This window comes from Pseudomonas sp. yb_9 (assembly GCF_043103635.1).
GTDB classification, from domain to species: Bacteria; Pseudomonadota; Gammaproteobacteria; order Pseudomonadales; family Pseudomonadaceae; genus Aquipseudomonas; species Aquipseudomonas monteilii.
On record NZ_JBICKA010000051.1, the window covers coordinates 57672 to 115342 of the forward strand.

Below are 57671 nucleotides of genomic sequence, written 5' to 3' on the forward strand. Positions count from 1 at the left end.
GACTTCCCCAAGCCAGGCGTGATCTTCCGCGACATTACCCCGCTGTTCCAGTCGCCGCGCGGGCTGCGCTATGTGGCCGACCAGTTCATCGAGCGCTATGTCGAGGCCGAGTTCAGCCACATTGGTGCCATGGATGCGCGGGGCTTTCTGATTGGTTCGATCATCGCCCACCAGCTGAACAAGCCGCTGATCCTGTTCCGCAAGCAAGGCAAACTGCCGGCTGACGTGCTGAGCGAGGGCTACCAGACTGAGTACGGCGAGGCCTTCCTGGAAGTGCACGCCGACAGCCTGTGCGAAGGTGATTCGGTGTTGATCTTCGATGACCTGATTGCCACGGGCGGAACGCTGCTGGCGGCGGCCAACCTGGTACGTCGTACCGGGGCGCAGGTGTTCGAGGCGGCGGCGATCATTGACTTGCCAGAGCTGGACGGGTCGCGCCGGTTGCAGGCGGCTGGGGTGCCTACCTTCTGCCTGACCGAGTTTTCCCTCAGCGAATACTGAGTTGGCTTCCGGGGCTGCTTTGCAGCCCCGGCAATTTCAAATCAGAGCGAAATCGGCCGCCGCCCCGCAAAGGCATGGGCCAATGTCCCGCCATCCACCATCTCCAGCTCGCCACCCAGCGGCACGCCATGGGCAATCCGCGAAGCCACCAACCCCTTCTCAGCCAGCAACTGCGCAATGTAATGCGCTGTCGCCTCCCCTTCCACCGTCGGGTTGGTCGCCAGGATCACCTCGGTAAAGGTGCCCTGTTCCTCGATACGCGCCATCAGTTGCGGAATGCCAATCGCCTCCGGCCCCAGGCCGTCCAGCGGCGACAGGTGGCCCTTGAGCACGAAGTAACGGCCACGGTAGCCGGTCTGCTCCACGGCATACACATCGGTCGGCCCCTCGACCACGCACAGCTGGGTGTCATCACGGCGCGTGTCGGCGCATTGCGGGCACAGCTCCTGCTCGGTCAGGGTACGGCACTGACGGCAATGGCCAACACCTTCCATGGCCTGGGTCAACGCTTGGGCCAGGCGCAGCCCGCCACTGCGGTCGCGCTCGAGCAGTTGCAGGGCCATGCGCTGGGCGGTTTTCTGGCCGACACCGGGCAGAATACGCAGGCCGTCGATCAGTTGGCGGATGAGGGGGCTGAAGCTCATGAGAAAGGCCTGACAATTCAATAAGAGGCGGTTTATACCCAGCGGGGGCAGTGGCGTCAAATCAGTAGACCGCGCCCTGGCTGAAATCTTTGCAAAAAAAAACCGCCGCTGGATTCAGCGGCGGTTTTCGGTATCGCAATGCCCTTAGAACGGCATCTTGAAGCCCGGCGGCAGTTGCATGCCAGCCGTCATGCCGCCCATCTTTTCCTGGCTGCTCTGCTCAACCTTGCGCACCGCGTCGTTCAGCGCGGCGGCGATCAGGTCTTCCAGCACTTCTTTGTCGTCCTCGTCGGTCGACATCAGGCTCTGGTCGATGCTGACACGCTTGACGTCGTGACGACCGGTCATCACCACGCTCACCAGGCCACCACCGGACTGGCCGGTGACTTCAGCGTTGGCCAGCTCTTCCTGCATCTTCTGCATCTTTTCCTGCATCTGCTGGGCCTGCTTCATCAGGCCGGCCATGCCACCTTTCATCATGGGGGTATACCTCGATTGGGTCATGTGATGCGGCCCGGCGCAGGGCCGGCCGCATGGTTATCCGTTACTGGCCCTGATTGGCCAGGGCCTCTACAGGCTCAATAGTATCCTGCCGCACCTTGGCACCGAACAACTTGATCATCTGCTGGATCAACGGATCCTGCTCGATCGAGGTGACCGCGTCCTGCTGGCGTTCGGCGCGCTTGCGCGCGGCGGCCTGGGCCGGAGTCTCCTGCTCGGGCAGGATCAGCTCGATGCGCAGGTTCAGCGTGCGCCCCAGGTGCTGGTTGAGCGCTTCGTTCAGGCGTCGCTGCTGGGTAGTGTTGAACAGCGCGCCTTGACCTGGATCCAGGTGCAGCAGCCAGTCGTCGCCTTCTGCACTGATCAGCGTACAGTTTGCCGCGATGTTGCCTGTCATCCCGGACACAGGCAACTGCGGGAATAATTCGAGCCATTGCAGGGCCAGGCCGGTGGCCGGCTTGGCCGCTGGCAGCGGCTGGGCTACCGGCTTGGGCGCTTCCTCCTGGATGTGCTCGGCCAGTTCGTCCAGGTAACTGAAACCGACCGGGTCACTTTCACCGCCGTAATAGTCTTCGTCCAGGGGAGGCTCATCGTCCCGGTCCATGCCTACGGCGGAGTAGGCGGACGGGTCGAAAGGCGGTTCATCATCATGGGCCGGGGCGGCCTGCTGGATTGGAACTGCGGGCGCAGGTGCGGGCACTGGCTCAGGTTGCGCCACCACCGCTGCCGGCGGTGCTGCGGGCTCTTCCCATGGCAGGTCGATCACCTCTACCGCTGGCTCGGACTCGGGTTCGGGCTCAACCACAGGAACAGGCTCAGGCTCAACGGCCGCAGCAGGTTCGGCCGCAGGCTGAGGCGGCGGCTCGACTGGCGCGGGGGCCTGAACGGGTGGCGCAGCAGGTTCTACCACAACCGTTGGCGGCGCCACGGCAACTACAGGCGCTGCCACTGGTTTTGCAGAATCAGCTGTGGCCTGGCTGATCCCCACTGGCTTTAGCACCGGTTTCGGTGCGTCGTCGGTATCGGCCGGGCGGAACGCCAGCATGCGCAGCAGCACCATTTCGAAGCCGCCACGCGGGTCCGGGGCCAACGGCAGGTCTCGGCGGCCGATCAGGCCCATCTGGTAATAGAACTGCACGTCTTCGGCCGGCAGCGCCTGAGCCAGCGCCAGCACCCGCTCGCGATCGCCCTGGCCGTTGTCCACGGCCTCGGGCAGCGCCTGGGCAATGGCCACGCGGTGCAGCACATTGAGCATTTCAGCCAGCACGCCGGCCCAGTCCGGGCCCTGTTCGGCGAGGTTGCGCACGGCCTCTAGCAAGGCCCGGGCATCACCTTCCAGCAAGGCCTGCAGCACGCCATAGACCTGACCATGATCCAGGCTGCCAAGCATCGCCCGCACATCAGCGGCCAGCACTTTGCCTTCGCCAAAGGCGATGGCCTGGTCGGTCAGGCTCATGGCGTCACGCATCGAACCATCGGCCGCGCGGCCCAGCAGCCACAGGGCATCCGGTTCGAACGGCACGTTTTCGGCAGCCAGTACGTGGCTGAGGTGCTCCACCACACGCTCCGGGCTCATGTTCTTCAGCGAGAACTGCAGGCAGCGCGACAGGATGGTGGCCGGCAGTTTCTGCGGGTCGGTGGTGGCGAGGATGAACTTGACGTAGGGCGGCGGCTCTTCCAGCGTCTTGAGCAAGGCATTGAAGGAGTGCGTCGAGAGCATGTGCACTTCGTCGATCAGGTAGACCTTGAAACGCCCACGGCTCGGGGCGTACTGCACGTTGTCGAGCAGTTCGCGGGTGTCTTCGACCTTGGTACGGCTGGCGGCGTCGATTTCGATCAGGTCGACGAAACGGCCTTCGTCGATCTCCCGGCACACCGAACAGGTGCCGCACGGCGTGGAGGTGATGCCGGTTTCGCAGTTAAGGCACTTGGCGATGATACGGGCGATGGTCGTCTTGCCCACACCGCGGGTACCGGTGAACAGGTAGGCGTGGTGCAGGCGCTGGTTGTCCAAGGCATTGATCAAGGCCTTGAGCACATGGGCCTGGCCGACCATTTCGCGGAACGAGCGCGGACGCCATTTACGTGCAAGAACCTGATAACTCATCGAAAAACCATCGTTGCCTGATAGAGCGGAAGAGCGCTAATGCTAGCGGAGCGGGGGCAAAATTGCACCCTACGCGAATCGTCTAAGCTTTGAGGCAGGTGCGTTGTTCAGGGAGGATACGCCTTTGCGAAGTTTGCTGGCCCTACTGCTGCTCTGGCCCATGCACAGCCTGGCTGAACAGCCCGTGCTGCGCTTCTCCGTTGCAGAGAGCTGGAGCATGCCGCTGGTCCGCATCGAAGGCGACCAGCCGGTGGAAGGCCTGGTGTATGACCTGATACAAGCGCTGGCCAGGGAAGTGGGCGTACGCCCCCAGTATCACGTCATGGCCCGCCTTCGCCTGCAGGAGGCCATGAACAACGGCGATATCGATGTACGCTGCTATGTCAGCACCCAGTGGTTCAATGACCGCCCCGGGGATTTTGTCTGGAGTATCCCGCTGATACACCAGCGTGACGTACTGGTAGGCCGTGTGGGCGACAGCAGCCCCATGCCCCCGGAACAACTGCCGCCCCAAGCTATTGGCACGGTGCTGGGCTACACCTACTCGACCCTGCAACCGCTGCTGGATCAGGGCCAGTTGCGCCGTGAAGACAGCCGCAGCCAATTGCTGGTGCTGCAGAAGTTACAGGCTGGGCGCTATCGGCATGCGGTCAGTAACCAGCTGTCGTTGCAGTGGTTTAACCAAGGGTTGCCGGCTGATCAGCAGTTGCAGGTGCTGGCGGTGCTGGAGGAACAGGATCTGGGGTGCATGGTGCGTAGCGATCCGGGGTTACCGACCCAAGGGCTGCTGCGGGCGCTGGTGAGGATGAAGCAGTCGGGGGAGATCGAGCGGATTGTGCAGCGGTATGGGGGAGCAGGGCTTTCAGGGGATTCAGTGGCTCAACCTTGATCTGGGGAGGGCTGACGGGTGTACGCCGATGGTTTTTTATTGCCTGTGAGACCGAGCGCCGCCCACGCGGCGCATCGCGAGCTCCTACGTTTGTTTCGGGCCAATTTTTCCTATGGGATTTGCGCGCGAACGCCTTGGCGCATGGCGCGATATCATGTCGTACAAACCAGGCGGTCGCGCGCACGTGCCACAGGCGTTACTGGCTGGGAACAAACGTAGGAGCGAGCGCAGCTCGCGATGCGCCGCGCGGGCGGCGCTCGATCTCACAGGCGCCAAACAACCCAAGCCAAACACCCCGCAGCCATCACGCAATCACATGCCAACGCTCAGCACCTATAACCCCACCGCCGCTCAACTGCCAAAGCGACAGCATCCGCCTGCCCCCAGGCAGTAGCTGATTGTGCGCTCACTCTGATCGAGCTCCCTGCCATCACACCAAAGCCAGCAAACCTGCACTCAAGTACAACCCCACGCCAAACACAAAATGCGTAGCCAAGCTCTTCAGGCAGTTACGCGCAGGCTTCGGCGTCCTAGACGCAAAGAACCCCGCGCCCATCGCCGGCTGCATGAAGCACAACGGTGCCACGACCGTACCCACGCCAACAACTGCTGCCGGTAACAAAGTAGGCGACAGCAACCAGCCCTCCCCTACGATCACAACCAGCAGCATTGCGAACAGCACACCGATGGCGTAATGGATCACCCATCCCCACGCCAACTCATTTCGCACGGGTTCGGCTTTGGCAATCGCCTGATGCAGTACACGACCGTTCAGCAAATGCCCCGCCCAACGCCCGACCATGGCGAAATTCAGCGTGGCAACACCCAAGCGCCGCAGCAGTAGCCCCCACAGGTCCATGACCACCGTGGCACCAATGCCAATCGGCAAGGCAGCAGAAAACATCGCAGTAATCGTCATAGAACAAGCCCTCGAAGATTGACGGTCATCACCATGACGCGCAGCATAGAAGTTGAAGTCAACTTCAAGTCAAGGGCCTTCAATGGACATTGCCGACGTCGCCAAACGCACAGGCGTACCCGCCTCGACACTGCGTTACTACGAGAAGAAAGGTTTGCTCAAGTCACTCGCCGGGCGCGGCCAGCGGCGGCAGTTTGCAGCTGATGTGGCGGACAAGCTGGCGCTGATCGCGCTGGGGCAGGCTGCGGGGTTTTCGCTAGATGAAGTGGGCGTGATGCTGGTGGACCTGCAAGTGAACCGGCAGATGCTGATGGCCAAGGCGGACGAGCTGGATGCGCGAATCAAGCGATTACAGGCGATGAGCAAGGGCTTGCGGCACGCAGCACAATGCCCGGAAGAGGATCATTTGGCATGCCCGAAATTCCAAAGGCTGATGAAGCTGTCTGCGGCAGGGGAACTGAGCGATAAGCAGGCAAGTAAGAAGGCGTTCGCCGCAGCTTAAGGCTTTCTGACCCCGAAAATGGAGGCGGCCCCACCAGCCACACCCCGGCACTCGATGTTCCCGCTATGGCTGCTCCCTTCCGGGCCTGACCAGATCGCAAGCAAGCATGCTCGGGAATCAATGCGGGCCTTATGGGGCAAGGGTTTCAGGCTGATGAGGCAACAAGAGTTCTATCGTTACGCACACCCAGCATGGGTGCTCAAATCTTGGGGTGTAGCCAGCACTGTCACACTTTGCTGTAACACTTTGGTGTCACACCCATGGCCTACATCATCAAGCGCGGGGCGCTCTACTACCTCAATCTCAAGCTACCAAAGCACCTCTTTCCGAGGTGTACCACTTTGCGTTTGAGTCTGAACATACGGCATCGCCAGAGCGCATTATTCATTGCCACATCACTGGTGCAGCGGCTGCATCACCACCTTAGCGAGCACCCTCTTACAGACCTTCAGACGCTTCGTGCGTTGTGTTCGCAGTGGCGGGACTCAACACCCACGCCCACTATCCAAACCACTCCACGGACCACTGCGGCGGCTTCAGCGAAACGGAGTAGCGACAGCCCTACCCTCGCCGCACTCTCCAAACTGTATATAGAAGAAGGAAAACGCGGAGGTACATGGCGACAAGTCAGCACCGATGAAGTCGAGCGAGCTTTGGCTGACCTTTTCGAGCTGCTAGGTGATATGCCAGCTGACGCGTTCGACGGGCACCAAGCACGCCTGCTGAAAGAGCGGCTTAGCCTCTGCCCGCAATACTTCAGCTTGCGACCAGAGTTCAAGGGAAAGACACTGAGGCAGGTGGTTGACTCAGGAAGTTCTTACAAGACCATTACCGCTGTCACAGTGAACAATCGGCTACGCAAGCTCACTGCCTTCCTGAACTGGTGCAAAACGAATGGGTACGTCACAGACAACCCACTGACGGGCATGAAAGTGATGACAGGATCAGCGAAGGAAGCCCGGCTATCTTTTGAACGACACGACCTAGATGCCCTGCTGAACCGTGAGTCACTGCGAAAGGAAGCCCGCAAGCACCCTTGGCGTTACTGGCTGCCACTCCTTGGGCGAACCACTGGGGCACGATTGGAAGAACTGTGCCAACTGCGAGTTGATGACTTCATTGAGCAACAGGGCGTCCAGTGCATCCGCATCGATGACAGCCGTGAAGGCCAAAACCTTAAGAATGCCAGCAGCCGCCGAGTACTTCCCCTGCACCCTTCACTGGTTGAGCTGGGATTGTTGCAGTACGCTGAATCGGTGAGGACAGATGGGGCTGATCGCCTGTTCCCCGAACTGGAAGCCGTGCGAGGGAAACTGGGCCATGCCCCATCGAAATGGTTTGGCCGCTATAAGGCGAAACTGGGTATCACAGACCCACGCAAAACCTTCCACAGCTTCCGCCACACCTTCATCGATGACCTGCGTGATGCTGGCGTGCAGGACTCACTGATCAAGCGGATGGTGGGTCATGAAGACAGCTCCGTAACCTTCGGCATCTACGGCAGCAGGACGCCAATCAAGGCCATGGTCGAGGCCATGAAGCACATCAATTAACCTCGAATAACCCACCAAAAACTTCGGCTAAACCCTGCCTTAAGTGCGACGATATCCAGCCGCCTATCACGCCAAACCCAATGTTTACGGGGCGAGGGGATGGTTTGGACTAAGCGAAGCGCGTTCCTCACCAAGAATACCGGTTTTTGGTGAAATATGGCTTGTCAAGCCACACCTTGACCGTTCGTCGCAAGGCGTGTATAATCCGCCACCTACCCAGTAGGTAGACATAAATTTGGAAGCCTCCACGCGACCACCATGAAAACTGGTGCCTTGCAAGGAGGCTTCTTCTTGTCTGCGATTTACCAAACCAAACCGGCACAACCCGAGAGGTACTGCCTATCGCACTGAACTGACACAAGGAGATAAACGATGACCACGCTCGCCCGCAATAAACTATTTCCCGACGCCACACCAGCTATCGACATTCGTCCCGCCCTGACCAACCTCCGCACCACTAACGTTGACAGTTTCGTCGTCGACAAGACCACTGGTGAGGTGTTGGCCAGCTACACCAATCACGACCTCGTCCCGACTCCGTACGATTACGAACAACCTCAGATTGGCAAGACACGAGCGATACAACCGAGCTATGAGCTTGACCCTGCTCCACCTACGATCATTATCGAGGGAGAACCGGAGCGCCTGCCGAATGGCGTTGTCGACCTTGATGCACAACGCAGTAAACGTGGACCTAAGCCCAAAGTAACACCCAATCCATACGCTAGCCATCTCAAGGTGGCCCATGCTGAACGCCATAGCTGGATTGACGATTACGTTCATGGCGCCTGCATGACAGTAGGCAAGGACAGCAATGGGAAAATGAACGTAAGTCCCTCCCATGTACTGCGGGCTTGTATGCTTGATGAGATCAGCACCGAGATCGTAAAGAGCCTGATTCGCCTTGAGGGTTTACGCACGATGAGCGACCAACAAGCACGGAGAGTCTGCCAGTGTGCCCGTTTCGCCATCGACGGGATGGAGTTCTACCTTGAACGAAATCCTATAGTGCATCAGCAACTCCAGTTCGAAGTGGACTTTTCCAAGTCGTATCACCAAGACAACACCGGACTGATGCAAGGACTGGCGTGATTTAATTACGCTCGGATAAGAGAGAGAGAAGCGAATTAACGTCGGAAAATAATCCGTTAGGATCGGATCGTACACACGGTAGGGCTAGGAAGTTGTCAATCAACAACAACTCCAACAAAGTAAGCTAACGCTTACGGTACAGGTTACAGCCCAATTCAGATTTTACTCAAACCTGCCGGTTTACAAGGGGCAACAATTAACAATTGCCCCAAGATTAAAAGCTACGCTTTTTTTCTGGTTGTGCACAGGAACAGCGTAAGCTGTAAAAAGTACGGATTAGTAGGTTTGGGGGGTGTTGGTTGTTTCACTCCCTCTACACCGTTAGGTGTCCACGATCCTGACCTACGGTCTATACAGTGCAATCAGCTGAAAGCTTGCCGCTTTCGGTACAAACGCCCAGCTGATCAATGAATTTGCTTTGACGCTCCGCTGAAGGTGCGCAGCATCTACCGTAGGTAGAAGTATAGGAACACTACCACCAACACAACGAAAATCACCCTTCCTTGAAGCACATCAGCATTCAGCTTGTCTGTCTTGATCTGCTGGTGCGTGGCAGCATCGCTCAAGCCCTCAGACTTGTAGTGCATGATCTGGTCGATTTCCCTATCGATCTTCTTGTTCTGACCCTCGTTGCTTCGCATTGTGATGCCCCACACGATCAACCATAGCCCTCCAGTCAGAACGGTAAGGATCAGGTGCAGGATGTGGTTTGTCTTCTTCTTGCGACTGGTCAATACGAACAGTTTTTCGTTCACGGTCATCTCCATATTCTGATAGCCAAGATCAAGGCCAAGGTGAAATTTATCCCAAATTCAGATATCTGAAAACCGGATATAGGTTGGATGGCTACGCTCACCTAGCTATCGACCATGACCAAAACGATCTATCGACCTGAACACACCGCCCTCTTGAACTTGCTCAGGAAGTACAGAAAAGCAGCTGGCTTAACCCAAGTGGATTGCTCAAAGGCTCTGAATCGCCCTCAGTCCTTTATGAGTGATGTGGAGAACGGGACACGTAGGCTAGACATTGTGCAGCTCCGAGACTTATGTAAGGTGCTGGGAATCAGCCTCCCAGAGCTGGTGCAAGAGCTTGAGAACGCGATCACGACAAGCCAGTAAGCCAAACCAACCTACACAGGACAACTCATCATCGATGACCGCAGTTCAAACACCGCTGATACGCTGGAGCTACTGCACCTCAACCAGACTGCCCTACGTGCTGGCCTTGAGGAGCTGTCTCTCTGGATCAAGCAACGCGGATCAACGAACGTGCACGACAATGTATTGAGCATCATGCACACCCTCGACACCAATGCCGAAGCAATCGCATCAGGGATCGACGCTCTGCGATCTTGAGCCACAGGCATACTTTTAAGGTCCAGCAAGCTGGTAACCTGAACGTCATCAAATCATCCATTTTCACAGGAAGGAGCCGCAATGCGTATGTTCGTATCAGAAGAACGATTACTAATTGCAATACACGAAGGCCGAACAGAAATCACCGGGGAAAAAGCCTCGACGTTTGGAATGCTGCTCGGAAGAGGCTTAGTGTCAGGCAACCGTAACGAAGAAGGCGTAATCGTCGATGCATCACTTACGTCTGCTGGCAAAGAGGTGCTGTGGGAGATTCTTCGCCGAGACTGATTCTGCACCGACTCACCGAGCCGATTTGGGTATAGGTCAGCGAGTACAGGCAAACGGCACCACAAGGGTGTACCGAATAAACCGATAGACAACCCTAACGAGCACAGATAAAATCGGCACAACCAAAACGGTACAAGGCATCAGTCAACATGTTCATCCGTGCATACCTTCGAGCTTCGACCGACACCCAAGACGCCAACCGTGCCAAAGGTGCTCTGGTTCAGTTCGCTGCTGATAACGGTCACAAGATCGCCGCCTTCTATACCGAAAACGAGTCAGGGACCAAGCTCCACCGCCCTGAACTGTTTCGCTTGCTGGATGACAGTCATGACGGAGACGTACTGCTGATCGAACAGGTGGATAGACTTTCTCGCCTTTCTCCTGATGACTGGGCAAGCCTGAAAACCATCATCGCAGCGAAGAAGGTCACCGTTGTATCTCTCGACTTGGCCACCAGCCATGCCGCATTGAAGCCCGCCCAAGGTCAAGACGACTTCACCAAAGGCATGATCAACGCTGTCAACGGGATGCTGCTCGATATGCTCGCTGTGGTTGCACGTAAAGACTATGAAGACCGTCGCCGCCGTCAGGCTGAGGGTATTGAGAACGCCAAGGCCAGAGAGGTTTACAAGGGCCGCAAGACCGATCTAGCCCTTCATAACCGCATCAAAGAATGCCTCGATGCAGGAAAGAGCATCCGCAAGACCGCTGAGATTGTGGGATGTGCAGTATCTACGGTGCAACGAGTGAAGGCAGCGTAACACCTCTGACACCAGCCACGCCCCTGCCACTCAGATCAGGGGCTAACACTTCACCACCCCAACTTATTTTATAATCAAGAACGTTTCCTATTGGCTCACTCGCACTTGGCTTAGCACCTCAGGCAAGACCGCCAGCATTAATTTCCTGATCAAGTAGTCAAGTTAATGTCCAAGTGCTCCAAAAATTTTGGGGCGGGAAATGAATTTGCACCAGAAGTAGCTCTACTGAAACCAGCTATACGAATGATTGTTAACTGCAGCTAAAGCAGAAATCATGAGTTTCGATCAGGATTTTGATTAGCGGATGTAATACCAAAGTCGGATATGGTGCTAAGCTTGGGAAGCTTCACTCGCGTTAACCAATCGAAACGGAGTCAATGGAAATGATGCTCCCGACCATAGACAGGAATGAGTTTTATTATGGATCAGCCGCGATCTTAGCTGCGATCCTTTTCTTGTGGATGACCATTGAGTTCTCGGATGTGCAGTGGATATGGGTAGTCCTACACCATTCCTAGACGCATTCTTCATAGCCATTGCTGCGTTGGACGCGGTGATGATTGTCGTGCTGTTTAATTTGATTTTCTGATTAGCCAACCCGTTGGAGACGCCATAAACATGGCTCGCGAATTCTCCACCGCCAAACAGGCGAAGCGTTACAGCGATCAAGAACGTGCTGCTGTCATAAAGGAGTTTCTTCTGGCCATGGCATTTTTGGTAGAGTTCTAGGCAAGGGGTAGGATTTCGCCAACCCCAACCACATTAAACTTGTTAGCACGCCGCACTAGCTTTTGTTAGAGCCTCATCCGAAAGTTAGGAAGCCGCAACTTAAAGCCGCCGCCAATGCGACCCTAATACCAAAAGCACTACCGCCCGAACATTGCAAGCGCCATCATCTTAGTTTTTACAGCATCAACACCATAAACACTAACCTCAGTATCCCCTTGATCCTCAAGGTAGGATAACTCGTACGTCACAGCGATACTTTGAGGATTCCCCTTGAAGTCAAATGCGAAATTCGCAGCACATGTATAGGTGTCAAGATCCTTGTCATTAGACGTGGTTTTCACGCTTGAAATCTCCGAATTGGAAACCAAGCCTTTGTCGTAAAGATCCTTCCCCCACAGAGCCTTCTGAATATTAGACTCTATAATTGAAATTGCCGTCTGTTTTACTGTGCTATCGTTACAATTGGCAGTTCCCCCTGAGCACCCAACTAGTAACAATGCGATAGAACCTGCCAACATTACCTTTTCCACCAGCCACTCCTTCATGCTTTCATGGCACCAAATTTCACTAACATCACTTTAAATCTTAAGTCTTTCAGCCCAACCAAAAGCCCACACTGACGCCCCCAACCGAGGAATCATTCTGTGTGAGCGCACGGGCAAATCTATTGATCACTGGTAATACGAGACAGTTCCTTTCAGCTGCTCTGCGAATGCATAGATATCATCAAGCGACTGAATGGGATGTCGAGTCTCGTTCTTCTCACCATCGAAAAGACCGAGGTACTTCTGACTCCGATTGAAATGGAGTCGGCAAATCGGTTTACGATTATTGTCATCAAGCAGGATACCGAAGTAACTTTGCGTGTCTCGATGAACAATTCGCTTCGCATCAACCACTGCTCTTACAATAGCCTTGACGATATGAAAGCCCTCCAACTCGTCAAGTGTCGTCTGCACGCGATCTTCCGCAGGCTCTTCGGGGCTATCACTTACCGCATCTACTTGTACTGCTACCATTGCATAGGATGGCTCAACAGCACCGCTCATAGCAGACTTTAAACGATCATTCACCTGATCCCCGAGAAACTGAGCAGCAGCTTTCCGGGTCAACGTAGTAAACTGCTCCCGAACCTTTTGCGTAATGATCCCGTCATAAACACGAGCAGCGAAGAACTTGACGAAATCATCACTAGGCTGACTGAACTGAGCTGCCATTTCCTTCTTGATCTGGCTTACATACTTCAATTCGCCAGCAGCACTGATAATCGAATCGACGTCAAAGGCCGACTTAGTAAGCTTCTGAAGTTCAGGAAGCACATGTTCATCGAGATCGAGCAGATCAAGCTCTAAAAATGGCTTTTCATCCATCTTGTTCGGTGCATCAAGGTCAGTGAAGAACTTGTAGACCCGCCCATTGGTCAGGATTGAAATCCGAGCATTGGTGACATGGAAATACCTGAAAAGCTGACTGGCATGATTGATATTCAGCGGCTCTCCAATCTTCTTGCACTCGATCAGAATTTGGATTTCTCCACTTTTCCTGATTGCGTAGTCAATTTTCTCGCCCTTCTTCGTCCCAATGTCGCAAACGTACTCTGGCGTAACCTCAGATGGGTCGAAGACATCGTAACCTAAGACGGAATTGATGAAGGGCATGACGAAGGCGATCTTGGTCGCCTCCTCCGTTTCGATTGCTGGTCCCTGCTGACGGATTTTGGCGGATAACGCATTCAGTCGGTCTACGAATTCCATGTCTCGCTCCTTGCTCAGATGCCACATCCTAGTAGCACCGATACCGCAATGGCAATTACAAATCACTGCAAGCTAGACGCTGAAGATCAACAGGTGCGTTAAGACAGTTCAATACGGTGCCTAGGCGAAGCACAGAGAATCTTGGAGACAGAGTCGAAGGAGGCTAGAATGCTCAGCACCGTGCACCACTCAGGTGTACCTAAACGCTGTCACACTTCGAGATTTTTGAGCAAGAAATCCTTGAGAATTCAAGGACTTGCGTAATGGAGGCGGCCCCACCAGCCACACCCCGGCACTCGATGTTCCCGCTATGGCTGCTCCCTTCCGGGCCTGACCAGGTTGACGGGTAATCAATGCGGGGGGACCGATGGGGCCACCACTACATGCCTCGCTGAGCAGCGAGTGGCGCCATTGTACCGGTCTTGGGGGCAGATACAACCTCTAGCGGGAGAAAAAGTCATCATTTCTCAATGACTTGACGGGAGTGGGCGGCAGGCCCGGCCTCTTCGCGGGTAAACCCGCCCCCACAAGAAACTCGCACCGGTCTTTAAACCGTGATCCCCTGCCCGGCCAGGAAGGTGACGAAGGCATCTTCGTCCAACACCTTCACACCCAGCTCGGCAGCCTTGGCCAGCTTGGACCCCGCCCCTGGCCCGGCCACCACGCAATGGGTCTTGCCAGACACCGAACCTGCCACCTTGGCCCCCAGGCTTTCCAGCTTGTCCTTGGCGATGTCGCGGCTCATGCGCTCCAGGGTGCCGGTGAGCACCCAGGTCTGGCCTGCCAGCGGCAAACCTTCGGCCACTTTCTTCTCGCTGGTCCAGTGCATGCCGAACGCCAGCAACTGCGCTTCGATGTCCCGCGCCAGCTTCTGGTTCGCTTCATCCTTGAAGAACTCACGCACGGCATCCGCCTGCTTGGCCGCAAGGGCCTGGCGCAGGTCGATGCCGTCGGCGGCGATGATCTTGTCCAGAGTGTCGAGCTTGGCCACCAGCTTTTCGGCACCGGTCGGGCCGACCGAGGCAATGTCGAGCTTGGCAATCATGCCGGCGAGGGTGGTACTGGCGGCGAATTCGGCAGCCAGTTCGCCTTCGTCCTGAAGTTGCATGCCGCTGGCCAGAAGCTGCTCAATCACCTTCTGGTTGTGCTCGTCTTCAAAGAAGTTGTGGATCTCGTAGGCAACCTCCAGGCCGATGTCCGGCAGGTAGGTGAGCACCTGCGGCAATGCCTGCTGCACGCGCGCCAGGCTGCCCAGCGAGCGGGCCAGCACCTTGGCAGTCTCTTCGCCTACATCCGGAATGCCCAAGGCGTAGATGAAGCGCGCCAAGGCCGGGCGCTTGCTGGCCTCGATGGCATCCAGCAGCTTCTTGCTGGACACTTCGGCGAAACCTTCCAGGCCAACGATCTGGTCGAATTCCAGCTTGTACAGGTCTGCCGGCGAGCCGATCAGGCCTTCGTCCACCAGTTGCTCGACACTCTTCTCGCCCAGGCCATCAATGTCCATGGCACGGCGCGACACGTAGTGAATGATCGCCTGCTTGAGCTGGGCACCACAGGCCAGGCGGCCAACGCAGCGGTACACCGCGCCTTCGCTGGTGGTTTCTTTGCCCTTGCTGCGTTTGACCAGTTGCGTACGCTCGACCTGCGAGCCACACACCGGGCACGCACTCGGCACTTCGACCGGGCGGGCATCTTCCGGGCGACGCTCCAGCACCACCTGCATCACCTGTGGGATCACGTCACCGGCACGGCGGATGATTACCGTGTCACCGATGCGCAGGCCCAGGCGGGCGATTTCGTCCATGTTGTGCAAGGTGGCGTTGGACACGGTCACACCCGCAACCTTGACCGGCTTCAGGCGCGCTACAGGCGTTACCGCCCCCGTGCGACCAACCTGGAATTCGACGTCCAGCACCTCGGTCAGCTCTTCCATGGCCGGGAACTTGTGGGCAATCGCCCAGCGTGGCTCACGCGCACGGAAGCCCAACTCGCGCTGGGCGGCCAGGCTGTTGACCTTGAACACGACACCATCGATTTCATACGGCAGGCTGTTACGTCGCTCGCCGATATCGCGGTAGTAGGCCAGGCATTCTTCGATGCCTGCCGCATGCTTGAGCTCGCGACTGATCGGCATCCCCCAGGCTTTAAGCTGCTCAAGGATGCCGATATGGCTGTCGCCAATGCTTTCAGACACCTGACCAACGCCATAGCAGCAGAACTCCAGCGGGCGGCTGGCGGTGATTTTAGAATCCAGCTGGCGCAGGCTACCGGCGGCGGCGTTGCGCGGGTTGGCGAACGTCTTGCCACCGGCTTCGGCCTGGGCGGCATTGAGCCGGTCGAAACCGGCCTTGCTCATGTACACCTCGCCGCGCACCTCCAGCACCGACGGCCAGCCCTCACCCTGCAGCTTGAGCGGGATGTTGCGCACCGTGCGCACGTTGGCGCTGATGTCTTCGCCGGTGGTGCCATCACCACGGGTAGCGCCCTGCACCAGCTGGCCATCGCGGTACAGCAGGCTCACGGCCAGGCCGTCGAGCTTGGGTTCACAGCTGTAGTCGACCGCGCCGGGCTGATCGAGGCCTTCTACAACGCGGCGGCCGAACTCACGCAGGTCGGTTTCTTCGAAGGCGTTACCCAGGCTGAGCATAGGGACTTCATGGCGCACCTGGCTAAACGCGGCCAAGGCAGCGCCGCCGACGCGCTGGGTGGGCGAGTCGGGGGTTACCAGGTGCGGGTGTTCAGCCTCAAGCGCCTTGAGCTCATTGAACAGGCGGTCGTATTCGGCATCAGGCACGCTGGGCTCATCGAGCACGTAGTAGCGGTAGTTGTGCTGGTCGAGCTCGGCACGTAGTTCGTGGATACGGGTTTCGGCGGTCATTTTCAGGTTCTCTTGCATAGCAAAAGAGCAGCCCTTGGCTGCTCTTGCGCTTGAAACAGGGTGGACAGAGGTCTGCCCACTTGGGCACATCAGCGCTTCTGGGTCAGCGCGCGGCGCTCGAACTCGACGATACGCTGACGGTAGTGCTCAATCGTCTGGGCGGTCAGCACGCTGCGCTGGTCGTCCTTGAGCTCACCGTTCAGTTCGTGGGCCAGCTTGCGTGCCGCAGCCACCATCACGTCGAAGGCTTGCTTCGGATGACGCGGGCCCGGCAAGCCGAGGAAGAAGCTGACGGCACGGGTGCTGAAGTGGTCGATGTCGTCCAGGTCGAACACGCCAGGCTTGACCGCGTTGGCCATGGAGAACAGCACTTCACCGTGGCCGGCCATGCTCTCGTGGCGGTGGAAGATGTCCATTTCGCCGAAGCGCAGGCCGCTTTCCAGAATGTTCTGCAGCAGTGCCGGGCCCTTGAAGCCGCCCTCGTCGCGGGAGATCACGCTGATGACCAGCACTTCCTCGGCCGGCGGCAGCTCCTTCACGCTGCTGCTGGCAGGCGCCGCACCGCTATTGCGGGTGTTTTCGGCGGCAAAGTCGTCGTCGCTTTCGGCGAACAGATCCGGCTCACGCGGCTCGGCACTGAGGTTCAGGTCGCCCTGCTGCAGGTCGGCGGCCGCACGCTTGCCGCGCTTGCCGGCCTTGACCGGCTTGGGCTCGCGCTCGCGATCTCGCGCAGAAGCGCTGAGCGACGGCAGGTCGCTTTCGTCCAGCTCAGGCTCCTTGTGGGTATCCAGCACCCGCGACGGGCCGAGCACTTCGGCACTGCCGCCCTCTTCGTCCGGCAGGTTGGAGTAACTGCGATCCAGACGGAATTTCAACTTGCCTTTTCCGCCGCGCATGCGGCGCCAGCCGTCGAAAAGAATCCCGGCAATGACAATGATGCCGATGACGATCAGCCACTCGCGCAGACCGATTTCCATGTAATCCCGTGCCTCTATAAAAATATGCTTGAAAACAAAGGGTTCAAAGCCCTTTAACACGTGGCGCCAACTCTATGTTCTGACAGGCGTTTTACCCACGCAAAAAACGAGTGACATTAAGCTAGCACGACCAAAGACAACTTTACACCGTCTGTCGCACATGGCGGGGGCATTTCGCTACAGAATGTGCCCCATCGTCGCGTATCACGCATCGACCATGGCCATGGCCGCCTCCACATCAACTGCAACAAGACGTGAACAACCGGGCTCATGCATGGTCACCCCCATCAATTGATCCGCCATCTCCATGGCAATCTTGTTATGGGTGATGTAGATGAACTGCACGCTTTCACTCATTTCCTTGACCAGACGGGCGTAGCGCCCGACGTTGGCATCGTCCAGCGGCGCGTCGACTTCGTCGAGCATGCAGAACGGTGCGGGGTTCAACTTGAAAATGGCAAACACCAGCGCCAAAGCGGTCAGTGCTTTCTCGCCGCCGGACAGCAGATGGATGGTGCTGTTCTTCTTGCCCGGTGGCCGTGCCATGATCGTCACCCCTGTATCGAGTAGATCTTCGCCCGTCAGTTCCAGATAAGCGCTGCCGCCCCCGAAAACTTTTGGGAAAAGTGCCTGTAATCCGGCATTTATCTGATCAAAGGTATCCTTGAAGCGGTTACGGGTTTCCTTGTCGATCTTGCGGATGACGTTTTCCAGGGTCTCCAGGGCTTCGACCAGGTCAGCGTCTTGCGCGTCCAGGTAGCGCTTGCGCTCGGACTGCTGCTCGTATTCTTCGATGGCCGCCAGGTTGATCGCACCCAAGCGCTGGATGCGTGCTTCAAGCTGCTCCAGCTCCTGCTCGGTACCCTGCTCGCTGGCCTCGGCCTCAAGGGTGGCGAGCACGCCTTGCAGGTCATAGCCATCGACCAGCAGCTGCTCCTGCAAGGTTTTGCGCCGCACATCCAAACCTTGGCACTCAAGGCGCAACTGTTCCAGCTGGCCACGCAACACCAGCGCTTGCTGCTCGGCCTGGGTGCGGCGTTTTTCGGCATCGCGCAGTTCGCGGTCGGCTTCGTCCATGTGCAGGCGGGCCTTGCGCATTTCCTCGTCGACGCTCATGCGCCGCTCCAGCAGTTCCTCAAGCTTGAGGCGCAGCTCTTCCTGCGGGGCCTCGCCCTCCTCCAGGTTCAGGCTCAGTTGCTCCTGGCGCTCGGTCAGGCGCGCGGCCTGCTGCTCCAGGCGTTCCAGAGCCTGACGGGTGGAGTCGTACTGGGCACGCAGCGAGCCCAGGCGCACGGCCAGCTGGTGGGCGTGGTCCTTGTGCTGACGGGCTTCCTGGCGCACCCGATCGAGGCTTTCACGCAGCGTGTCGCGGCGCGCCATCAACTGCTCGCGCTGCTCGGTGTCCTGGGCCATCAGCTCCAGGGCTTCTTGCAGCAGCAGGCGTGATTCGCCCAGTTGCTCATGTTCCAGGGCACGCTGCTCTTCCAGCTCAGCCAACTCCTCCTGCAGACGTCGACGCCGCAGCTCGACCTGTTCGGCACGGGCACGGCTGGCAGACAGGCTGGCATTCAGTTCGCCATGCAGGCGGTTTTCTTCCTGGCTGCGGCGGCGCAGTTGTTCGCGCTGCTCGTCCAGGTCCAGCTGCTGCTCGCGCAGGGTTTGCAGCTGCTGTTCCAGTTGCTCCAGCGCCGCCGCCTGCTCCAGCTGCTCTTGACCTAACCGTTCGATTTCCTGGCCGCGTGCCAAAACCCCGCCTTCGGCCTCACCACCACGACGAACCCGCAGGAAATGCCGGCCAACCCAATAACCGTCACGACTGACCAGGCTTTGCCCTTCAGCAAGGGACGCGCGCCGGGCCAGCGCCTCGGCCAGATTTTCTACCGGTTTGACCTGGCCAAGCCAAGGCGCCAGGTCGATAGGGCCTTCAACTTTTTCCAGCAGGCTGTCGGGCAAGGATGCGTTGTCAGCGCTGGCCAGAAGCAAGCGCAACTCGCCCTGCTCCAGGCCGGCAAAATCGAGCCTGCCGAAGTCGTCCACCAGTACGGCTTGCAGGTCGGCGCCAAGCACCGTCTCCACAGCCAGCTCCCAACCCGGCTCCACCCGCAGGCCTTCTGCAAGGCGCGGCTGCTGCCCCAGGCCTTGGCCTTGCAGCCAGTCAGCAGCACCTGCACCCGGCTCCAGCGCGGCCTGCTGCAAAGCCTCCAGCGAAGCCAAACGGCCGCCCAGGCGCTGCAGGTCACCTTGCGCCTGTTGTTGTGCCTGGGTGGCCTGTTGCAGCTGCTCGCGCACGCCTTCCAGTCGCTCGACCACCTGCTCTTCGGAAAGTTGCAGTTCTTCCAGCAGCATTTCGCTGCTGGCCAACTGCTCAGCCAGTTCGAGCATGGCGGCATCCTGCGGGTCGCTACCCAGTTGCTCACGCTCCTCGCCCAGCTTGCGCTGGCGTTCGGCCAGACGCTCCAGGCTGGCTTCCAGCTGCTGCAGGCGCGCCTGCTGTACCTCGGCCTGACGGCGCGGCTCGGCGGAGCGGCTGTTGAAGCTGTCCCACTGCTCCTGCCAGCCGTGCATGCCCAACTCGGCTTCTTCCAGCGTGGCGGCGGCTTCTTCGGCAGCGGCCAAGGTCGACTCCTGCTCGGGTTCGAGCATGGCCAGCTCTTCGCCAAGGGTGGCCAGCAAGGTGCGGTCGTGGCCCAGGTGCGACTCGGTTTCCAGGCGCGTGCGCTCGGCCTCCTTGAAGTCGTCCTGCAGCTGGCGCAGGCGCTGCTGGCCATGCTGGATGCTCTGCTCGACCCGGGCAATATCACCGGCCACCGAATAGAAGCGGCCCTGCACCTGATTGAAGCGCTCGGACAGTTCGTGATGGCCGTCGCGCAAGCGCTCGATGCTGGCATCGGCATTACGCTGCTCGGCCACCAGCGCCTCATGGGACACGTCCTGGTCGCCAATCACCGACTCACGCTGGCGCACCCGCTCATCCAGGTCACGCCAGCGCAAGGCCGACAGGCGTGCCTTCATCTGCCGTTCCTGGGCCTTGTACTCACGGTACTTCTCAGCCGCCTGTGCCTGGCGGTGCAGGCGCTCCAGCTGGCGTTCCAGCTCTTCGCGCAGGTCGGTCAGCCGGGCCAGGTTTTCCTGGGTGCGGCGGATGCGGCTTTCGGTTTCGCGGCGGCGTTCCTTGTACTTGGAAATGCCGGCGGCTTCCTCGATAAAGTTGCGCAGTTCCTCAGGCTTGGCCTCGATCAGCTTGGAGATCATGCCCTGCTCGATGATCGAGTAGCTGCGCGGCCCCAAGCCAGTACCCAGAAAGATATCGGTAATGTCGCGCCGGCGGCACTTGGTGCCGTTGAGGTAATAGCTGTTCTGCCCGTCGCGGGTGACCTTGCGGCGGATCGAAATCTCGGCGTAGGCGGCGTACTCGCCGACCAGGGTGGTTTCGCTGTTGTCGAACACCAGTTCGATGCTGGCCTGGCTGACCGGTTTGCGGCCACTGGAGCCGTTGAAGATGACGTCGGTCATCGACTCGCCACGCAGGTTCTTCGCCGAACTTTCGCCCATCACCCAGCGCACTGCATCGATGATGTTGGACTTGCCGCAGCCGTTGGGGCCGACCACCGCCGCCATGTTGCTGGGGAAGTTGACCGTGGTCGGGTCGACGAACGACTTGAACCCGGCCAGGCGAATGCACTTCAGGCGCATCGGTCAGCCTCGGGCCAGCGCCGCCAGCACCAGTTCGCAGCTGCGCTGGCCGTAGGCGGTGAGCACCTCGCGAATGCTCGGCAGGTCGCGGGCGACCACGGCTTCGAGCAGGCGGGCGAACAAGTCGAGGTAGTCGATCATGTTGGCCTGGCGCTGGTCCAGCGACAGGTAGTAGGCACGGCTCATGGCGGGCTGGAGGTTTTCCACGGTTTCCTGCAGGAACGGGTTGTCGGCGAACGGATAAGCCGCGCGCATGACCGCAAAGCTGTCGGCGACGAAGGCCTTGATGTCGAGCTGGTCATGGGCACGCTGCAGGCGCTGCTGAATCTCCAGAAACGGGCGCAGGTCGGCTTCGGTGCGCCATTTTTGCGCAACCGCGTTGCCCAGCAGGATGTAAAACTCGCCCATCAACGAACACAGGCTGCGCACGCTGCGCTCGTCCAGCTCGGTTACATGGGCACCTCGGCGCGGCAAAATCGCCACCAGGTGGCGGCGCTCGAGGATCAGCAGCGCTTCGCGCACCGAGCCACGGCTGACATTGAGCGCCTGGGTAACCTTCTGCTCCTGGATACGCTCGCCTGGCGCCAGCTCGCCGCGGATGATGCGTTCGGCCAGGTAATCGGCAATCTGCTCGGAGAGGCTGTCCGGGGCCTTGAACGTCATGGTTTTCCTTCAAAATCATTGAACTGGGCACAAGGGGCGGATTGTAGCGTACTTGGGCGGTAATCGCGCAGAGGGGCCAGGCGGTTTATTTGACCTGCCAGACAGCCGCGCGCCCGGCGCGATCTATGCTTGTTCCATAGGCAATGTGTTCGGCCGGGCGTAGGCATGAGCAACTTCTTGACCTTTGAGTCAGAAAAATATTGACCTGCTAGACAGGTCTTGCTTAGAGTCCGCCCAACAACAATAAAACCATTGCGAGGCCATCCCCGTGATCCAGTTTCTCGTCAACCAGGAGTTGCGCAGCGAGCACGCCCTGGACCCGAACATGACGGTGCTGCAGTACCTGCGCGAGCACTTGGGCAAACCCGGCACCAAGGAGGGCTGCGCCAGTGGTGACTGCGGCGCCTGCACCGTGGTGGTCGGCGAACTGACCCAGGACGACCTGGGCAACGACAGCCTGCGTTATCGCAGCCTCAACGCGTGCCTGACGTTTGTCTCGTCGCTGCACGGCAAGCAATTGATCAGCGTTGAAGGCCTCAAGCATAAGGGCCAGCTGCACAGCGTGCAGCAAGCCATGGCCGATTGCCATGGTTCGCAATGCGGCTTCTGCACCCCCGGTTTCGTGATGTCGCTGTTCGCCCTGCAAAAGAACAGCAGCGGCCCCGACCTGCACCAGGCCCAGGAAGCCCTGGCCGGCAACCTGTGCCGTTGCACCGGCTACCGCCCGATCCTCGACGCCGCCGAACAGAGCTGCCGCCAGCCCTGCCGCGACCAGTTCGATGCCCAGCAGGCGCAAACCATCAGCCGCCTCAAGGCCATTACGCCGACCCAGACCGGCGAACTGAACAGCGGCGACAAACGCTGCCTGGTGCCGCTGACCGTGGCCGATCTGGCCGACCTTTACAGCTCGCACCCCGAAGCCCGCCTGCTGGCCGGCGGTACCGACCTGGCGCTTGAAGTGACTCAGTTCCACAAGACATTGCCGGTGATGATCTACGTCGGCCACGTGGCCGAGCTCAAGCGCATCGAGAAAACCGCCAGCCACCTGGAAATCGGCGCTGCCACCCCGCTCACCGACTGCTACGGCGCGCTGAACGAGGAGTACCCGGACTTCGGTGCCTTGCTGCACCGGTTTGCCTCGCTGCAGATCCGCAATCAGGGCACCCTTGGAGGCAACATCGGCAACGCCTCGCCGATCGGCGACTCGCCACCCCTGCTGATCGCCCTGGACGCGCAGGTCGTGCTGCGCCAAGGCGAGCGTCAGCGGGTAATGCCACTGGAAGACTACTTCATCGATTACCGCATTACCGCCCGCCAGGACAGCGAGTTCATCGAGAAGATCATCGTGCCGCGTGCCACCCGCGACTGGGCGTTCCGCGCTTATAAGGTGTCCAAACGCCTGGACGATGACATCTCCGCCGTGTGCGGGGCGTTCAACCTGAGCATCGAAGACGGCGTGGTCAGCGGTGTGCGCATCGCCTTCGGCGGCATGGCCGCCATCCCCAAACGCGCCCGTGCCTGCGAAGCGGCGCTGCGTGGCAAGCCGTGGGACCAGGCTGCCATCGAGCGCGCCTGCCAGGCCTTGGCCGAGGACTTCACCCCGCTCAGCGACTTCCGCGCCAGCAAGGAATACCGCCTGCTGACCGCACAGAACCTGCTGCGCAAGTACTTCATCGAACAGCAAACGCCGTACATCGAAACCCGGGTGACCGCTTATGTCTAACCATCACGTAGCCAAAAGCCAGGCCGAGATGGCCGAGCTGTTCAGCCAGGAACTGACCACCGGGGTCGGCCGCAGCGTCAAGCACGACAGCGCCGACAAGCATGTGTCCGGCGAGGCGCTGTACATCGACGACCGCCTGGAATTCCCCAACCAGTTGCACGTCTATGCACGCACCGCCGACCGTGCCCATGCGCGTATCCTGCGTATCGACACCACGCCGTGCTATGCCTTCGAAGGCGTGCGCATCGCCATCACCCACGAAGACATCCCCGGCCTGAAAGACATCGGCCCGGTGGTGGCCGGCGACCCGCTGTTGGCCATCGACAAGGTCGAGTTCTTCGGCCAGCCAGTGCTCGCCGTCGCAGCCCGCGACCTGGAAACCGCGCGCCGTGCAGCCATGGCCGCCATCGTCGAATATGAAGACCTGGAGCCGGTGCTGGACGTGGTCGATGCACTGCGCAAGAAGCACTTCGTGCTCGACAGCCACACCCACCAACGCGGCGATTCCGCTGCCGCGCTGGCCAGCGCCCCGCACCGCATTCAGGGCACCCTGCACATCGGCGGCCAGGAACACTTCTACCTGGAAACGCAGATTTCCTCGGTGATGCCCACCGAAGATGGCGGCATGATCGTCTACTGCTCCACGCAAAACCCCACCGAAGTGCAGAAGCTGGTGGCCGAAGTGCTCGACGTGCCGATGAACAAGGTGGTGCTGGACATGCGCCGCATGGGTGGCGGTTTTGGCGGCAAGGAAACCCAGGCTGCCAGCCCGGCGTGCCTGTGTGCCGTGGTGGCCCGCCTGACCGGCCAGCCCACCAAGATGCGCCTGCCGCGTGTCGAAGACATCACCATGACCGGCAAGCGCCACCCGTTCTATGTGGAATATGACGTGGGCTTTGACGACAACGGTCGCCTGCACGGCATCAACTTCGACCTGGCCGGCAACTGCGGTTACTCCCCCGACCTGTCCGGTTCGATCGTCGACCGCGCCATGTTCCACTCCGACAACGCCTACTACCTGGGCGATGCCACCGTGCATGGTCACCGCTGCAAGACCAACACTGCCTCCAACACCGCCTACCGCGGCTTTGGCGGCCCGCAGGGCATGGTTGCCATCGAACAGGTGATGGACCACATCGCCCGTCACCTGGGCCGCGACCCACTGGCGGTGCGCAAGGCCAACTACTACGGCAAAACCGAGCGCAACGTCACCCACTACTACCAGACCGTCGAGCACAACATGCTCGATGAGATGACCGCCGACCTGGAAGCCAGCAGCGACTACGCCGAGCGACGCGAGTCGATCCGCCGCTTCAACGCCAACAGCCCAGTGTTGAAGAAAGGCCTGGCACTGACGCCAGTCAAGTTCGGCATCTCGTTCACCGCGACCTTCCTCAACCAGGCCGGTGCACTGATCCACATCTATACCGACGGCAGCATTCACCTGAACCACGGTGGCACCGAGATGGGCCAAGGCCTGAACACCAAGGTAGCGCAGGTGGTGGCGCAGATCTTCCAGGTCGATTTCAGCCGCATCCAGATTACCGCCACCAACACCGACAAGGTGCCCAACACCTCGCCGACCGCAGCCTCCAGTGGCGCCGACCTGAACGGCAAGGCGGCGCAGAACGCTGCCGAAATCCTCAAGAAGCGCCTGACCGAGTTCGCGGCGCGGCATTACAACGTGACCGAGGAAGACGTCGAGTTCCGCAATGGCCATGTGCGTGTACGCGACCAGATCGTCAGCTTCGAGCATCTGGTGCAACAGGCGTACTTCGCCCAGGTGTCGCTGTCCAGCACCGGTTTCTACCGCACGCCGAAGATCTTCTACGACCGCAGCCAGGCGCGCGGCCGGCCGTTCTACTACTTCGCTTTCGGCGCCGCCTGCGTGGAAGTGATCGTCGATACCCTGACCGGCGAATACAAGATGCTGCGCGCCGATATCCTGCACGACGTGGGCGACTCGCTGAACCCGGCCATCGACATCGGCCAGGTGGAAGGCGGTTTCATCCAGGGCATGGGCTGGCTGACCACCGAAGAACTGGTGTGGAACGCCAAGGGCAAGCTGATGACCAATGGCCCGGCCAGCTACAAGATCCCGGCGGTGGCTGACATGCCGCTGGACCTGCGGGTGAAGCTGGTGGAAAACCGCAAGAACCCCGAAGACACCGTGTTCCATTCCAAGGCCGTGGGCGAGCCGCCGTTCATGCTCGGCATCGCCGCCTGGTGTGCGATCAAGGATGCCGTGGCGAGCCTTGCCGATTACCGGGTACAGCCGAGCATCGACGCACCGGCGACACCAGAGCGGGTGCTGTGGGGCTGTGAGCAGATGCGCAAGGCGGTGGCTCAGCAACAGACTGCCGAACAAGAACTGGAAACCGTCACCCACTGACAGCGAGGAACCCTGTGGGAGCGGGCGCGCCCGCGAAGAAGGCAACACCGTGAATGGCACCGGCTCTGCCGGTGTTCGCGGCGGTTCGACGCCTCGACACCCCCGCTCCCACAGAGTCTGCGGCGCAACATAGAGAGGTTGCATCATGCACCAATGGATCAACGCCCTCGCCGACCACCAGTCCCGTGGGGAAGCCTGCGTACTGGTGACCATCATCGAAGAACGCGGCTCCACCCCGCGTAACGCCGGCTCGAAAATGGTCGTCAGCGCCAATGGCCTGTTCGACACCATCGGTGGCGGCCACCTGGAATACAAGGCCCTGCACATCGCCCGGCAGATGCTCGAAGAGCAGCGCACTACCCCACACCTGGAGCGCTTCAGCCTCGGCGCCAGCCTGGGCCAGTGCTGCGGCGGCGCTACCGTGCTGCTGTTCGAGCCCATGGCCGCCGTGCAGGCGCACATCGCCGTGTTCGGCGCGGGCCATGTCGGCCGTGCTCTGGTACCCTTGCTCGCCGCGCTACCCTGCCGGGTGCGCTGGATCGACTCGCGCGAACAGGAATTCCCCGAATTCATCCCCAACGGGGTGACCAAGGTCGTCAGTGAAGAACCGGTCGACGAAGTCGCAGACCTGCCGCCAGGCTGCTACTGCATTGTCATGACCCACAACCACCAGCTCGACCTGGAACTGACCGCCGCCATTCTCAAGCGCAACGACTTCACCTGGTTCGGCCTGATCGGCTCGAAGACCAAGCGGGTCAAGTTCGAGCATCGCCTGCGCAAACGCGGCTACGACGATGCCGTGCTGGCACGCATGCGCTGCCCGATGGGCCTGCCCGACGTGAAGGGCAAGCTGCCCATCGAGATTGCCGTGTCCATCGCCGGTGAAATCATCGCCACCTACAACGCCTGCTTCGGCCAGCACGATGCTGCCGCCAATGCCGGCCCCATTGCCCAGTTGCTGCCGCCCTCCCGGCGCAGCCAAGCCATTTGACGAGTGTGTTATGACCGTTACCCGCAAAGCCTACCGTGCCGCCATCCTGCACAGCATCGCCGACCCGGCCGAGGTGGGCCTGGAGGCTTCCCATGAGTACTTCGAAGATGGCCTGCTGGTGGTCGACGATGGCCGCATAAGCGCCATCGGCCATGCCAGCGAGCTGCTGCCAACCCTGGACGCCGGCATCCCGGTAGAGCACTACCAGGACGCGCTGATCACCCCGGGTTTCATCGACACCCATATCCATTTCCCGCAAACCGGCATAATCGGCTCTTACGGCGAGCAACTGCTGGACTGGCTGAACACCTACACCTTTCCCTGCGAAAAGCAGTTCGCCGACAAAGCGCACGCCGACCAGGTAGCGAAGATCTTCCTCAAAGAGCTGCTGCGCAACGGCACCACCACCGCGCTGGTATTCGGCAGCGTGCACCCGGAATCGGTCAACGCCCTGTTCGAAGAGGCCGAGCGCCTGGACCTGCGCCTGATCGCCGGCAAGGTGATGATGGACCGCAACGCGCCGGACTATCTGACCGACACTGCCGAATCCGGCTATACCGAGAGCAAGGCGCTGATCGAGCGCTGGCATGGCAAGGGCCGCCTGCATTACGCCGTCACCCCACGTTTCGCCCCAACCAGCACACCGGAACAGCTGACCCTGGCCGGCCAGTTGCTCAAAGAACACCCGGGCGTTTACATGCACACGCACCTGTCGGAAAACCTTAAGGAAATCGACTGGGTCAAATCGCTGTTCCCCGAGCAGAAGGGTTACCTGGACGTCTACGACCACTTCGAGCTGCTGGGCGAGCGCTCGGTGTTCGCCCACGGCGTGCACCTGTGCGACGACGAATGCCAGCGCCTGGCCGAAACCGGCTCGGCCGTGGCTTTCTGCCCCACCTCCAACCTGTTCCTGGGCAGCGGTCTGTTCAACCTGCCCCAGGCTGAGCGCTTCAAGGTCAACGTGGGCCTAGGTACCGACGTGGGCGCTGGTACCAGCTTCTCGCTGCTCAACACCCTGAACGAAGCGTACAAGGTGATGCAGCTGCAAGGCGCGCGTCTGCACCCGTACAAGTCACTGTACCTGGCCACCCTCGGCGGCGCCCGTGCGCTGCGCCTGGACGACCGCATCGGCAGCCTGCGCCCGGGCAACGATGCCGACTTCGTGGTGCTGGACTACAAGGCAACGCCGCTGCTGGACTACCGTATTCAGCAGTCCAACAGCATCGAAGAGACCCTGTTCGTGCTCACCACCCTGGGCGACGACCGCACCGTGCGCGAAACCTACGCGGCCGGGCGGTGTGTACACCAGCGCTAAGGTTCTTTCGCCAGGCCCCGGTACAGCGCGCCGCCGATTGCAGCCCCGATCAGCGGCGCCACCCAGAACAGCCACAGCTGTTGCAGGGCCCAACCGCCGACGAACAAGGCCGGCCCCGTGCTACGCGCGGGGTTGACCGAGGTGTTCGTCACGGGAATGGAAATCAGGTGGATCAGGGTGAGGGCCAGGCCGATGGCAATCGGTGCGAACCCTGCCGTTGCCCGGGAGTCGGTCGCCCCCATGATCACCACCAAAAACATGGCGGTCATCACCACTTCACTGATAAAGCCCGCCCCCAGCGTGTAGCCGCCGGGCGAGTGGTCGGCGTAACCGTTCGAAGCCAGCCCTGCAGAAAGCTCGAAACCGGCCTTGCCGCTGGCGATGAGATAGATCACGCCTGCGGCCAGAATGGCGCCGATCACTTGTGCGATGACGTAGGGCAGCAGCTCCTTGGCCGGGAAACGCCCACCCACCACCAACCCGAACGAGACGGCAGGGTTGAGGTGACAACCGGAGATATGACCGATGGCAAACGCCATGGTCAACACAGTAAGGCCGAAGGCGAAAGCAACACCGAGAACGCCGATACCGACAGGGGAACTGGCTGCGAGTACCGCACTGCCACAGCCGCCGAGGACCAGCCAGAAGGTGCCGACCAGTTCGGCCCCCATCCGTTTGCCGAGGGACATGCTCATGACTCCATTCCTCAAGAAGTTGAACGCAACGAATGCGCAAGCCCAACTGCTTGATGAAGGTTTGCTCACAAGAATTTAGCAGACCTTTGGTCAATGGCCACTAATGAGTGTGTGCAAGGTCCCTGTGGGAGCGGGCGTGCCCGCGAACACGGGCAAAGCCCGTGCCATCCACCGCGTCGCCTCCTTCGCGGGCACGCCCGCTCCCACAGGATTGCATGTACCTGAAAGAGGAGTGCCTACCCAGGCAAACGATCAACCCTTGGCCGAAGCCTTGGGCTTCTTCAACAGGTGCGAGAACACCGCATGCAGGTCGTCCGAAGCACTTTCCTCGTCCAGGTTCAGCTTGCTGTCGATGTGGTCCATGTGGTGCATCATCAGGCTCACGGCCTGTTCGGCATCGCGCGCCTCGATGGCATCGATCAGCTGCATGTGCTCGTCATACGAGCAGTGCGAGCGGTTACCACTTTCGTACTGGGCAATGATCAGCGAAGTCTGCGACACCAGGCTGCGCTGGAAGCTTACCAGCGGCGCATTGCCCGCCGCCTCGGCCAGCTTGAGGTGGAACTCGCCGGAAAGACGAATGCCGGCGCCCCGGTCACCGCGCGAGAAACTGTCGCGCTCTTCACGCACCATCTGCCGCAGCTCGTTGAGCTGGTCCAGGGTGGCGTGCTGCACGGCCAGCTCGGTAATGGCCCGCTCCACCATGCGCCGCGAGAAGAACACCTGGCGCGCTTCTTCCACCGTCGGGCTGGCCACTACCGCACCGCGGTTTGGCCGCAGCAGCACCACGCTTTCGTGGGCCAGGCGCGACAGCGCGCGGCGAATGATGGTGCGGCTGACGCCAAAGATTTCGCCCAGCGCTTCCTCGCTCAACTTGGTGCCCGGCGCCAGGCGCTGCTCAAGGATGGCCTCGAAAATATGCGCGTAGACGATATCGTCCTGGGTACCACTGCGGCCGGCCTTGCCGACACGTGCAGGTTTTTTCAGAGGTTGCAGCTGTTCGTTCATGGGCTCTCGAGGCACGAAGAGAAAGTATGGCGCCATTGTACACAGGCTGAGGCGATTCCGCAGGGGGCGTTTTACCTATATAGCCGTTGTACGACGCATTGCGCGCACAAAACATAAAACATTATTTGCATTCTTTGTACACAAAAGCATAATCCACCGAGCAACTTCTTGACCCTTAAGTCAACAAAACGGTCAGACGTCTGCCTTCCCTCACGGGGCCGCCAAGTGCATCGCTCAGGAATGGCTCCATAACAACAAGAAAGACTTGAGGAGTACTCGCTGTGGAAAGCCGCAAATCCGAAGCCCCTACGCTGGATCTTGCCCCACCGCTCGAAACGAGCTGGCTGGAGCGGATTTTCAAACTCAAGCAACACGGCAGCACCATCAAAACCGAAATGATCGCCGGGGTGACCACCTTCATCACCATGGCCTACATCATCTTCGTCAACCCCAACATCATGGCTGACGCCGGCATCGACCATGGTGCCGCCTTCGTCGCCACCTGCATCGCCGCCGCGCTGGGCTGCCTGCTGATGGGCCTGTACGCCAACTGGCCAGTGGGCCTGGCGCCGGGCATGGGGCTTAACGCCTTCTTCACCTACACCGTGGTTGGCACCATGGGCTACAACTGGGAAACGGCGCTGGGGGCGGTGTTCGTCTCGGGCGTGCTGTTCATGTTCCTGACCTTGTCGAAAGTGCGCGAGTGGCTGCTGAACAGCATTCCGGTCAGCCTGCGCCATGCCATGGGGGCCGGCGTCGGATTGTTTCTCGGGCTGATCGGCCTGAAGACGGCAGGCATCATCGTCGACAGCCCCGCCACGCTGATCAAGCTGGGTTCGCTGCATGAACCTGGGCCGCTGCTGGCAGCCGTGTGCTTCCTGCTGATTGCCATCCTCAGCTACAAGCGGGTGTTTGGTGCGATCCTGATCAGCATTATTGGTGTCACCCTGGCGGGTTGGGGCCTGGGCCTGGTCAAGTTCGGCGGGGTGATGTCGATGCCGCCAAGCCTGGCACCGACCTGGATGGCCATGGACGTGGCGGGCGTGTTCAACGTCAGCATGATCAGCGTGGTGCTGGCGTTCCTGTTCGTGCACATGTTCGACACCGCCGGCACGCTGATGGGGGTGGCGCAGCGGGCCAACCTGGTTGCGCCGGACGGGCGTATCGAAAACCTGTCGAAGGCGTTGAAGGCTGACAGCGCTTCGAGCGTGTTCGGTGCGGTGGTGGGAGTACCGCCGGTCACCAGCTATGTGGAAAGTGCTGCGGGTGTGGCGGCGGGCGGCCGTACTGGCCTGACTGCGGTGGTGGTCGGCCTGCTGTTCATCGCCGCGATGTTCTTCGCCCCACTGGCCGGGATGATCCCCGCCTACGCAACGGCCGGTGCGCTGATCTATGTGGCGATGCTGATGATGGGCAGCATGGCGCACATTCACTGGGATGAAGCCACCGACAGCATTCCGGCGATTGTCACGGTGATCATGATGCCGCTGACCTTCTCGGTAGCGGATGGTATTGCCCTGGGCTTCATCAGCTATGTGGCACTGAAGGCAGGTACTGGCAAATACAAGGAAATCTCGGCCAGCCTGTGGGTCCTATGCGCAATCTTCATTGCGAAGTTCGTCTTCCTCTGAAGCCTAGCCTGCGCAATGGGTGCTTTGGCGCCCATTGCCAAAACTCAGTTTGCACCGATTATTACGCGGACAAGGCACTCGAAGCGCAGCCGGCTGCCAAATAGTGTCAAGAGCCAAAGGCTCGGATGAAATTCGCATCAACACCGAGCTTTTCCAAGACATCATTCAATTCATATAGGTTCTCGAAGCGGGTCTGAAAGTGGCCAGAATGATTATTGAAAGAAATTTGATCACCGTCACCCAGGATGATGTATCCAGCGCTCTTTACGCTCTCGCCAAGACCCTTTGTGCCAAAACCCAGCCCAGAAAATTCAGCGAGGCTGCCGTGACTTGGCATTGTGAGGTCATCCTTGCTGCTGAACACGACCAACCGGCTCTCTTTGGTGAGTACAAATTTGTGGTTCCACCCCGGCTCGAGCTGCGCGAAGCCGTTTTTGCTGGTTATCTCCCTGAATAAGGTCGTGCTCTGTTTTACTTGCTTACTCGCATAGTTCATCTCTTCGCCCATATTCCAGTATTGATTGTTCGTGAGCCCATCTTCCACGGCAAGCGATTTGAAACGGCTGGCTGTCTGCTCAACAACACCCCAAAATCTTCTAGCGACTCGCCTGAAGGGATTTTTTCCACTGGGATCCTGCCCGTTGACAGGATCATTCAGGCAGTACGCATAGGCGTTGATTCCGCCTTTGTTAAATGGGCTCAAGCTATCCGGGCTGATAAATCGCATGAGGCGAGGGCTGTATACCCGGTGACCATTTCCGAGCGCATAGCCTTCCAGTGCAGCCTGAAAAAACTGACCATTGAAGCCTAATGCGTCGGTCGACGCCGTTTTAGCGCTTCGGTAACCATAAGGCGAATACACGTTGGTTGTGCTCATCGGACGAACCCTCAGGCGCCACACGAAGTCCATTTTTTTCAACTGAGCCCATAAATGTCTACTGACAAAAATGTCAGTCGAAGGGCTGATTTCAAATGAAAATACAAAACACCAGACGAAAAAAAGCCCGCCAGTGTGAGAGCGGGCCAAAGGACCTACGAAGATTCTTCTAGCGACCAACTAGCTTCCACGATAGGTCGAATAGCTGTACGGCGAGATCAGCAGCGGCACGTGGTAGTGCTCTTGCGCCTCGTCGATGCCAAAACGCAGCACCACAACATCCAGAAACGCCTGGGTCGGCAACTGCACGCCACGAGCGCGGTAGTAATCGCCAGCGCTGAACTGCAACTGGTACACACCAGTGCGGTAGTCGTCACCCTGCAGCAGCGGCGCGTCGACGCGGCCATCGCTGTTGGTCAGGGCGGTGTTCACCAGCTCCAGCTGCTGGCCCTCGACACGGTAAAGCTCGACCTTGATCGAGCTGCCCGGGCAGCCATGCGCGGCATCCAGTACGTGTGTGGTCAAACGTCCCATTGCGTGTCGCCTCTTGTTCAATCTGTGGGCAAGAAATACTCAGCCTATGCACCCAAACAGGGCCTGCGGTAGGCGGGAATGACGCCATTAAGACATTCCTCCGTAAAATTGTACACAATTTTTTGTACCCATCCGTTGCACCCGGCGTTTCCTGCCTATAAACGACCCATCGGTCGCAAATACAGGCACTGTAACGACCCCAATGTCATTAACTGACCAATCAGGCAGGTTTCTTGCACTGTGTTTCCAGGTCGCTGCGCGGCGACAAAAGGAAAGAAATGCGGAAAAACAGGCTTACAAAAGATTTCAGAAGTTGTATACAATCAGCCCGTCCGGTGGTGCGACATCCCGACGCGGCCCGCCCACCCCCCGCACAAACGCACAAGAAGGAAGACTGCAGTGAGCGCTGACTACCCTCGCGACCTGATCGGTTACGGCAACAACCCTCCTCACCCGCAATGGCCGGGCAACGCTCGCATCGCGCTGTCTTTCGTCCTCAACTACGAAGAAGGCGGCGAACGCAACATCCTGCACGGTGACAAGGAGTCCGAAGCCTTCCTGTCCGAAATGGTAGCCGCCCAGCCACTGCAGGGCGCGCGCAACATGAGCATGGAGTCGCTGTACGAATACGGCAGCCGTGCCGGCGTGTGGCGGCTGCTGAAGCTGTTCAAGGACAGCGGCGTCCCGCTCACCATCTTCGCCGTGGCCATGGCCGCCCAGCGCCACCCCGATGTCATCCGTGCCATGGTCGAAGCCGGCCACGAGATCTGCAGCCACGGCTACCGCTGGATCGACTACCAGAACATGGACGAGGCCCAGGAGCGCGAGCATATGCTCGAAGCCATCCGCATCCTCACCGAACTCACCGGCGAACGCCCGCTGGGCTGGTACACCGGCCGCACCGGCCCGAACACCCGTCGCCTGGTGATGGAGGAAGGTGGTTTCCTGTACGACAGCGACACCTACGACGACGACCTGCCCTACTGGGAGCCGAACAACCCTACCGGCAAGCCGCACCTGGTGATCCCCTACACCCTGGACACCAACGACATGCGCTTCACCCAGGTACAGGGCTTCAACTGCGGCGAGCAGTTCTTCCAGTACCTGAAAGACGCCTTCGATGTGCTGTACGCCGAAGGCGCCGAAGCACCGAAAATGTTGTCCATCGGCCTGCACTGCCGCCTGGTCGGCCGCCCGGCGCGCCTGGCCGCCCTGAAGCGCTTCGTCGATTACGCAAAAAGCCATGACCAGGTCTGGTTCGCCCGTCGCGTGGACATCGCCCGCCACTGGCACACCACCCACCCGTACAAGAAAGAGAACGCCTGATGACCGCCTTCAACACCCTCAAGCCATCCGCCCTGGACCGTGACGCCTTCGTCAGCGCCTTCGCCGACATCTACGAGCACTCGCCGTGGGTGGCCGAAAAGGCCTATGACCTGGGCCAACTGGGCGAGCTGGACGAAATCGAAGCCCTGCACCAGCGCATGAGCGACATTCTGCTCAGCGCCAACCACGCCGACCAGCTGGCACTGATCAACGCTCACCCGGACCTGGCCGGCAAGGCCGCCATCCAGGGCGAGCTGACCGAATCGAGCACCAACGAACAGGCCGGTGCCGGCATTCACCAGTGCACCGCCGAAGAGTTCGCCCGCTTCACCGAGCTGAACGACGCCTACAAGGCTAAGTTCCAGTTCCCGTTCATCATGGCGGTGAAGGGCAGCAACCGGCACCAGATCCTCGCCGCCTTCGAGAAGCGCATCCACAACGATGCCGATACCGAGTTCAAGGAAGCCCTGGCGCAGATCAACCTGATCGCCCTGTTCCGCCTGCTGCAGCTGTAAGCAACAGCCGAACCTTTTTCAGTACAACGAATAGATAAGAGAGACCCGCATGCGCACCCTGATGATCGAGCCCCTGACCAAAGAAGCCTTCGCCCCCTTCGGTGACGTGATCGAAACCGACGGCAGCGACCACTTCATGATCAACAACGGCTCGACCATGCGCTTTCACAAGCTCGCCACGGTCGAAACCGCCGAGCCTGAAGACAAGGCGATCATCAGCATCTTCCGCGCCGACGCGCTGGACATGCCGCTGACCGTACGCATGCTGGAACGCCATCCGCTGGGCAGCCAGGCTTTCATCCCGCTGCTCGGCAACCCCTTTCTGATCGTGGTCGCGCCCGTTGGCGATGCACCTGTATCAGGCTTGGTCCGGGCCTTCCGCAGTAATGGCAGGCAGGGCGTTAATTACCATCGCGGCGTCTGGCACCACCCGGTGCTGACGATCGAAAAGCGGGATGACTTCCTGGTGGTTGATCGCAGCGGTTCTGGCAACAACTGCGATGAGCATTACTTCACCGAGGAACAGATGCTGATCCTCAATCCCCACCAATAAGAAAAGGTCGGTCATCGTTCACGGTGATCGGCAGAGGTACATACTGTGGAAGCACACCTTCACGAATGGCTGAACCTGAGCATTCGCTGGGTTCACATGATCACCGGTGTCGCCTGGATCGGTGCATCGTTCTACTTCGTCTGGCTGGAGAACCACCTGAACCGAAGCAACCCGCGCGATGGGTTGTCGGGTGATCTCTGGGCGATTCACGGCGGTGGTATCTACCACCTGGAGAAATACAAGCTCGCACCCCCGAAAATGCCCGAGAACCTGCACTGGTTCAAATGGGAAGCCTACTTCACCTGGATGTCCGGTATCGCCCTGCTGTGCGTGGTGTTCTACTGGAACCCGACCCTTTACCTGCTGGCCCCTGGCAGCACCCTGAGCGGTGCCGAAGGCGTGGCCATCGGGATCGGTTCGCTGGTGGCCGGCTGGTTCATCTACGACTTCCTGTGCGATTCGCCACTGGGTAAAAAACCTGCCCTGCTCGGTGCCGTACTGTTCGTCCTGATCATTGCCGCCTGCTTCGGTTTCAGCCTGGTGTTCAGTGGCCGTGGCGCCTACCTGCACACCGGCGCGATCATCGGCACCATCATGGTGGGTAACGTGTTCCGCATCATCATGCCGGCCCAGCGCCAGCTGGTGGCGGCGATCGAGAACAACCAGACGCCCGACCCGGTACTGCCGGCCAAGGGTCTGCTGCGTTCGCGTCACAACAACTACTTCACCCTGCCGGTGCTGTTCATCATGATCAGCAACCACTTCCCGAGCACCTACGGTAGCCAGTACAACTGGCTGATCCTGGCCGGCATTGCAGTCGCCGCGGTTCTGATCCGCCACTACTTCAACACCCGCCACGACAGCAACAAGTACGCCTGGACCCTGCCGGTCGGCGCCCTGGCAATGATTTGCCTGGCCTACGTTACCGGCCCTAAGCCGATGGCTGTATCGCCGGAGCAAGCCGCAGCGAAAGTCGAGTACCAACCACTGCCGGCTACTGCCGTCGGTGGCAAGACCGCCGCCGAACTGCGTGCCGAAGAAGCAGCCAAACCTGCCGAAGCACCGGCTGAAGCACCTGCCCAGGCGACTGCCCAGGCTGGCGGCGACAGCTTCGACAAGATCCACAACGTCATCCAGGAACGCTGCACTGTGTGCCACTCGTCCAAGCCGACCAGCCCACTGTTCAGCGCCGCCCCTGCCGGCGTGATGTTCGACACCCCGCAGCAGATCCAGGCCCAGGCCGCGCGCATCCAGGCGCAAGCGGTCGCCAGCCAGATCATGCCGCTGGGCAACATCACCCAGATGACCACCGAGGAGCGCAAGCTCGTCGGTGACTGGATCGCCAAAGGTGCCCCGGTCAACTGATCGAAGCCGCAAGCTTCAAGCCTCAAGCTGTAAGTCGTAGGTAACAAGCAAGCATCGAGCGTCAGGCTCCAACGCGGACCACCAAGCTTCTACGTGAAGCTTGCCGCCTGGAGCCTGGCGCTTGGATCCGAGAATAAAAACAAAACTCGAGGTGCTGCATGTCCGAGTCACGCAAGGCGTACATCCCCATTGCGCCGCCGCGCGAGCCCTTGCCCCTGTTCCAACTGATCCTGGTTGGCCTGCAACACGTTCTGCTGATGTACGGTGGCGCCATCGCCGTGCCGCTGATCATTGGCCAGGCCGCCGGGTTGTCCCGTGAAGAAGTCGCTTTCCTGATCAACGCCGACCTGCTGGTTGCTGGTGTCGCCACCATTATCCAGTCGTTCGGTATCGGCCCGGTGGGCATCCGCATGCCGGTGATGATGGGGGCCAGCTTCGCTGCCGTCGGCAGCATGGTGGCCATGGCCGGCATGCCCGGCGTGGGCCTGCAGGGGATCTTCGGCGCGACCATCGCCGCCGGGTTCTTCGGCATGCTGATCGCGCCGTTCATGTCCAAGGTCGTGCGTTTCTTCCCGCCGCTGGTCACCGGCACGGTGATTACCTCGATTGGCCTGTCGCTGTTCCCGGTGGCGGTCAACTGGGCCGGTGGCGGCCATGAAGCAGAAACCTTCGGCTCGCCGATCTACCTGCTGGTAGCCGGCCTGGTGCTGGCGGTCATCCTGCTGATCAACCGCTTCATGCGCGGGTTCTGGGTCAACGTGTCGGTACTGGTGGGCATGGGCCTTGGCTACATCCTGGCCGGTTCCATCGGCATGGTCGACCTGTCGGGCCTGAAAGACGCACCGTGGTTGCAAGTGGTCACCCCACTGCACTTCGGCATGCCGACCTTCAGCCTGGCGCCGATCCTGTCCATGTGCCTGGTGGTGGTGATCATCTTCGTCGAGTCCACGGGCATGTTCCTGGCCCTGGGCAAGGTGACCGATCGCGAAGTCACCCCAGGGATGCTGCGCCGCGGCCTGCTGTGCGATGCCGGTGCGTCGTTCATCGCCGGCTTCTTCAACACCTTCACCCACTCCTCGTTCGCCCAGAACATCGGCCTGGTGCAGATGACCGGGGTGCGCTGCCGCTTTGTCACCATCGTGGCCGGTGCACTGCTGATTGTGCTCAGCCTGCTGCCCAAGGCGGCCTTCCTGATTGCTTCGATCCCACCCGCTGTACTGGGCGGCGCGTCCATTGCCATGTTCGGCATGGTCACCGCCACCGGGATCAAGATTCTCCAGGAAGCGGACATCGGCGACCGCCGCAACCAGCTGCTGGTGGCGGTGAGCGTCGGCTTCGGGCTGATCCCCGTGGTGCGCCCGGAGTTCTTCGCCCAGATGCCACAGTGGATGGAACCCATCACCCACAGTGGTATCGCCATGGCCACGGTCAGTGCCCTGGTGTTGAACGTACTGTTCAACATCCTCGGTGGCGCCGAACGCGCGGTGCACAACGACGCTTGTCACCAGCATTGAGCCAGACGGGGCGGCGCATGACCGCCCCGCATTCATATAAGCAGTAAACGCAACACCGTCGGCCCGCCGGAATGGGCCGCCCGGGGCGCCTGCGCGCCAAAAAAACCGCCAACAAAAACAATAAGTCCGGGAATCACAACATGAAGCGCATCACCACGTCACTGTTGCTGGGCAGCAGCCTGCTGGCCACCCTCCCCTCGCATGCAGGCGAATGGCTGCAATGGCACGGCGAAAGCCTGACCTACCTGTACGGCAAGGACTTCAAGGTCAACCCTGATATCCAGCAGACCATCACGTTCGAGCACGCCAACAAATGGAAGTACGGCGACACCTTCATGTTCGTCGACAAAATCTTCTACAACGGCAAGGCCGACGCCAGCAAAGGCGTGACCACCTACTACGGCGAGTTCAGCCCGCGCCTGTCGTTCGGCAAGATCTTCGATAAGAAACTGGCCTTCGGCCCGGTCAAGGACGTGTTGCTGGCCATGACCTACGAGCGCGGCGAAGGCGACAACGAGGCCTACCTGATCGGCCCCGGCTTCGACCTCGACATCCCCGGCTTCAACTATTTCACCCTGAATTTCTACGTGCGCAACACCGAGGGCAGCCGCCCCGGTGACAACGTCTGGCAGATTACCCCCGGCTGGTCCTACACCATCCCCGTGGGCCGGTCTGACATTCTGATCGACGGTTACATGGACTGGGTCACCGACAACGACCAGACCCGCCGTGGCACCTATCACGCCAACCTGCACTTCAACCCGCAGGTGAAGTACGACCTGGGCAAGGCGCTGAACCTGGGCGCCAAGCAGCTGTACGTGGGTTTTGAGTACAGCTACTGGAAGGACAAGTACGGCATCGACAGCCGCGGCAATCTGGACAGCAACCAGAGTGTCGCCAGTGCGCTGATCAAAGTGCACTTCTAGAAAACTGACCAAACGCACAAGTTTGTACCACCCCGCTCCAGGACGGAGCACTTGAGGCCCGGCGCGCAAGCCAGTAATCTGCGCGCCCCCTCGATCAGGGCAGAACGGATTCTGCCTGCGTTTACTGACCGCTCAGTCAATGAATACGGGCGGTTGGCCAACGTGTTGCCAGCCTGAAATACCCTTTTCATCCGTTCAGAACGAAGTCGAGCAGGAAGGTTTTGCCAACCCAGGAAAGTTGGCCCGACCCTTGCCAAACAGCTGTGGCCTATCGAAAAAAGCTGACTCGTAAGACAACAAAAAAGCGCCAATACCGAGCGCTGACAACAGATCAATCAAGGGAGCGACACTCGCAATGCGTACCATCAACAGCCTGATCCTCGCCGGCGGCCTGCTGGCCTGTGGCACCACCTTCGGCGGCGACCTGCTGCAATGGCAGAACAACAGCCTGACCTACCTGTGGGGCAAGAACTTCAAGGTCAACCCGGAAACCCAGCAAACCTTCACCTTCGAGCACGCTGACGCGTGGAAGTACGGCGACAACTTCTTCTTCGTCGACAAGATTTTCTACCAGGGCAAGAAGGACGCCAGCAACGGTCCCAACACCTACTACGGTGAGTTCAGCCCACGCCTGTCGTTCGGCAAGATCTTCGACCAGAAGCTGGAGTTCGGCCCGGTCAAGGACGTGCTGCTGGCCATGACCTACGAGTTTGGCGAGGGTGACACCGAGTCGTACCTGATCGGCCCAGGCTTCGACCTAGCCATCCCCGGCTTCGACTACTTCCAGCTGAACTTCTACAACCGCACCACCGACGGCAGCCGCGCCGGCGACAACGTGTGGCAGATCACCCCGGTGTGGTCGTACACCATTCCGGTGGGCGATTCCGACGTGCTGATCGACGGCTTCATGGACTGGGTGGTGGACAACGACGAAAACCGCCGCGGCACCTACCAAGCCAACCTGCACTTCAACCCGCAGATCAAGTATGACCTGGGCAAGGCATTGCACTTGGGTGAGAAGCAGTTGTACGTGGGTGTGGAGTATGACTACTGGAAGAACAAGTACGGCATCAAGGACAGCGATGCGTTCACCACTGACCAGAACACCATGAGTTTCCTGGTGAAAGTGCACTTCTGATGCGCTGAAACGTGACAGCGCGTTGCATTAACAACGCGCTGTCACGTGCAATGCCCTGAGCTGTATGTAAGTAATTTCCTACAGCTTATTCAGATCAATCCTACTTCCATTTGAAGTTGCCTTGAAAGTCAGAGCAACCAGGCAAGGCAATAACACGCCAAACAGCAAAAGCCCCGCTTCTACCTGCCAGTGTTCAATCACTCGAAAGATGTCCAGCACGAGCATGATGCTGCTGATTATCAATGCCAGACCGAACATCGCACAGCCCTTGTACAAAGCCTCGACGCCCGCCCCACGCAATAACAGCCACAGGCCCAACGCCCCCCAGGCCATGACCGCGCCCAGATAAAGCGCCAGGTGGTACACATCGTAAGTCAATACTTTACCAAACATGGTTTCCCCCTCCCGAGCTGCAGGAAAAAGCAAAGTACTGACTATAAGGCCAGGCCTTCCACTCAAACATCGAAAATTTTTGACAAAATTTTTGCACTTTGCCCTTTAGCATGCTTGGATTCTCGCATTCAAAAAAGAAAGCAGGCCTACTTAATGCGCACGCCCCTCGCCGCCCCGTGGCGGTATCTTCTGTTAGTTTGCTCACTGTGGTTCGGTATCTTCTTGCTGACCCGACTGGTATTGCTGGCCACTCATCTGGATGAAGTACATGGCGACTACGTCTCAATGTTCTTCAGTGGTGCCTTGTACGACCTGAGCTTCCTCACCTACGCCGCCCTGCCGCTGGGGCTGTACCTGGCCTTGTGCCCGGCAGCCTTGTGGCGCACTCGTTGGCATCGCCGGCTGATGAGCGGAGTACTGGTCGTCAGCCTGTTCGTGATGCTGTTCGTCGCGGTGGCAGAATGGCTGTTCTGGGACGAATTCGGGGTGCGCTTCAACTTCATCGCGGTCGACTACTTGGTGTACTCCAAGGAAGTGCTGGACAACATCCGCGAGTCGTACCCGCTACCCACCTTGCTAGGCAGCATCGCCGTCATCGCCGTGCTACTTGCCCTGGTCCTGCGCAGGCCCTTGACGCAAGCGCTCGCAGCGCCCGGCCTGACCTTAGGCCAGCGCCTTGGCGGCATTGCCGTGCTGGCGCTACTGGGCGGCCTAAGTGTGCTACTGGTAGACCAACAGTTCCCCCGCGGCCAGGGGGGCAACGCCTACCAACGCGAACTGGCCAGCAACGGCCCGTACCAGTTCTTTGCCGCGTTCCGTAACAACGAACTGGACTACAGCCAGTTCTACGCCACCCTCGATGCCAGCGAAGCCGGTGCGCAGATGCACCAGGAGCTGGCCGAGCCCAACGCACGGTTCCAGGCCAGCGAGCCCGAGGACATCCGCCGCCATATCAGCGCCAGCGGCGAGCCACGCAAGCCCAACATCATCCTGGTCACCATCGAAAGCTTCAGCGCCAAGTACATGGGCAGCAACGGCGACCCGCGCAACCTCACGCCCAACCTGGACGCCCTGCGCCGCGAAAGCCTGTACTTCAACAACTTTTACGCCACCGGTACCCGCACTGACCGTGGCTTGGAGGCCATCACCCTGTCGATCCCGCCAACACCGGGCCGCTCCATCGTCAAACGCATCGGCCGCGAAAGCGGTTACGGCAGCCTGGGCCAGCAACTGGCTGCTGTCGGCTATGACCCCGTGTTTGTCTATGGCGGGCGTGGCTACTTCGACAACATGAACGCCTTCTTCAGCGGCAACGGTTACCGTATCGTCGACCAAAGCAGCGTGGATGAAAGCGAAATCAGCTTCAAGAATGCCTGGGGCATGGCCGACGAAGACCTGTACAAGCAGGCCCTGAAACTGGCCGATGCCGACCATGCCAAGCAGCAGCCGTTCTTGCTGCAACTGATGACCACCTCCAACCACCGCCCTTACACCTACCCGGACGGCCGTATCGACATCCCTTCGGGTGAAGGCCGTGAAGGTGCGGTGAAGTACACCGACCATGCCATCGCGCAGTTCCTGCGCGAAGCCAAGGGCAAGCCATGGTTCGACAACACCCTGTTCGTCTTCGTGGCCGACCACACCGCCGGTAGCGCCGGCATGGAGGACCTGCCGGTGAACAATTACCAGATCCCGCTGTGGATCTACGCCCCCAAGCTGATCGCCCCGCGCGAGGACGCCCAACTGGCCAGCCAGATCGACCTTGCACCGACCTTGCTCGGCCTGCTGAATCTCAGCTACACCTCGACCTTCTTCGGCCGCGACCTGCTGCGTGAAGACGCCCTGCCGCCGCGGGTACTGATCGGAAACTATCAGCACCTGGGCCTGTTCGACGGTAAGGACCTGGCGATCCTCAGCCCGCGCGGCGGCATGCGTGTGCATCAGGATGCATTGGGTAACAGCCGAGAAATGACCGCAAACACCGACAACCCATTGGTACGCCGGGCCATCGCCTACTACCAGAGTGCGGCCAACGATTTCAGCAAAGGCCTACTCGCCTGGCAACCGGCAGCCAGCGATGAGGACAAAGGCGTGGCGGTCAGCCCCTGACCGCACGCCAAACCTTAGAGACCGCGCTGACCACCGCGAGTACCACGGCACCGGCCACCACCCCGGCCACGCCGTTGAGCAGCGCACCGGTCAGCGCCCCACCGCGCCCTTCGCTGAACGCCTCAATGGCATGATGCAAGGGCGCGATGCCATGCACCAGAATGCCGCCACCCACCAGAAACATCGCCGCCGTACCGATCACCGACAGGCTCTTCATCATGTACGGCGCTGTCTGCAGGATGCCGTTACCCAACACCTGAGCCAGACGCGAAGCCTTCCGGGTCATCCACAACCCCAGGTCATCCAGCTTGACGATACCCGCCACCAACCCGTAAACGCCGATGGTCATGACAATGGCAATGCCCGACAGCACGATGATCTGCTGGGTCAGCGGCGCATCGGCCACGGTGCCCAGGGTGATGGCGATGATCTCCGCCGAGAGAATGAAGTCGGTGCGCACCGCGCCCTTGATCTTGGTTTTCTCGAACGCCACCAGGTCGACATTGGCATCGGCCACCGCCTCCTTACGGGCTTCGTGCTCAGCCTCATGCTCTTCTTTGCTGTGCAAGAACTTGTGTGCCAGCTTCTCGAAACCCTCGAAGCACAGGTAGGCACCGCCCACCATCAGCAACGGCGTCACCGCCCAAGGGATGAACGCGCTGATCAACAGCGCCGCCGGCACCAGGATGGCCTTGTTCACCATCGACCCTTTGGCCACCGCCCACACCACCGGGATTTCGCGTTCGGCACGCACACCGGTGACCTGCTGGGCATTCAGCGCCAAGTCGTCGCCCAGCACGCCTGCGGTCTTTTTCGCTGCCACTTTGGTCATCACCGAGACGTCATCAAGCACCGTGGCGATGTCGTCGATCAGTACCAGTAGACTGCTTCCTGCCATGTTTGCCTGTATCCAGATGTGTAGGTGCCATCGATTCTAGCCCAAAGCCGCTGCCTTGAGCCCCCGTCGAGCCCGGTGCTACCATGCCCGATCCCTCTTAGAGGTGGCCAGACACGAGGAAGATCCCTGACCATGAGCACCATTCGCGAGCGCAACAAGGAACTGATCCTGCGCGCGGCCAGCGAGGAATTCGCCGACAAGGGCTTCGCCGCCACCAAGACCAGCGATATCGCGGCCAAGGCCGGCCTGCCCAAGCCAAACGTGTATTACTACTTCAAGTCCAAGGACAACCTCTACCGCGAGGTCCTGGAAAGCATCATCGCGCCAATCATGCAGGCGTCGACGCCGTTCAATGCCGACGGCGATCCGAAGGAAGTGCTAAGTTCATACATTCGTTCGAAGATCCGCATTTCGCGTGACCTGCCGCACGCCTCCAAGGTGTTCGCCAGCGAGATCATGCACGGCGCCCCGCACCTGTCGCCGAACCAGGTTGAGCAGTTGAACGAGCAGGCCCGGCACAACATCGAGTGCATCCAGCGCTGGATCGACCGTGGGCAGATTGCCCATGTGGACGCGCACCACCTGATGTTCAGCATCTGGGCGGCGACACAGACCTATGCAGATTTCGACTGGCAGATTTCTGCGGTGACGGGTAAGGCCAAGCTGGCCGACAGTGATTATGACGCGGCGGCGGAGACCATCATTCGCATGGTGCTCAAGGGCTGTGAGCCTGAGGTGGCCTGAGCCTCGGCGCTGGCCTCTTTCGCGGGCAAGCCCGCTCCCACAAGATCACCACATGCCTGAAGATTGTGGAGAACCTGTGGGAGCGGGCTTGCCCGCGAATAGGCCCGTACAGCCAATAGAGATTTAGGCAGCTACCCCGGCATCCGCCCGCAACCCCACTTCCTCGATCGCACTGATCGCACACTGCTCGTCAATGTCCGATGTATCCCCGCTGATCCCGACAGCACCCAGCACCTTGCCCGCCTGATCACGAATCAGCACCCCACCCGGCGCCGGCACCACCGGCCGTTCGCCCATCCCGTTCAGCGCCGCAAAAAACGCTGGCCGCTGCTGTGCATCCAGCGCCAGCAAACGCGACCCCTTGCCCAGCGCAATCGCACCCCAAGCCTTGCCCGTGGCCACCTCAGGCCGGATCAGGCTGGCGCCATCCTCGCGCTGCAGCGCCAGCAAGTGCCCGCCGGCATCCAGCACCGCTACGGTCAACGGCGCGGCGTTGATCTTGCGGCCCGCCGCCAGTGCGGCATTCACCAGGCTGACAGCAACGTTCAGGTTCAAAGCGTTCATGAAAAGGTCCTCTTCTTGTTGTGAGAAGCCCTGAGGGCAGTTGAAAACCGATAGAGCAAATAGAACACAACGAGATGTATTTTTGTATACAATATTTTGAAACGATCGTATGCGATGGTGCAAATCGCCGTTTTCACTGGCGCTCTGGCGAAAGCCAGCTTAGCCGATGAAAACCCATTGACCTGAGGCGTCAGCCGTGAATACACTCTGTCGCAACGCAAGTTGTATACAATTACAAAATCGATGAGGCACAAACCATGAGCAAAATGAGAGCAATCGATGCAGCCGTTCTGGTCATGCGCCGTGAAGGTGTAGATACCGCGTTCGGCATCCCGGGGGCTGCCATCAACCCGTTGTACTCGGCCCTGAAGAAAGTCGGTGGCATCGATCACGTCCTCGCTCGTCACGTCGAAGGTGCCTCGCACATGGCCGAGGGCTACACCCGTGCCAACCCGGGCAACATCGGCGTGTGCATCGGCACTTCCGGCCCGGCCGGCACCGACATGGTCACCGGCCTGTACAGCGCCTCGGCCGACTCCATCCCGATTCTCTGCATCACCGGCCAGGCCCCGCGTGCCCGCCTGCACAAGGAAGACTTCCAGGCGGTCGACATCACCAACATCGTCAAGCCGGTGACCAAGTGGGCGACCACCGTTCTGGAGCCAGGCCAGGTGCCTTACGCCTTCCAGAAGGCCTTCTATGAAATGCGCACCGGTCGCCCAGGCCCGGTACTGATCGACCTGCCGTTCGACGTGCAGATGGCCGAAATCGAATTCGACATCGACGCCTACGAGCCGCTGGCCATCAACAAGCCGTCCGCCACCCGCGTTCAGGCCGAAAAAGCCCTGGCCCTGCTCAATGACGCCGAGCGTCCACTGCTGGTGGCCGGTGGCGGCATCATCAACGCCGACGCCAGCGACAAGCTGGTCGAGTTCGCCGAACTGACCGGCGTGCCGGTCATCCCGACTTTGATGGGCTGGGGCACCATCCCGGACGACCACGCACAAATGGTCGGCATGGTCGGCCTGCAGACTTCGCACCGCTACGGCAACGCCACCCTGCTCAAATCCGACCTGGTGTTCGGTATCGGTAACCGCTGGGCCAACCGTCACACCGGCTCGGTCGACGTTTACACCGAAGGCCGCAAATTCGTGCACGTCGACATCGAACCCACCCAGATTGGCCGCGTGTTCACCCCGGACCTGGGTATCGTTTCCGACGCTGGCAAGGCGCTGGACGTGTTCCTGGAAGTGGCCCGCGAGTGGAAAGCCGCCGGCAAGCTGAAGTGCCGCAAGGCCTGGCTGGAAGACTGCCAGCAGCGCAAAGCCAGCCTGCAGCGCAAGACCCACTTCGACAACGTGCCGGTCAAGCCGCAGCGCGTATACGAAGAAATGAACCAGGTGTTCGGCAAGGACACCTGCTACGTCAGCACCATCGGCCTGTCGCAGATTGCCGGCGCGCAGTTCCTGCATGTGTACAAGCCACGCCACTGGATCAACTGCGGCCAGGCCGGCCCGCTGGGCTGGACCATCCCTGCCGCCCTCGGCGTGGTCAAGGCCGACCCGAAACGCAAAGTCGTTGCGCTGTCGGGTGACTACGACTTCCAGTTCATGATCGAAGAGCTGGCCGTGGGCGCGCAGTTCAACCTGCCGTACGTACACGTACTGGTGAACAACGCCTACCTGGGCCTGATCCGTCAGGCGCAGCGTGGCTTCGACATGGATTACTGTGTACAACTGGCGTTCGAGAACATCAATTCCACCGACGCTGCCACCTACGGTGTCGACCACGTCGCCGTGGTCGAAGGCCTGGGCTGCAAGGCCATCCGTGTGTTCGAGCCGGCAGAAATCGCCCCTGCCCTGATCAAGGCACAGAAAATGGCCGAAGAGTTCCGCGTGCCGGTGGTGGTCGAAGTGATTCTCGAGCGTGTAACCAACATTTCCATGGGCACCGAGATCAACGCGGTCAACGAGTTCGAAGACCTGGCCCTGGTCGGCAACGACGCGCCAACCGCCATCTCGCTGCTGGACTGATCGCCTGACGCCCCCAGGCCTACCTGGGGGCCTTCAACGCAAGGAGACAACCCATGCCTCGCTTCGCTGCCAACCTGTCCATGCTGTTCACCGAACAGGACTTCCTGGCCCGCTTCAAGGCTGCCGCCGACGCTGGTTTCAGCGGTGTCGAATACCTGTTCCCGTACGACTTCAGTGCTGCCGAAATCAAACAGCAGCTGGAGGCCAACGGCCTGACCCAGGTGCTGTTCAACCTGCCTGCCGGTGACTGGGCCAAAGGTGAGCGTGGCATCACCTGTCACCCCGACCGCATTGAAGAATTCCGTGCCGGTGTCGACAAGGCCATCGAGTACGCCAAGGTGCTGGGCAACACCCAGGTCAACGCCCTGGCCGGCATCCGCCCGCAAGGCCCGGACTGCGCTACCGTGCGCAAGACCTTCGTGGAAAACCTGCGCTACGCCGCCGACAAGCTCAAAGCCGCCGGTATTCGCCTGGTCATGGAAATGATCAACACCCGCGACATCCCGGGTTTCTACCTGAACACCACTCAACAGGCGCTGGAAATCCAGGCCGAGGTGGGCAGCGACAACCTGTTCCTGCAGTACGACATCTATCACATGCAGATCATGGAAGGTGACCTGGCGCGCACCCTGGAAACCAACCTGCCACTGATCAACCACGTCCAGCTGGCCGACAACCCCGGCCGTCATGAGCCAGGTACCGGCGAGATCAACTATCGCTTCCTGTTCGAGCACCTGGACCGCATTGGCTACCAGGGCTGGGTGGGCGCGGAATACAAGCCCAAGACCACCACCGAAGCGGGCCTGGGCTGGCTGAAAACGCACAACGCAATCTAAAAAACAACTCGGAACCCTGTGGGAGCGGGCTCGCCCGCGAACACCGGCGAAGCCGGTGCCATCCACCGAGTTGTCTGCTTCGCGGGCAAGCCCGCTCCCACAGGGGGCCAAGGCTTGCTTGAGATATCACAAATACAAAGAGGCACATTGTCATGGCTAAAATCGGTTTCATCGGCACCGGCATCATGGGCAAGCCCATGGCCCAGAACCTGCAGAAAGCAGGTCATAGCCTGTTCGTTTCCACCCATCACGACGCCGCGCCAGCCGAGCTGATCGCCGCCGGTGCAGTGGCCCTGGCCAACCCGAAGGAAGTGGCCCAGGAAGCCGAATTCATCATCGTCATGGTCCCGGACACCCCGCAGGTCGAAAGCGTCCTGTTCGGTGAAAACGGCGTGGCCGAAGGCGCAGGCCCGAACAAGGTGGTGATCGACATGAGCTCGATCTCCCCTACCGCCACCAAAGCCTTCGCCGAAAAAATCAAGGCTACCGGCGCCGCCTACCTGGACGCTCCGGTATCCGGCGGGGAAGTCGGTGCCAAAGCCGCGACCCTGAGCATCATGGTCGGTGGCTGCCCGAAAGCCTTCGAGCGCGCCCTGCCGCTGTTCGAAGCCATGGGCAAGAACATCACCCGCGTAGGTGGCAATGGCGACGGCCAGACTGCCAAGGTGGCCAACCAGATCATCGTTGCCCTGAACATCCAGGCTGTTGCCGAAGCCCTGCTGTTCGCTGCCAAAAACGGCGCCGACCCGGCCAAGGTACGTGAAGCCCTGATGGGCGGCTTCGCTTCGTCGAAAATCCTTGAAGTGCATGCCGAGCGCATGATCAAAGGCACCTTCGACCCGGGCTTCCGCATCAACCTGCACCAGAAAGACCTGAACCTGGCCCTGCAAGGTGCCAAGGAACTGGGCATCAACCTGCCCAACACCTCCAATGCCCAGCAAGTATTCAACACCTGCCAGGCCCTGGGCGGCGGCAACTGGGACCACTCGGCACTGATCAAAGGCCTGGAGCACATGGCCAACTTCTCGATCCGCGACGAGAAATAAAACCTACCGGCCTCATCGCGAGCTGCGCTCGCTCCTACGAGATCAGCGTAAGGCCCGTAGGAGCGAGCAAAGCTCGCGATTGAAGCACACGCTGACTGACCTGCGACCACAGGTCAGCCAGTGACACCGAGCAACACCCGCCCCTGGTTCGGCCTGCACGGAGGCAGTTCCAGGGGCGTTTTTGATTCTGCAGAACAACAATAATTGGGAGCCTGCCATGTCGGTCGATCCGCAAAAAATTCTCCGCGAGCTGTTCGACACAGCCATCGCTGCCGCCCACCCCCGTCAAGTCCTCGAACCCTTCCTGCCCGCCGACCGTAGCGGCCGGGTGATTGTCATCGGCGCCGGCAAGGCCGCAGCCGCCATGGCCGAAGTGGTCGAGAAAAGCTGGCAGGGCGAAGTCTCTGGCCTGGTCGTCACCCGCTACGGCCACGGCGCCAATTGCCAAAAAATCGAAGTGGTCGAAGCCGCCCACCCGGTCCCCGACGCCGCCGGCCTGGCCGTGGCCAAGCGCGTGCTGGACCTGGTCAGCAACCTCAACGAAGACGACCGCGTCATCTTCCTGCTGTCTGGCGGTGGTTCCGCCCTGCTGGCGCTGCCGGCCGAGGGCCTGACCCTGGCCGACAAGCAGCAGATCAACAAGGCACTGCTCAAATCCGGCGCTACCATCGGCGAGATGAACTGCGTGCGCAAGCACCTCTCGGCGATCAAAGGCGGCCGCCTGGCCAAGGCCTGCTGGCCTGCCACCGTTTACACCTATGCAATTTCCGATGTACCGGGCGACCTGGCAACGGTCATCGCCTCCGGCCCCACCGTGGCCGACCCGAGCACCTCGGCCGATGCCCTGGCCATCCTCAAGCGCTACAGCATCGAAGCGCCGCAAGCGGTCATCGACTGGCTGAACAACCCAGCCTCGGAAACCGTCAAAGCCGACGACCCGGCCCTGGCCCGCAGCCACTTCCAGCTGATCGCCAAGCCCCAGCAGTCGCTTGAAGCCGCCGCCGTGAAAGCCCGACAGGCCGGTTTCAGCCCGCTGATCCTCGGTGACCTGGAAGGCGAATCGCGCGAAGTGGCCAAGGTGCATGCCGGTATCGCCCGGCAGATCGTGCTGCACGGCCAGCCGCTGAAAGCCCCCTGCGTGATCCTGTCTGGCGGCGAAACCACCGTGACAGTGCGCGGCAACGGCCGTGGCGGGCGCAACGCCGAGTTCCTCCTCAGCCTTACCGAAAGCCTGAAAGGCCTGCCGGGTGTGTACGCCCTGGCCGGTGACACCGACGGCATCGACGGCTCGGAAGAAAACGCCGGTGCCTTCATGACCCCAGGCAGCTACGCCCGCGCCGAGGCCCTGGGCCTGTCGGCCAGCGACGAGCTGGACAACAACAACGGCTACGGCTATTTCGCCGCGCTGGATGCGCTGATCGTCACCGAACCAACCCGCACCAACGTCAACGATTTCCGCGCCATCCTGATCCTTGAGACTGCCCAATCATGACGCCTGATAAAAAAGTAAAGATCCTCGCCACCCTCGGCCCTGCGATCAAAGGCAAAGACGACATCCGCCAGCTGGTCGAGGCCGGGGTAAACATCTTCCGCCTCAACTTCAGCCACGGCGAACACGCTGACCACGCCTTGCGCTACCAGTGGATCCGCGAAGTCGAGCAGCAACTCAACTACCCGCTGGGCATCCTCATGGACCTGCAAGGGCCCAAGCTGCGTGTTGGCCGCCTGGCCGAAGGCAAGGTGCAACTGCAGCGTGGTCAGTCATTGCGCCTGGACCTGGACACGACGCCAGGCAACAGCGAGCGGGTCAACCTGCCCCATCCGGAAATCATCGCCGCGCTGGAGCCGGGCATGGACCTGCTGGTAGACGACGGCCGCCTGCGCCTGCGGGTGACCGCCAAGCACGCCGATGCCATCGACACGACCGTGCTGAACGGCGGTGAGCTGTCTGACCGCAAGGGCGTGAACGTGCCGCAAGCAGTACTCGACCTCTCCCCGCTTACCGAAAAAGACCGCCGCGACCTGGCCTTTGGCCTGGAACTGGGCGTGGACTGGGTGGCCCTGTCGTTCGTGCAGCGCCCGGAAGACATCGTCGAAGCCCGCCAGCTGATTGGCGACCGCGCCTACCTGATGGCCAAGATCGAAAAGCCATCGGCCGTCGAACAGCTGCAAGCCATCGCCGAACTGGCAGACGCCATCATGGTGGCCCGTGGTGACCTGGGTGTGGAAGTACCCGCCGAAAGCGTGCCGCAGATCCAGAAACGCATCATCGGCACCTGCCGCCAGCTGGGCAAACCAGTGGTGGTGGCCACGCAGATGCTCGAATCCATGCGCTTCTCGCCGGCACCGACCCGCGCCGAAGTCACCGACGTGGCCAACGCCGTGGCCGAAGGTGCCGATGCGGTGATGCTGTCGGCCGAGACCGCCTCGGGCGACTACCCGCTGGAAGCTGTGCAGATGATGAGCAAGATCATCCGCCAGGTGGAAAACGGCCCGGACTACCAGGCCCAGCTCGACGTTGGCCGGCCGAAAGCCGAAGCCACGGTGTCGGACGCCATCAGCTGCGCCATCCGCCGTATCAGCGGCATCCTGCCGGTGGCGGTGCTGGTCAACTACAGCGAATCGGGCGCCTCCACCCTGCGTGCTGCGCGCGAGCGGCCACGGGCACCGATCCTCAACCTGACGCCAAACCTGAACACCGCTCGCCGTCTAAGCGTGGCGTGGGGCGTGCATTCGGTGGTCAACGACCGCCTGCGCCAGGTGGACGAGGTGGTGTCGACTGCGCTGGAGATTGCCCAGGCGCAAGGCATGGCCAGCCGTGGCGATACGCTGCTGATCACGGCCGGCGTGCCTTTTGGCAAGCCGGGGTCGACTAACACGCTGCGGATCGAGACCTTGATCTAAGCAATCACACCTCTCCTGTAGGAGCGGGCTTGCCCGCGAAGAGGCCAGCAGGGACAACCCTGTTGTCTGAACTGACGCATTCGCGGGCAAGCCCGCTCCCACAGGGTTAGAGGTGTTGCACACAACGGCGGAAAACCCGAGGCCCAAAGAGGCCCACCGCGTTCCTTCAACCTCACTGACTGCCCCATGTACACCAAAAATTTCGTCAACCCGTGCCCCGACTGGGCCACGGCGTTACTCAACGGCTTCAGCCAGGTGCTGCTGCTGCGCAACCCCCTGTGCGGCCTGTGCTGCCTGCTGGCCATCCTGCTGACCGCCCCCGACCTGGTCGGTGGTGCCCTGCTCGGCGCCCTGGCCGGCCTGATCACCGCCCAGGCCCGTGGTTACGACCGCGCCGACCGCCAGGCCGGGCTGTACTGCTACAACGGTGTGCTGATTGGCCTGCTGATCAGCGCCGTGCTGCCGTGGTCGGTCATGCTGCCGCCACTGATCCTCGCCGCCGGCGGTTTATCCAGCATCATCACCCACCAGTGGCGCAAGCGCGGCGGCAAATTGCTGATCGCCTATACCGCGCCGTTCGTGTTGCTGGGCTGGGCCGTGCTGCTGTTCGCCAGCCCCTCGCCAAGCGGCTTCGTCGAGGCCGATCCGCTCTATGCCCTGGCGCGGGGTGTGGGCCAGATTTTCCTGCTCGATCAGCCCTTGGCCGGCTTGCTGATTATTGTCGGCATGCTCATCGCCAACCCTTATGCCTCGATGTGGGCAGTGATCGGCTCAGCCATTGGTGGCGGTGTAGCATTGCTTGCCGACCAGGCGCAGGCTGCGTGGTTGGGCCTGTACGGTTTCAATGCGGCACTGGCGGCATTGGCCTTCAGCAGGCAGGGTGAGAAACCGTGGGTAACAATGCTGGCAATTGCCTTGGCCCTGCTGCTGCAACCGGTGTTCACGCTGCTGCCTGTGGCAGGTCTGACTGCGCCCTTTGTCGCCGCCTGCTGGCTGATGCATGCGGGCAACCATCTGGCCCAGCCCAGACAGCGCAATGCCAGCCGCTTGCACAGCTGAAACGCAACCCCTAGGCTCAGCCCATCGCTTTTGTGGACCGAGCCAATGAACAACCCTGCGAGCCTGCGTGAACGGCTCTTCGTTATCGTCTTCCAGACCGACACCATGGCTGGAAGACGCTTCGACAAAATCCTCCTGCTGATCATCCTCGCCAGCCTGGTCACGGTGATCCTCGACAGCATCGACGAAATACACCAAGGCTACGCCGGCCTGCTCGCCGCCATCGAATGGGGCTTTACCGCGATCTTCCTGGCCGAGTACCTCACCCGCCTGTACTGCTCGCCCAAGCCCCTGCGCTATGCCTTCAGCTTTTACGGCCTGGTCGACTTGCTGGCGATCGTGCCGGGGATCATCGCGCTGTACTACAGCGACGCCCAGTACCTGCTGATCATCCGGGTGATCCGGATGCTGCGGATCTTCCGCGTGCTCAAGCTCAGCCCGTACCTCAAGCAGGCCCATTACCTGATGGAGGCACTGCGCGGCAGCAAGCAGAAGATCATCGTGTTTCTGGTCACGGTCTCGACCCTGGTAACCGTGTTCGGCACCTTGATGTATGTGATTGAAGGACCGGAGCATGGCTTTACCAGCATCCCCAAAGGCATCTACTGGGCTATCGTCACACTCACTACCGTGGGGTTTGGCGATATCGTGCCGAAGACGCCCCTGGGCCAGGTGCTGTCGTCGCTGGTGATGATTACGGGTTACTCAATTATTGCAGTGCCGACCGGCATCTTTACCGCCGAGCTGGCCAATGCCATGCGTGGTGAACAGCTGCAGCATGATTGCCCGACTTGCAGCAAGAAGACCCATGAGCATGGCGCGGCGTTCTGTTCCCGGTGTGGGAATGTGCTGTTCCCGAAAACCGAATAAGCAAAGAGCCATTTCGTCTTTAAAGCCCCAAGAACCAAACGCTATAGTCGCTGGCACATCGCCAAACATCTGAACCATAACAAGGAAGCAACGTGAAAAAACTGTTCACCGCCTCGCTGCTCGCCGCAGGCCTGGCCCTGGGCAACCTCGCCCAGGCCGCCCCTACCCTGCTGAACGTTTCCTACGACGTGATGCGCGACTTCTACAAGGACTACAACCCGGCCTTCCAGAAGCACTGGGAAGCCGAGCACAAAGAGAAGGTCAACGTGCAGATGTCCTTCGGCGGCTCCAGCAAGCAGGCGCGTGCAGTGATCGATGGCCTGCCGGCCGACGTCATCACCATGAACATGGCCACCGACATCAACGCCCTGGCCGACAACGGCAAGCTGGTGCCGGACAACTGGGTAACCCGCCTGCCGAACAACAGCGCGCCGTTCACCTCGGCCACCGTGTTCATCGTGCGCAAAGGCAACCCGAAAGCCCTGAAAGACTGGCCCGATCTGCTGAAGGACGGTGTGCAGGTGATCGTGCCCAACCCGAAAACCTCGGGTAACGGCCGCTACACCTACCTGTCCGCCTGGGGCTATGTGCTCAAGCAAGGCGGTGACGAGGCCAAGGCCCGTGACTTCGTTGGCAAGCTGTTCAAGCAAGCGCCGGTGCTGGATACCGGTGGCCGTGCTGCCACCACCACGTTCATGACCAACCAGATCGGCGACGTGCTGGTCACCTTCGAGAACGAAGCCGAAATGATCGCCCGCGAGTTCGGTCGCGACCAGTTCGAAGTGGTTTACCCAAGCGTGTCGGCCGAGGCCGAGCCACCTGTCAGCGTGGTGGACAAGGTGGTGGCCAAGAAGGGTACCCAGGCCGTGGCCGAGGAATACCTGAAGTACCTGTGGTCGCCAGAAGCTCAGGAGATCGCCGCCAACAACTACCTGCGCCCAAGGGATGCGACGGTACTGGCCAAGTACACCGACCGTTTCCCGAAAGTGGACTTCCTGTCGGTGGAGAAAACCTTTGGTGACTGGCGCACCGTGCAGAAGACCCACTTCAATGATGGCGGCGTGTTTGACCAGATTTATAGCGGTCAATAATTGAGGTAAGCCTTACCGGCCTCATCGCGATCCCTGTGGGAGCGGCTTTAGCCGCGAAGAGGCCGGCAAGAGCAACATCAAACCTGGCGGAAGACCAAAGCCTTCAGCCCCCCGGCCGGGTCCACATCGGGAAACTCCGGCGGGTTCTCCAACCGCTCGACAAACGCCAGCGAAGGCGCCTGCTCCGCCATCCCCTCGATCAGAAATTCCGGCCCGATCCCCGGGTCGTTCACGCACGCCAGCACTGTGCCACCCACATTCAGCAACTCCGGCAACCGCCGCAGGATCTTCGCGTAATCCTGGGTAAGCACAAAACTGCCGCGCTGGAAGGTGGGCGGGTCGATGATGATCAGGTCATAAGGCCCGTACTTGCGCACCTTGCCCCACGATTTGAACAGCTCATGCCCCAGGTAGGCCACCCGCGATGCATCGTGGCCATTCAGGCGGTGGTTATCACGGCCACGGGACAACGCCGACTTGGCCATGTCCAGGTTCACCACCTGCTCGGCGCCACCGGCAATCGCCGCCACCGAAAAGCCGCAGGTGTAGGCGAACAGGTTCAACACACGCTTGCCGGCTGCCTGCTCGCGCACCCAGCGCCGGCCGTAGCGCATGTCGAGGAACAGGCCATTGTTCTGCCGCACGCCCAGATCCAGCAGGTAGGTCAGGCCATCCTCGACCACCTCACGCTGCTGGCACGGCTCGCCCAGCAGCCACTGGCCCGGGCTGTCGGGCAGGTAGCGGTGCTGAATGAGGATCGCCTGGCCGGACCACTGCGGGCGTTCGGCAAAGGCACGCAACATGGCTTCCAGTTCAGCCAGCTGGCCTTCGGGTGGCTCGCGGAACAAGCCGACCGACAGCACACCCTGCAACCAGTCGACCGTCACTTGCTCCAGGCCCACCCAGCAGCGGCCACGACCGTGGAACAGTCGGCGGGTTTCCTGCGGGGCAGGGTCGAACGCGGCGAGCAGGTGTTGCTCAAGGGTGTGGATCGGCGAAGTCATGGTGGGTCGCAAACAAATGAAAAGGCCGCCATTCTACCCCTTGACCGCCACTTGTGCAGAACGGAACCACCAGCCCTGCTGCATCCCCGCCGCCGCCACCAGGATCAACCCCACGCCCAGCCACTGCAGCGGCGCCAGCCGATGCCCGAATGCCACCCAGTCCACCAGAATCGCCGCGATGGGGTAGATGAACGACAGCGCCCCGGTCAGCGCCGTGGGCAGACGCTGGATGGCACTGTAAAGCAGCACATACATGAGGCCGGTGTGCACCATGCCCAGTGCCAACAAGCTGGCTAACGCTGGCATTTCTCCGGGCAACCCGCCAGGCCTGACCCAGGGTGCCAGCATCAGCACACCGGTGGTCACCTGGATCAATGCAATCAGGTGAGGCGGCGTGCCACTCAGGCGCTTGATGATCAGTGCAGCGATTGCGTACAAGAACGCCGCCCCCAGCGCCAGGGCAATTCCCAGCAGATAATCCTCACCGCCACCCTGCCCCGTGCCATGGGCACTGACGATGGCCAACATGCCGAGGAAGGCGACGCTCAGCCAGGTCACCTTGGCCAAGGTAATCTTCTCGCCCAGGAACAGCGCCGCCAGCCCCACCAGCAGAAACGGCTGCACGTTGTACACCGCCGTGCCAATGGCAATCGACGCCCGTGAGTACGAGGCAAACAACAGTAACCAGTTGCCGACAATCGCCACCCCACTGGCAATCGCCAGCAAGAACGCCGTGCGGCTGATCACTCCCGGCCGCAGAAAGCCAAAAACGGCGCAGATCACCAGCAAGGTCACGGCGCCGAACACGCAGCGCCAGAACACCACCTCAAGCACGGGCTGGCCGGACACCAGCACGAACCAGCCGATGGTCCCGGAAATCAGCATGGCAGCAACCATTTCCAGCGAGCCACGGCGCAATGAACTGTCCATCTCACACCTCCCGTTGACGATGGCAACAGTATGCAAAGGATACCGGGTGCCATCCAGCGGATAACGAAGGCAGATTGTCATACGCGCCTTTACTATCAAGGCAAATAACGCAAATTACCTATTGAGGTGACCATGACTGACGCTATCGACCAACTCCTGATCAATGCCCTGATGGAGGACTCGCGCCGCTCGCTGAAGGCCCTGGCGCAGGTGAGCGGGCTGTCCGCACCCAGCGTCAGCGAGCGCCTGCGCCGGCTGGAGGAGCGCGGCGTGCTGCGCGGCTACACCGTGGAGGTCGACCCACGCGCGTTTGGCTACCAGTTGCAGGCCATCGTGCGCATCCGCCCGCTGCCGGGGCAGTTGCAGGAGGTGGAGCGACAGATCATTGCGATACCTGAGTTCACCGAGTGCGACAAGGTCACCGGCGAAGACTGCTTTATTGCCCGCCTGCATGTGCGTTCCATGGAACAGCTGGACACCCTGCTCGACCGCATCAATGTGCTGGCTGACACCAACACCGCGATCATCAAGAAAAGCCCGGTGAAGCGGCGGTTGCCGCCGATGGATTGAGAGGCGCCACAGGAAAACTTGACTATTTCTTGTACACAAGAATGTCACCTTAAGTGCCATTTTTGTGTGCAATTCATTCGGTAACGCCCCAATAAGTTACACACTACCCTGCAACTAATTTTGACCATTTGATCAACTAATTATCAGTCTAAAAATTTAAACCTGTTTATTTGGTCAACTTATAAGTCCTGAATATCATTAAGTTATCTTTCGAAACCCTAGATTCGAAATGATAGGTCTTTAACGCTTGCTCTTTCCTTGGCATGGAACTCGCTTTTGTGTCCTCGTGTTTTGTATACAAACTCAAC

The 57671-nt window shown here is 60.3% G+C and carries 51 protein-coding genes and 1 other RNA gene (1 of these 52 only partly in view); 31 read left to right on the top strand and 21 right to left on the bottom strand.

Annotated features, from left to right (window positions below):
* Positions 1 to 501 carry the 3' portion of an adenine phosphoribosyltransferase gene (locus tag ACF8MI_RS14540; RefSeq protein ID WP_016711710.1) on the top strand. The gene continues 48 nt to the left of window position 1, outside the view, so the window shows 501 of its 549 coding nt (coding positions 49–549); its start codon lies off the left edge, out of view; the stop codon is at positions 499 to 501.
* A gap of 41 nt (positions 502 to 542) precedes the next feature.
* On the opposite strand, the gene recR is transcribed toward ACF8MI_RS14540, so the two are convergent.
* From recR to dnaX, 3 genes are all read right to left on the bottom strand, one after another.
* A complete protein-coding gene (recR, locus tag ACF8MI_RS14545; protein WP_027609459.1) occupies positions 543 to 1145 on the bottom strand; it encodes a recombination mediator RecR in 603 nt (200 codons plus the stop codon).
* Positions 1146 to 1289: 144 nt separating this feature from the next.
* Complete coding sequence (locus tag ACF8MI_RS14550; RefSeq protein ID WP_003254305.1) at positions 1290 to 1625, bottom strand: YbaB/EbfC family nucleoid-associated protein; 336 nt, start codon at positions 1623 to 1625, stop codon at positions 1290 to 1292.
* Positions 1626 to 1689: 64 nt separating this feature from the next.
* Complete coding sequence (gene dnaX / locus ACF8MI_RS14555; protein ID WP_156867831.1) at positions 1690 to 3753, bottom strand: DNA polymerase III subunit gamma/tau; 2064 nt, start codon at positions 3751 to 3753, stop codon at positions 1690 to 1692.
* A 124-nt stretch (positions 3754 to 3877) separates the two neighbouring features.
* Here dnaX and ACF8MI_RS14560 point away from each other — a divergent pair, with 124 nt between their 5' ends.
* Complete coding sequence (locus ACF8MI_RS14560; protein WP_082426413.1) at positions 3878 to 4642, top strand: ABC transporter substrate-binding protein; 765 nt, start codon at positions 3878 to 3880, stop codon at positions 4640 to 4642.
* A 430-nt stretch (positions 4643 to 5072) separates the two neighbouring features.
* Here the strand turns inward: ACF8MI_RS14560 and ACF8MI_RS14565 are convergent, their stop codons facing one another.
* Positions 5073 to 5561 carry a DUF2938 domain-containing protein gene (locus tag ACF8MI_RS14565; protein WP_104834253.1) on the bottom strand — a complete coding sequence of 163 codons (489 nt, stop codon included), beginning with the start codon at positions 5559 to 5561 and terminating at the stop codon, positions 5073 to 5075.
* Between the two features lie 82 nt (positions 5562 to 5643).
* On the opposite strand from ACF8MI_RS14565, the gene ACF8MI_RS14570 reads away from it, so the two are divergent.
* The 3 genes from ACF8MI_RS14570 (at position 5644) to ACF8MI_RS14580 (ending at position 8708) form a co-directional block, all read left to right on the top strand.
* Positions 5644 to 6063 carry a helix-turn-helix domain-containing protein gene (locus ACF8MI_RS14570; RefSeq protein WP_060499650.1) on the top strand — a complete coding sequence of 140 codons (420 nt, stop codon included), beginning with the start codon at positions 5644 to 5646 and terminating at the stop codon, positions 6061 to 6063.
* Positions 6064 to 6323: 260 nt separating this feature from the next.
* Positions 6324 to 7616 (top strand): site-specific integrase, encoded by a 1293-nt coding sequence (locus ACF8MI_RS14575; protein ID WP_200928664.1) that lies wholly within the window; start codon positions 6324 to 6326, stop codon positions 7614 to 7616.
* Between the two features lie 372 nt (positions 7617 to 7988).
* Positions 7989 to 8708 (top strand): hypothetical protein, encoded by a 720-nt coding sequence (locus ACF8MI_RS14580; protein WP_200928665.1) that lies wholly within the window; start codon positions 7989 to 7991, stop codon positions 8706 to 8708.
* A gap of 446 nt (positions 8709 to 9154) precedes the next feature.
* Here the strand turns inward: ACF8MI_RS14580 and ACF8MI_RS14585 are convergent, their stop codons facing one another.
* Complete coding sequence (locus ACF8MI_RS14585) at positions 9155 to 9463, bottom strand: hypothetical protein (protein WP_200928666.1); 309 nt, start codon at positions 9461 to 9463, stop codon at positions 9155 to 9157.
* A gap of 114 nt (positions 9464 to 9577) precedes the next feature.
* Between ACF8MI_RS14585 and ACF8MI_RS14590 the strand changes: the two genes are divergently transcribed.
* The 3 genes from ACF8MI_RS14590 (at position 9578) to ACF8MI_RS14600 (ending at position 11115) form a co-directional block, all read left to right on the top strand.
* Positions 9578 to 9829 carry a helix-turn-helix domain-containing protein gene (locus tag ACF8MI_RS14590; protein WP_200928667.1) on the top strand — a complete coding sequence of 84 codons (252 nt, stop codon included), beginning with the start codon at positions 9578 to 9580 and terminating at the stop codon, positions 9827 to 9829.
* Between the two features lie 318 nt (positions 9830 to 10147).
* Positions 10148 to 10354, top strand: coding sequence for a hypothetical protein (locus tag ACF8MI_RS14595; RefSeq protein ID WP_200928668.1), 207 nt, complete (start codon positions 10148 to 10150; stop codon positions 10352 to 10354).
* A gap of 149 nt (positions 10355 to 10503) precedes the next feature.
* Positions 10504 to 11115, top strand: coding sequence for a recombinase family protein (locus ACF8MI_RS14600; protein WP_392517577.1), 612 nt, complete (start codon positions 10504 to 10506; stop codon positions 11113 to 11115).
* A gap of 866 nt (positions 11116 to 11981) precedes the next feature.
* Here ACF8MI_RS14600 and ACF8MI_RS14605 read toward each other — a convergent pair.
* The 7 genes from ACF8MI_RS14605 to ACF8MI_RS14635 all read right to left on the bottom strand — a co-directional run bounded on the left by ACF8MI_RS14605 (position 11982) and on the right by ACF8MI_RS14635 (position 21809).
* On the bottom strand, positions 11982 to 12374 hold the full coding sequence (locus ACF8MI_RS14605) for a hypothetical protein (protein WP_392517578.1): 393 nt from the start codon (positions 12372 to 12374) through the stop codon (positions 11982 to 11984).
* Positions 12375 to 12515: 141 nt separating this feature from the next.
* Positions 12516 to 13598, bottom strand: a complete 1083-nt coding sequence (locus ACF8MI_RS14610; protein ID WP_392517579.1) for a type I restriction endonuclease — start codon at positions 13596 to 13598, stop codon at positions 12516 to 12518.
* Positions 13599 to 13871: 273 nt separating this feature from the next.
* An RNA gene (gene ffs, locus ACF8MI_RS14615) (signal recognition particle sRNA small type) lies at positions 13872 to 13968 on the bottom strand.
* A 177-nt stretch (positions 13969 to 14145) separates the two neighbouring features.
* Positions 14146 to 16476, bottom strand: coding sequence for an NAD-dependent DNA ligase LigA (gene ligA, locus ACF8MI_RS14620; RefSeq protein ID WP_060499662.1), 2331 nt, complete (start codon positions 16474 to 16476; stop codon positions 14146 to 14148).
* Between the two features lie 89 nt (positions 16477 to 16565).
* Positions 16566 to 17453, bottom strand: a complete 888-nt coding sequence (zipA, locus tag ACF8MI_RS14625) for a cell division protein ZipA (protein WP_392517580.1) — start codon at positions 17451 to 17453, stop codon at positions 16566 to 16568.
* A gap of 204 nt (positions 17454 to 17657) precedes the next feature.
* A complete protein-coding gene (smc, locus tag ACF8MI_RS14630; protein WP_392517581.1) occupies positions 17658 to 21146 on the bottom strand; it encodes a chromosome segregation protein SMC in 3489 nt (1162 codons plus the stop codon).
* Positions 21147 to 21149: 3 nt separating this feature from the next.
* Complete coding sequence (locus ACF8MI_RS14635; RefSeq protein ID WP_104834251.1) at positions 21150 to 21809, bottom strand: GntR family transcriptional regulator; 660 nt, start codon at positions 21807 to 21809, stop codon at positions 21150 to 21152.
* A gap of 268 nt (positions 21810 to 22077) precedes the next feature.
* Between ACF8MI_RS14635 and xdhA the strand changes: the two genes are divergently transcribed.
* The 4 genes from xdhA to guaD all read left to right on the top strand — a co-directional run bounded on the left by xdhA (position 22078) and on the right by guaD (position 28230).
* A complete protein-coding gene (gene xdhA, locus ACF8MI_RS14640) occupies positions 22078 to 23532 on the top strand; it encodes a xanthine dehydrogenase small subunit (RefSeq protein WP_060499646.1) in 1455 nt (484 codons plus the stop codon).
* Entirely contained in the window at positions 23525 to 25924 is a 2400-nt protein-coding gene (gene xdhB / locus ACF8MI_RS14645) for a xanthine dehydrogenase molybdopterin binding subunit (protein ID WP_392517582.1), read from the top strand. Before xdhA ends, xdhB begins: the two co-directional genes overlap by 8 nt.
* Positions 25925 to 26069: 145 nt before the next feature.
* Complete coding sequence (gene xdhC, locus ACF8MI_RS14650) at positions 26070 to 26915, top strand: xanthine dehydrogenase accessory protein XdhC (RefSeq protein ID WP_392517583.1); 846 nt, start codon at positions 26070 to 26072, stop codon at positions 26913 to 26915.
* Between the two features lie 10 nt (positions 26916 to 26925).
* Positions 26926 to 28230: a guanine deaminase gene (gene guaD / locus ACF8MI_RS14655; RefSeq protein WP_392517584.1), complete on the top strand. Its 1305-nt coding sequence runs from the start codon at positions 26926 to 26928 to the stop codon at positions 28228 to 28230.
* On the opposite strand, the gene aqpZ is transcribed toward guaD, so the two are convergent.
* Positions 28227 to 28925 carry an aquaporin Z gene (gene aqpZ, locus ACF8MI_RS14660; protein ID WP_060499642.1) on the bottom strand — a complete coding sequence of 233 codons (699 nt, stop codon included), beginning with the start codon at positions 28923 to 28925 and terminating at the stop codon, positions 28227 to 28229. The genes guaD and aqpZ overlap by 4 nt on opposite strands.
* Positions 28926 to 29177: 252 nt before the next feature.
* Positions 29178 to 29933, bottom strand: a complete 756-nt coding sequence (locus ACF8MI_RS14665) for a GntR family transcriptional regulator (protein ID WP_060499641.1) — start codon at positions 29931 to 29933, stop codon at positions 29178 to 29180.
* Between the two features lie 281 nt (positions 29934 to 30214).
* Between ACF8MI_RS14665 and ACF8MI_RS14670 the strand changes: the two genes are divergently transcribed.
* A complete protein-coding gene (locus tag ACF8MI_RS14670) occupies positions 30215 to 31564 on the top strand; it encodes an NCS2 family permease (RefSeq protein ID WP_164524872.1) in 1350 nt (449 codons plus the stop codon).
* Positions 31565 to 31670: 106 nt separating this feature from the next.
* Here ACF8MI_RS14670 and ACF8MI_RS14675 read toward each other — a convergent pair whose 3' ends face one another.
* Together ACF8MI_RS14675 and uraH are read right to left on the bottom strand one after the other, a co-directional pair.
* Entirely contained in the window at positions 31671 to 32441 is a 771-nt protein-coding gene (locus ACF8MI_RS14675) for an RHS repeat-associated core domain-containing protein (protein ID WP_225521639.1), read from the bottom strand.
* A 180-nt stretch (positions 32442 to 32621) separates the two neighbouring features.
* Positions 32622 to 32975, bottom strand: coding sequence for a hydroxyisourate hydrolase (uraH, locus tag ACF8MI_RS14680; RefSeq protein WP_060499639.1), 354 nt, complete (start codon positions 32973 to 32975; stop codon positions 32622 to 32624).
* 399 nt (positions 32976 to 33374) lie between these two features.
* On the opposite strand from uraH, the gene puuE reads away from it, so the two are divergent.
* The 7 genes from puuE (at position 33375) to ACF8MI_RS14715 (ending at position 40312) form a co-directional block, all read left to right on the top strand.
* The gene (puuE, locus tag ACF8MI_RS14685) at positions 33375 to 34301 is read left to right on the top strand and encodes an allantoinase PuuE (RefSeq protein WP_060499638.1); all 927 of its coding nucleotides are present in this window, start codon (positions 33375 to 33377) and stop codon (positions 34299 to 34301) included.
* Complete coding sequence (uraD, locus tag ACF8MI_RS14690; RefSeq protein ID WP_156867849.1) at positions 34301 to 34816, top strand: 2-oxo-4-hydroxy-4-carboxy-5-ureidoimidazoline decarboxylase; 516 nt, start codon at positions 34301 to 34303, stop codon at positions 34814 to 34816. The genes puuE and uraD overlap by 1 nt, the downstream gene beginning before the upstream one ends.
* Before the next feature lie 49 nt (positions 34817 to 34865).
* On the top strand, positions 34866 to 35369 hold the full coding sequence (locus tag ACF8MI_RS14695; protein WP_012315446.1) for an ureidoglycolate lyase: 504 nt from the start codon (positions 34866 to 34868) through the stop codon (positions 35367 to 35369).
* Between the two features lie 45 nt (positions 35370 to 35414).
* Positions 35415 to 36734, top strand: coding sequence for a urate hydroxylase PuuD (locus ACF8MI_RS14700; RefSeq protein ID WP_060499636.1), 1320 nt, complete (start codon positions 35415 to 35417; stop codon positions 36732 to 36734).
* Between the two features lie 158 nt (positions 36735 to 36892).
* Complete coding sequence (locus tag ACF8MI_RS14705; protein WP_016711731.1) at positions 36893 to 38248, top strand: nucleobase:cation symporter-2 family protein; 1356 nt, start codon at positions 36893 to 36895, stop codon at positions 38246 to 38248.
* Positions 38249 to 38388: 140 nt separating this feature from the next.
* Positions 38389 to 39174, top strand: coding sequence for an outer membrane protein OmpK (locus tag ACF8MI_RS14710; protein WP_060499661.1), 786 nt, complete (start codon positions 38389 to 38391; stop codon positions 39172 to 39174).
* Between the two features lie 355 nt (positions 39175 to 39529).
* Entirely contained in the window at positions 39530 to 40312 is a 783-nt protein-coding gene (locus ACF8MI_RS14715; protein ID WP_164524874.1) for an outer membrane protein OmpK, read from the top strand.
* A 78-nt stretch (positions 40313 to 40390) separates the two neighbouring features.
* Here ACF8MI_RS14715 and ACF8MI_RS14720 read toward each other — a convergent pair whose 3' ends face one another.
* On the bottom strand, positions 40391 to 40705 hold the full coding sequence (locus tag ACF8MI_RS14720; RefSeq protein WP_104834249.1) for a hypothetical protein: 315 nt from the start codon (positions 40703 to 40705) through the stop codon (positions 40391 to 40393).
* A 153-nt stretch (positions 40706 to 40858) separates the two neighbouring features.
* Here ACF8MI_RS14720 and ACF8MI_RS14725 point away from each other — a divergent pair, with 153 nt between their 5' ends.
* Positions 40859 to 42814, top strand: a complete 1956-nt coding sequence (locus tag ACF8MI_RS14725) for an LTA synthase family protein (protein ID WP_104834248.1) — start codon at positions 40859 to 40861, stop codon at positions 42812 to 42814.
* On the opposite strand, the gene ACF8MI_RS14730 is transcribed toward ACF8MI_RS14725, so the two are convergent.
* A complete protein-coding gene (locus ACF8MI_RS14730; protein WP_104834247.1) occupies positions 42804 to 43712 on the bottom strand; it encodes a DUF808 domain-containing protein in 909 nt (302 codons plus the stop codon). The two genes, ACF8MI_RS14725 and ACF8MI_RS14730, sit on opposite strands and share 11 nt — an antisense overlap.
* Positions 43713 to 43844: 132 nt before the next feature.
* On the opposite strand from ACF8MI_RS14730, the gene ACF8MI_RS14735 reads away from it, so the two are divergent.
* Entirely contained in the window at positions 43845 to 44456 is a 612-nt protein-coding gene (locus ACF8MI_RS14735; RefSeq protein WP_060499633.1) for a TetR/AcrR family transcriptional regulator, read from the top strand.
* A gap of 123 nt (positions 44457 to 44579) precedes the next feature.
* On the opposite strand, the gene ACF8MI_RS14740 is transcribed toward ACF8MI_RS14735, so the two are convergent.
* Entirely contained in the window at positions 44580 to 45020 is a 441-nt protein-coding gene (locus ACF8MI_RS14740; protein ID WP_028699366.1) for a heme-binding protein, read from the bottom strand.
* Positions 45021 to 45277: 257 nt separating this feature from the next.
* Between ACF8MI_RS14740 and gcl the strand changes: the two genes are divergently transcribed.
* The 8 genes from gcl to ACF8MI_RS14780 all read left to right on the top strand — a co-directional run bounded on the left by gcl (position 45278) and on the right by ACF8MI_RS14780 (position 54859).
* Positions 45278 to 47053, top strand: a complete 1776-nt coding sequence (gene gcl, locus ACF8MI_RS14745; protein WP_016711737.1) for a glyoxylate carboligase — start codon at positions 45278 to 45280, stop codon at positions 47051 to 47053.
* Positions 47054 to 47106: 53 nt separating this feature from the next.
* Positions 47107 to 47889: a hydroxypyruvate isomerase gene (gene hyi / locus ACF8MI_RS14750; protein ID WP_060499632.1), complete on the top strand. Its 783-nt coding sequence runs from the start codon at positions 47107 to 47109 to the stop codon at positions 47887 to 47889.
* 152 nt (positions 47890 to 48041) lie between these two features.
* Positions 48042 to 48935, top strand: a complete 894-nt coding sequence (locus ACF8MI_RS14755) for a 2-hydroxy-3-oxopropionate reductase (protein WP_060499631.1) — start codon at positions 48042 to 48044, stop codon at positions 48933 to 48935.
* A gap of 217 nt (positions 48936 to 49152) precedes the next feature.
* Positions 49153 to 50427, top strand: a complete 1275-nt coding sequence (locus ACF8MI_RS14760) for a glycerate kinase (protein WP_392517585.1) — start codon at positions 49153 to 49155, stop codon at positions 50425 to 50427.
* Entirely contained in the window at positions 50424 to 51839 is a 1416-nt protein-coding gene (gene pyk, locus ACF8MI_RS14765; RefSeq protein ID WP_016711741.1) for a pyruvate kinase, read from the top strand. The genes ACF8MI_RS14760 and pyk overlap by 4 nt, the downstream gene beginning before the upstream one ends.
* Before the next feature lie 186 nt (positions 51840 to 52025).
* Positions 52026 to 52898: an urea transporter gene (locus tag ACF8MI_RS14770; RefSeq protein WP_156867851.1), complete on the top strand. Its 873-nt coding sequence runs from the start codon at positions 52026 to 52028 to the stop codon at positions 52896 to 52898.
* Between the two features lie 45 nt (positions 52899 to 52943).
* On the top strand, positions 52944 to 53768 hold the full coding sequence (locus ACF8MI_RS14775) for an ion transporter (RefSeq protein WP_060499627.1): 825 nt from the start codon (positions 52944 to 52946) through the stop codon (positions 53766 to 53768).
* 92 nt (positions 53769 to 53860) lie between these two features.
* Positions 53861 to 54859: a sulfate ABC transporter substrate-binding protein gene (locus tag ACF8MI_RS14780; RefSeq protein WP_060499626.1), complete on the top strand. Its 999-nt coding sequence runs from the start codon at positions 53861 to 53863 to the stop codon at positions 54857 to 54859.
* 77 nt (positions 54860 to 54936) lie between these two features.
* Here the strand turns inward: ACF8MI_RS14780 and ACF8MI_RS14785 are convergent, their stop codons facing one another.
* Positions 54937 to 55863 (bottom strand): class I SAM-dependent methyltransferase, encoded by a 927-nt coding sequence (locus tag ACF8MI_RS14785; protein ID WP_060499625.1) that lies wholly within the window; start codon positions 55861 to 55863, stop codon positions 54937 to 54939.
* Positions 55864 to 55896: 33 nt separating this feature from the next.
* A complete protein-coding gene (locus tag ACF8MI_RS14790; RefSeq protein WP_060499624.1) occupies positions 55897 to 56793 on the bottom strand; it encodes a DMT family transporter in 897 nt (298 codons plus the stop codon).
* 132 nt (positions 56794 to 56925) lie between these two features.
* Between ACF8MI_RS14790 and ACF8MI_RS14795 the strand changes: the two genes are divergently transcribed.
* Positions 56926 to 57363 (top strand): Lrp/AsnC family transcriptional regulator, encoded by a 438-nt coding sequence (locus tag ACF8MI_RS14795; RefSeq protein WP_016711747.1) that lies wholly within the window; start codon positions 56926 to 56928, stop codon positions 57361 to 57363.
* The last annotated feature ends 308 nt before the right edge of the window (positions 57364 to 57671 follow it).

Coding starts and splice junctions, on each gene's coding strand:
- ACF8MI_RS14790 (WP_060499624.1), bottom strand. CDS start 56,793: ATGGACAGTTCATTGCGCCGTGGCTCGCTGGAAATGGTTGCTGCCATG.
- ACF8MI_RS14760 (WP_392517585.1), top strand. CDS start 49,153: ATGTCGGTCGATCCGCAAAAAATTCTCCGCGAGCTGTTCGACACAGCC.
- ACF8MI_RS14730 (WP_104834247.1), bottom strand. CDS start 43,712: ATGGCAGGAAGCAGTCTACTGGTACTGATCGACGACATCGCCACGGTG.
- ACF8MI_RS14720 (WP_104834249.1), bottom strand. CDS start 40,705: ATGTTTGGTAAAGTATTGACTTACGATGTGTACCACCTGGCGCTTTAT.
- ACF8MI_RS14715 (WP_164524874.1), top strand. CDS start 39,530: ATGCGTACCATCAACAGCCTGATCCTCGCCGGCGGCCTGCTGGCCTGT.
- ACF8MI_RS14770 (WP_156867851.1), top strand. CDS start 52,026: ATGTACACCAAAAATTTCGTCAACCCGTGCCCCGACTGGGCCACGGCG.
- ACF8MI_RS14740 (WP_028699366.1), bottom strand. CDS start 45,020: ATGAACGCTTTGAACCTGAACGTTGCTGTCAGCCTGGTGAATGCCGCA.
- pyk (WP_016711741.1), top strand. CDS start 50,424: ATGACGCCTGATAAAAAAGTAAAGATCCTCGCCACCCTCGGCCCTGCG.
- ACF8MI_RS14590 (WP_200928667.1), top strand. CDS start 9,578: ATGACCAAAACGATCTATCGACCTGAACACACCGCCCTCTTGAACTTG.
- ACF8MI_RS14635 (WP_104834251.1), bottom strand. CDS start 21,809: ATGACGTTCAAGGCCCCGGACAGCCTCTCCGAGCAGATTGCCGATTAC.
- ACF8MI_RS14795 (WP_016711747.1), top strand. CDS start 56,926: ATGACTGACGCTATCGACCAACTCCTGATCAATGCCCTGATGGAGGAC.
- xdhB (WP_392517582.1), top strand. CDS start 23,525: ATGTCTAACCATCACGTAGCCAAAAGCCAGGCCGAGATGGCCGAGCTG.
- ligA (WP_060499662.1), bottom strand. CDS start 16,476: ATGACCGCCGAAACCCGTATCCACGAACTACGTGCCGAGCTCGACCAG.
- ACF8MI_RS14665 (WP_060499641.1), bottom strand. CDS start 29,933: ATGAACGAACAGCTGCAACCTCTGAAAAAACCTGCACGTGTCGGCAAG.
- gcl (WP_016711737.1), top strand. CDS start 45,278: ATGAGCAAAATGAGAGCAATCGATGCAGCCGTTCTGGTCATGCGCCGT.
- uraH (WP_060499639.1), bottom strand. CDS start 32,975: ATGGGACGTTTGACCACACACGTACTGGATGCCGCGCATGGCTGCCCG.
- ACF8MI_RS14575 (WP_200928664.1), top strand. CDS start 6,324: ATGGCCTACATCATCAAGCGCGGGGCGCTCTACTACCTCAATCTCAAG.
- guaD (WP_392517584.1), top strand. CDS start 26,926: ATGACCGTTACCCGCAAAGCCTACCGTGCCGCCATCCTGCACAGCATC.
- ACF8MI_RS14735 (WP_060499633.1), top strand. CDS start 43,845: ATGAGCACCATTCGCGAGCGCAACAAGGAACTGATCCTGCGCGCGGCC.
- aqpZ (WP_060499642.1), bottom strand. CDS start 28,925: ATGAGCATGTCCCTCGGCAAACGGATGGGGGCCGAACTGGTCGGCACC.
- ACF8MI_RS14610 (WP_392517579.1), bottom strand. CDS start 13,598: ATGGAATTCGTAGACCGACTGAATGCGTTATCCGCCAAAATCCGTCAG.
- smc (WP_392517581.1), bottom strand. CDS start 21,146: ATGCGCCTGAAGTGCATTCGCCTGGCCGGGTTCAAGTCGTTCGTCGAC.
- recR (WP_027609459.1), bottom strand. CDS start 1,145: ATGAGCTTCAGCCCCCTCATCCGCCAACTGATCGACGGCCTGCGTATT.
- ACF8MI_RS14565 (WP_104834253.1), bottom strand. CDS start 5,561: ATGACGATTACTGCGATGTTTTCTGCTGCCTTGCCGATTGGCATTGGT.
- zipA (WP_392517580.1), bottom strand. CDS start 17,453: ATGGAAATCGGTCTGCGCGAGTGGCTGATCGTCATCGGCATCATTGTC.
- ACF8MI_RS14550 (WP_003254305.1), bottom strand. CDS start 1,625: ATGATGAAAGGTGGCATGGCCGGCCTGATGAAGCAGGCCCAGCAGATG.
- ACF8MI_RS14710 (WP_060499661.1), top strand. CDS start 38,389: ATGAAGCGCATCACCACGTCACTGTTGCTGGGCAGCAGCCTGCTGGCC.
- ACF8MI_RS14570 (WP_060499650.1), top strand. CDS start 5,644: ATGGACATTGCCGACGTCGCCAAACGCACAGGCGTACCCGCCTCGACA.
- uraD (WP_156867849.1), top strand. CDS start 34,301: ATGACCGCCTTCAACACCCTCAAGCCATCCGCCCTGGACCGTGACGCC.
- ACF8MI_RS14755 (WP_060499631.1), top strand. CDS start 48,042: ATGGCTAAAATCGGTTTCATCGGCACCGGCATCATGGGCAAGCCCATG.
- ACF8MI_RS14600 (WP_392517577.1), top strand. CDS start 10,504: ATGTTCATCCGTGCATACCTTCGAGCTTCGACCGACACCCAAGACGCC.
- ACF8MI_RS14580 (WP_200928665.1), top strand. CDS start 7,989: ATGACCACGCTCGCCCGCAATAAACTATTTCCCGACGCCACACCAGCT.
- xdhC (WP_392517583.1), top strand. CDS start 26,070: ATGCACCAATGGATCAACGCCCTCGCCGACCACCAGTCCCGTGGGGAA.
- ACF8MI_RS14785 (WP_060499625.1), bottom strand. CDS start 55,863: ATGACTTCGCCGATCCACACCCTTGAGCAACACCTGCTCGCCGCGTTC.
- ACF8MI_RS14595 (WP_200928668.1), top strand. CDS start 10,148: ATGCGTATGTTCGTATCAGAAGAACGATTACTAATTGCAATACACGAA.
- dnaX (WP_156867831.1), bottom strand. CDS start 3,753: ATGAGTTATCAGGTTCTTGCACGTAAATGGCGTCCGCGCTCGTTCCGC.
- ACF8MI_RS14675 (WP_225521639.1), bottom strand. CDS start 32,441: ATGAGCACAACCAACGTGTATTCGCCTTATGGTTACCGAAGCGCTAAA.
- ACF8MI_RS14695 (WP_012315446.1), top strand. CDS start 34,866: ATGCGCACCCTGATGATCGAGCCCCTGACCAAAGAAGCCTTCGCCCCC.
- hyi (WP_060499632.1), top strand. CDS start 47,107: ATGCCTCGCTTCGCTGCCAACCTGTCCATGCTGTTCACCGAACAGGAC.
- ACF8MI_RS14775 (WP_060499627.1), top strand. CDS start 52,944: ATGAACAACCCTGCGAGCCTGCGTGAACGGCTCTTCGTTATCGTCTTC.
- ACF8MI_RS14725 (WP_104834248.1), top strand. CDS start 40,859: ATGCGCACGCCCCTCGCCGCCCCGTGGCGGTATCTTCTGTTAGTTTGC.
- ACF8MI_RS14705 (WP_016711731.1), top strand. CDS start 36,893: ATGTCCGAGTCACGCAAGGCGTACATCCCCATTGCGCCGCCGCGCGAG.